The organism is Streptomyces sp. NBC_01410, from assembly GCF_045040195.1.
Taxonomy (GTDB): domain Bacteria; phylum Actinomycetota; class Actinomycetes; order Streptomycetales; family Streptomycetaceae; genus Streptomyces.
This window is the reverse complement of the sequence record NZ_CP109530.1, coordinates 2,341,708-2,399,014: the sequence shown is the minus strand read 5'-3', so window position 1 is coordinate 2,399,014 and position 57,307 is coordinate 2,341,708. Positions and strand designations below refer to the sequence as shown.

The 57,307-nt window shown below is 70.3% G+C and carries 54 protein-coding genes and 1 riboswitch (1 of these 55 cut by a window edge); of the genes, 33 read left to right on the top strand and 21 right to left on the bottom strand.

Features of this window, described 5'->3' with window-relative positions; translation table 11 throughout:
* Positions 1-12: 12 nt before the first annotated feature.
* Positions 13-69: a trp operon leader peptide gene (locus tag OG741_RS11080; protein ID WP_073723848.1), complete on the bottom strand. Its 57-nt coding sequence runs from the start codon at positions 67-69 to the stop codon at positions 13-15.
* A 109-nt stretch (positions 70-178) separates the two neighbouring features.
* Between OG741_RS11080 and OG741_RS11075 the strand changes: the two genes are divergently transcribed.
* Together OG741_RS11075 and OG741_RS11070 are read left to right on the top strand one after the other, a co-directional pair.
* Positions 179-1,531 (top strand): class II 3-deoxy-7-phosphoheptulonate synthase, encoded by a 1,353-nt coding sequence (locus tag OG741_RS11075; RefSeq protein ID WP_405596646.1) that lies wholly within the window; start codon positions 179-181, stop codon positions 1,529-1,531.
* A 161-nt stretch (positions 1,532-1,692) separates the two neighbouring features.
* Positions 1,693-1,959, top strand: coding sequence for a bacterioferritin-associated ferredoxin (locus OG741_RS11070; RefSeq protein WP_405596644.1), 267 nt, complete (start codon positions 1,693-1,695; stop codon positions 1,957-1,959).
* Positions 1,960-1,990: 31 nt separating this feature from the next.
* Here the strand turns inward: OG741_RS11070 and bfr are convergent, their stop codons facing one another.
* Positions 1,991-2,470, bottom strand: a complete 480-nt coding sequence (gene bfr, locus OG741_RS11065; RefSeq protein ID WP_142216594.1) for a bacterioferritin — start codon at positions 2,468-2,470, stop codon at positions 1,991-1,993.
* A 155-nt stretch (positions 2,471-2,625) separates the two neighbouring features.
* Between bfr and OG741_RS11060 the strand changes: the two genes are divergently transcribed.
* Both OG741_RS11060 and OG741_RS11055 read left to right on the top strand, forming a co-directional pair.
* Positions 2,626-3,258: a sulfite oxidase-like oxidoreductase gene (locus OG741_RS11060; RefSeq protein WP_405596643.1), complete on the top strand. Its 633-nt coding sequence runs from the start codon at positions 2,626-2,628 to the stop codon at positions 3,256-3,258.
* A 142-nt stretch (positions 3,259-3,400) separates the two neighbouring features.
* Entirely contained in the window at positions 3,401-3,976 is a 576-nt protein-coding gene (locus tag OG741_RS11055; RefSeq protein ID WP_405596642.1) for an HD domain-containing protein, read from the top strand.
* Between the two features lie 22 nt (positions 3,977-3,998).
* On the opposite strand, the gene OG741_RS11050 is transcribed toward OG741_RS11055, so the two are convergent.
* The 6 genes from OG741_RS11050 to thiO all read right to left on the bottom strand — a co-directional run bounded on the left by OG741_RS11050 (position 3,999) and on the right by thiO (position 9,909).
* The gene (locus OG741_RS11050; protein ID WP_405596641.1) at positions 3,999-4,496 is read right to left on the bottom strand and encodes a DUF4396 domain-containing protein; all 498 of its coding nucleotides are present in this window, start codon (positions 4,494-4,496) and stop codon (positions 3,999-4,001) included.
* An 83-nt stretch (positions 4,497-4,579) separates the two neighbouring features.
* Entirely contained in the window at positions 4,580-5,428 is an 849-nt protein-coding gene (locus OG741_RS11045) for a deoxyribonuclease IV (protein WP_405596640.1), read from the bottom strand.
* 5 nt (positions 5,429-5,433) lie between these two features.
* Complete coding sequence (pknB, locus tag OG741_RS11040) at positions 5,434-7,374, bottom strand: Stk1 family PASTA domain-containing Ser/Thr kinase (protein WP_405596639.1); 1,941 nt, start codon at positions 7,372-7,374, stop codon at positions 5,434-5,436.
* A 348-nt stretch (positions 7,375-7,722) separates the two neighbouring features.
* Positions 7,723-8,517 carry a thiazole synthase gene (locus OG741_RS11035; protein WP_266477335.1) on the bottom strand — a complete coding sequence of 265 codons (795 nt, stop codon included), beginning with the start codon at positions 8,515-8,517 and terminating at the stop codon, positions 7,723-7,725.
* Positions 8,518-8,521: 4 nt separating this feature from the next.
* Positions 8,522-8,740 carry a sulfur carrier protein ThiS gene (thiS, locus tag OG741_RS11030; RefSeq protein WP_405596637.1) on the bottom strand — a complete coding sequence of 73 codons (219 nt, stop codon included), beginning with the start codon at positions 8,738-8,740 and terminating at the stop codon, positions 8,522-8,524.
* Entirely contained in the window at positions 8,737-9,909 is a 1,173-nt protein-coding gene (gene thiO, locus OG741_RS11025; RefSeq protein WP_405596636.1) for a glycine oxidase ThiO, read from the bottom strand. Before thiO ends, thiS begins: the two co-directional genes overlap by 4 nt.
* A riboswitch (TPP riboswitch) is annotated at positions 9,907-10,019 on the bottom strand. Its footprint overlaps the gene before it by 3 nt.
* A gap of 131 nt (positions 10,020-10,150) precedes the next feature.
* Between thiO and OG741_RS11020 the strand changes: the two genes are divergently transcribed.
* The 5 genes from OG741_RS11020 to OG741_RS11000 all read left to right on the top strand — a co-directional run bounded on the left by OG741_RS11020 (position 10,151) and on the right by OG741_RS11000 (position 14,487).
* Positions 10,151-11,389: an NAD(P)/FAD-dependent oxidoreductase gene (locus tag OG741_RS11020; protein ID WP_405596635.1), complete on the top strand. Its 1,239-nt coding sequence runs from the start codon at positions 10,151-10,153 to the stop codon at positions 11,387-11,389.
* 52 nt (positions 11,390-11,441) lie between these two features.
* The gene (locus OG741_RS11015) at positions 11,442-11,807 is read left to right on the top strand and encodes an Rv2175c family DNA-binding protein (RefSeq protein WP_266477341.1); all 366 of its coding nucleotides are present in this window, start codon (positions 11,442-11,444) and stop codon (positions 11,805-11,807) included.
* A gap of 130 nt (positions 11,808-11,937) precedes the next feature.
* On the top strand, positions 11,938-12,588 hold the full coding sequence (gene thiE / locus OG741_RS11010; RefSeq protein ID WP_405596634.1) for a thiamine phosphate synthase: 651 nt from the start codon (positions 11,938-11,940) through the stop codon (positions 12,586-12,588).
* A 75-nt stretch (positions 12,589-12,663) separates the two neighbouring features.
* A complete protein-coding gene (gene metF, locus OG741_RS11005; protein WP_405596633.1) occupies positions 12,664-13,581 on the top strand; it encodes a methylenetetrahydrofolate reductase [NAD(P)H] in 918 nt (305 codons plus the stop codon).
* 51 nt (positions 13,582-13,632) lie between these two features.
* Positions 13,633-14,487 carry a hypothetical protein gene (locus OG741_RS11000; protein WP_405596632.1) on the top strand — a complete coding sequence of 285 codons (855 nt, stop codon included), beginning with the start codon at positions 13,633-13,635 and terminating at the stop codon, positions 14,485-14,487.
* A 36-nt stretch (positions 14,488-14,523) separates the two neighbouring features.
* Here the strand turns inward: OG741_RS11000 and OG741_RS10995 are convergent, their stop codons facing one another.
* The 7 genes from OG741_RS10995 to OG741_RS10965 form a co-directional block, all read right to left on the bottom strand.
* Complete coding sequence (locus OG741_RS10995) at positions 14,524-16,011, bottom strand: phytoene desaturase family protein (RefSeq protein ID WP_405596631.1); 1,488 nt, start codon at positions 16,009-16,011, stop codon at positions 14,524-14,526.
* A gap of 48 nt (positions 16,012-16,059) precedes the next feature.
* A complete protein-coding gene (locus tag OG741_RS10990) occupies positions 16,060-16,677 on the bottom strand; it encodes a DUF4126 domain-containing protein (protein ID WP_405596629.1) in 618 nt (205 codons plus the stop codon).
* 312 nt (positions 16,678-16,989) lie between these two features.
* A complete protein-coding gene (locus OG741_RS10985; protein WP_405596628.1) occupies positions 16,990-17,619 on the bottom strand; it encodes a TetR/AcrR family transcriptional regulator in 630 nt (209 codons plus the stop codon).
* Positions 17,620-17,648: 29 nt separating this feature from the next.
* Complete coding sequence (locus OG741_RS10980) at positions 17,649-19,736, bottom strand: YhgE/Pip family protein (RefSeq protein ID WP_405596627.1); 2,088 nt, start codon at positions 19,734-19,736, stop codon at positions 17,649-17,651.
* Entirely contained in the window at positions 19,708-20,442 is a 735-nt protein-coding gene (locus tag OG741_RS10975; protein WP_405596626.1) for an ATP-binding cassette domain-containing protein, read from the bottom strand. Before OG741_RS10975 ends, OG741_RS10980 begins: the two co-directional genes overlap by 29 nt.
* Positions 20,443-20,520: 78 nt before the next feature.
* Positions 20,521-21,483: an MASE1 domain-containing protein gene (locus tag OG741_RS10970; RefSeq protein ID WP_405596625.1), complete on the bottom strand. Its 963-nt coding sequence runs from the start codon at positions 21,481-21,483 to the stop codon at positions 20,521-20,523.
* A 55-nt stretch (positions 21,484-21,538) separates the two neighbouring features.
* Positions 21,539-22,369: a PP2C family protein-serine/threonine phosphatase gene (locus tag OG741_RS10965; protein WP_405596623.1), complete on the bottom strand. Its 831-nt coding sequence runs from the start codon at positions 22,367-22,369 to the stop codon at positions 21,539-21,541.
* A gap of 163 nt (positions 22,370-22,532) precedes the next feature.
* On the opposite strand from OG741_RS10965, the gene OG741_RS10960 reads away from it, so the two are divergent.
* The 3 genes from OG741_RS10960 (at position 22,533) to OG741_RS10950 (ending at position 24,594) form a co-directional block, all read left to right on the top strand.
* Positions 22,533-23,072, top strand: coding sequence for an SAV_6107 family HEPN domain-containing protein (locus OG741_RS10960; protein WP_405596622.1), 540 nt, complete (start codon positions 22,533-22,535; stop codon positions 23,070-23,072).
* Between the two features lie 105 nt (positions 23,073-23,177).
* Positions 23,178-23,936 (top strand): methyltransferase, encoded by a 759-nt coding sequence (locus tag OG741_RS10955; protein ID WP_266477360.1) that lies wholly within the window; start codon positions 23,178-23,180, stop codon positions 23,934-23,936.
* Between the two features lie 250 nt (positions 23,937-24,186).
* Positions 24,187-24,594, top strand: coding sequence for a DUF3040 domain-containing protein (locus OG741_RS10950; RefSeq protein ID WP_266477362.1), 408 nt, complete (start codon positions 24,187-24,189; stop codon positions 24,592-24,594).
* Positions 24,595-24,794: 200 nt separating this feature from the next.
* On the opposite strand, the gene OG741_RS10945 is transcribed toward OG741_RS10950, so the two are convergent.
* From OG741_RS10945 to OG741_RS10930, 4 genes are all read right to left on the bottom strand, one after another.
* A complete protein-coding gene (locus tag OG741_RS10945) occupies positions 24,795-27,317 on the bottom strand; it encodes a transglutaminaseTgpA domain-containing protein (RefSeq protein ID WP_405596621.1) in 2,523 nt (840 codons plus the stop codon).
* Positions 27,314-28,666 carry a DUF58 domain-containing protein gene (locus OG741_RS10940; RefSeq protein WP_405596620.1) on the bottom strand — a complete coding sequence of 451 codons (1,353 nt, stop codon included), beginning with the start codon at positions 28,664-28,666 and terminating at the stop codon, positions 27,314-27,316. Before OG741_RS10940 ends, OG741_RS10945 begins: the two co-directional genes overlap by 4 nt.
* Positions 28,666-29,715 carry an AAA family ATPase gene (locus OG741_RS10935; RefSeq protein ID WP_405596619.1) on the bottom strand — a complete coding sequence of 350 codons (1,050 nt, stop codon included), beginning with the start codon at positions 29,713-29,715 and terminating at the stop codon, positions 28,666-28,668. The genes OG741_RS10940 and OG741_RS10935 overlap by 1 nt, the downstream gene beginning before the upstream one ends.
* A gap of 199 nt (positions 29,716-29,914) precedes the next feature.
* Positions 29,915-30,457 carry a beta-class carbonic anhydrase gene (locus OG741_RS10930; protein WP_405596618.1) on the bottom strand — a complete coding sequence of 181 codons (543 nt, stop codon included), beginning with the start codon at positions 30,455-30,457 and terminating at the stop codon, positions 29,915-29,917.
* A 409-nt stretch (positions 30,458-30,866) separates the two neighbouring features.
* On the opposite strand from OG741_RS10930, the gene rsmH reads away from it, so the two are divergent.
* From rsmH to OG741_RS10850, 16 genes are all read left to right on the top strand, one after another.
* A complete protein-coding gene (gene rsmH, locus OG741_RS10925; RefSeq protein WP_361912977.1) occupies positions 30,867-31,820 on the top strand; it encodes a 16S rRNA (cytosine(1402)-N(4))-methyltransferase RsmH in 954 nt (317 codons plus the stop codon).
* Positions 31,817-32,353, top strand: a complete 537-nt coding sequence (locus OG741_RS10920; protein WP_405596617.1) for a septum formation initiator family protein — start codon at positions 31,817-31,819, stop codon at positions 32,351-32,353. The genes rsmH and OG741_RS10920 overlap by 4 nt, the downstream gene beginning before the upstream one ends.
* 4 nt (positions 32,354-32,357) lie before the next feature.
* A complete protein-coding gene (locus OG741_RS10915) occupies positions 32,358-34,286 on the top strand; it encodes a peptidoglycan D,D-transpeptidase FtsI family protein (RefSeq protein ID WP_405596616.1) in 1,929 nt (642 codons plus the stop codon).
* 17 nt (positions 34,287-34,303) lie between these two features.
* Positions 34,304-35,995 (top strand): UDP-N-acetylmuramoyl-L-alanyl-D-glutamate--2,6-diaminopimelate ligase, encoded by a 1,692-nt coding sequence (locus OG741_RS10910; protein ID WP_405596615.1) that lies wholly within the window; start codon positions 34,304-34,306, stop codon positions 35,993-35,995.
* Entirely contained in the window at positions 35,992-37,407 is a 1,416-nt protein-coding gene (gene murF / locus OG741_RS10905; RefSeq protein WP_405596613.1) for a UDP-N-acetylmuramoyl-tripeptide--D-alanyl-D-alanine ligase, read from the top strand. The genes OG741_RS10910 and murF overlap by 4 nt, the downstream gene beginning before the upstream one ends.
* Positions 37,404-38,474 carry a phospho-N-acetylmuramoyl-pentapeptide-transferase gene (gene mraY / locus OG741_RS10900; protein ID WP_266477373.1) on the top strand — a complete coding sequence of 357 codons (1,071 nt, stop codon included), beginning with the start codon at positions 37,404-37,406 and terminating at the stop codon, positions 38,472-38,474. The genes murF and mraY overlap by 4 nt, the downstream gene beginning before the upstream one ends.
* On the top strand, positions 38,471-39,889 hold the full coding sequence (gene murD / locus OG741_RS10895) for a UDP-N-acetylmuramoyl-L-alanine--D-glutamate ligase (RefSeq protein ID WP_405596611.1): 1,419 nt from the start codon (positions 38,471-38,473) through the stop codon (positions 39,887-39,889). The genes mraY and murD overlap by 4 nt, the downstream gene beginning before the upstream one ends.
* Before the next feature lie 45 nt (positions 39,890-39,934).
* Positions 39,935-41,320, top strand: coding sequence for a putative lipid II flippase FtsW (gene ftsW, locus OG741_RS10890; protein ID WP_405596609.1), 1,386 nt, complete (start codon positions 39,935-39,937; stop codon positions 41,318-41,320).
* 6 nt (positions 41,321-41,326) lie between these two features.
* A complete protein-coding gene (murG, locus tag OG741_RS10885; protein WP_405596607.1) occupies positions 41,327-42,421 on the top strand; it encodes an undecaprenyldiphospho-muramoylpentapeptide beta-N-acetylglucosaminyltransferase in 1,095 nt (364 codons plus the stop codon).
* A 15-nt stretch (positions 42,422-42,436) separates the two neighbouring features.
* Positions 42,437-43,234 (top strand): cell division protein FtsQ/DivIB, encoded by a 798-nt coding sequence (locus OG741_RS10880; protein ID WP_405596606.1) that lies wholly within the window; start codon positions 42,437-42,439, stop codon positions 43,232-43,234.
* A gap of 275 nt (positions 43,235-43,509) precedes the next feature.
* On the top strand, positions 43,510-44,712 hold the full coding sequence (gene ftsZ, locus OG741_RS10875; protein WP_266477380.1) for a cell division protein FtsZ: 1,203 nt from the start codon (positions 43,510-43,512) through the stop codon (positions 44,710-44,712).
* The gene (gene pgeF, locus OG741_RS10870; RefSeq protein WP_405596605.1) at positions 44,709-45,446 is read left to right on the top strand and encodes a peptidoglycan editing factor PgeF; all 738 of its coding nucleotides are present in this window, start codon (positions 44,709-44,711) and stop codon (positions 45,444-45,446) included. Before ftsZ ends, pgeF begins: the two co-directional genes overlap by 4 nt.
* Entirely contained in the window at positions 45,443-46,162 is a 720-nt protein-coding gene (locus OG741_RS10865) for a YggS family pyridoxal phosphate-dependent enzyme (RefSeq protein WP_324971592.1), read from the top strand. The genes pgeF and OG741_RS10865 overlap by 4 nt, the downstream gene beginning before the upstream one ends.
* Positions 46,163-46,287: 125 nt before the next feature.
* Complete coding sequence (locus OG741_RS10860) at positions 46,288-46,893, top strand: cell division protein SepF (RefSeq protein ID WP_266477384.1); 606 nt, start codon at positions 46,288-46,290, stop codon at positions 46,891-46,893.
* A gap of 71 nt (positions 46,894-46,964) precedes the next feature.
* Positions 46,965-47,255: a YggT family protein gene (locus OG741_RS10855; RefSeq protein WP_266477386.1), complete on the top strand. Its 291-nt coding sequence runs from the start codon at positions 46,965-46,967 to the stop codon at positions 47,253-47,255.
* Between the two features lie 54 nt (positions 47,256-47,309).
* Positions 47,310-48,386: a DivIVA domain-containing protein gene (locus OG741_RS10850; protein WP_266477388.1), complete on the top strand. Its 1,077-nt coding sequence runs from the start codon at positions 47,310-47,312 to the stop codon at positions 48,384-48,386.
* Between the two features lie 360 nt (positions 48,387-48,746).
* On the opposite strand, the gene ileS is transcribed toward OG741_RS10850, so the two are convergent.
* Complete coding sequence (gene ileS / locus OG741_RS10845) at positions 48,747-51,884, bottom strand: isoleucine--tRNA ligase (protein WP_405596602.1); 3,138 nt, start codon at positions 51,882-51,884, stop codon at positions 48,747-48,749.
* A gap of 572 nt (positions 51,885-52,456) precedes the next feature.
* Between ileS and OG741_RS10840 the strand changes: the two genes are divergently transcribed.
* From OG741_RS10840 to OG741_RS10825, 4 genes are all read left to right on the top strand, one after another.
* Positions 52,457-53,629 (top strand): TraR/DksA family transcriptional regulator, encoded by a 1,173-nt coding sequence (locus OG741_RS10840; RefSeq protein ID WP_405596600.1) that lies wholly within the window; start codon positions 52,457-52,459, stop codon positions 53,627-53,629.
* Positions 53,630-53,825: 196 nt separating this feature from the next.
* Positions 53,826-54,386: a signal peptidase II gene (lspA, locus tag OG741_RS10835; RefSeq protein ID WP_266477393.1), complete on the top strand. Its 561-nt coding sequence runs from the start codon at positions 53,826-53,828 to the stop codon at positions 54,384-54,386.
* A 17-nt stretch (positions 54,387-54,403) separates the two neighbouring features.
* Positions 54,404-55,345 carry an RluA family pseudouridine synthase gene (locus tag OG741_RS10830; RefSeq protein WP_405596598.1) on the top strand — a complete coding sequence of 314 codons (942 nt, stop codon included), beginning with the start codon at positions 54,404-54,406 and terminating at the stop codon, positions 55,343-55,345.
* Positions 55,342-55,815: a GNAT family N-acetyltransferase gene (locus OG741_RS10825; RefSeq protein WP_405596596.1), complete on the top strand. Its 474-nt coding sequence runs from the start codon at positions 55,342-55,344 to the stop codon at positions 55,813-55,815. The genes OG741_RS10830 and OG741_RS10825 overlap by 4 nt, the downstream gene beginning before the upstream one ends.
* Before the next feature lie 126 nt (positions 55,816-55,941).
* On the opposite strand, the gene OG741_RS10820 is transcribed toward OG741_RS10825, so the two are convergent.
* Positions 55,942-57,078 carry a mechanosensitive ion channel family protein gene (locus tag OG741_RS10820; protein WP_405596594.1) on the bottom strand — a complete coding sequence of 379 codons (1,137 nt, stop codon included), beginning with the start codon at positions 57,076-57,078 and terminating at the stop codon, positions 55,942-55,944.
* Between the two features lie 36 nt (positions 57,079-57,114).
* Between OG741_RS10820 and OG741_RS10815 the strand changes: the two genes are divergently transcribed.
* On the top strand, positions 57,115-57,307 hold the start of the coding sequence (locus OG741_RS10815; RefSeq protein ID WP_405596593.1) for a dienelactone hydrolase family protein. The gene runs 386 nt beyond the window's last position; the window shows 193 of its 579 coding nt (coding positions 1-193); its start codon is at positions 57,115-57,117; its stop codon lies beyond the right edge, outside the window.

Sequence of the window (57,307 nt, the reverse complement as noted above, 5' to 3'; positions counted from 1 at the left end):
GCGCGCGATCAGTCAGTGGGCCGCCGGATGTGCGGTCCACCACCAGGTCTGAGTCGAATGCGCGAACATGCGCCGAACCCTACCCGATGCCGGTTCCCCGACTGTGCGGCCTGACGCGTTCGTCTCATTTACTGAGCAGCGGAATGGACGGCCGACACGACCACGTAGTGTGGTCAGGGTGACCGTGAACGCTAAGACCACCGCTGTCGGTGGCAACACCTGGCGAGACCTGCCCGCGGCGCAGCAGCCCGAGTACCCCGATGCCGAGGCTCTGCGCGATGTCGTCGCGGACCTCGAGTCGTATCCGCCGCTCGTCTTCGCGGGCGAGTGCGACCAGCTGCGCGCCCGGATGGGAGCCGTCGCCAAGGGCGAGGCGTTCCTGCTCCAGGGCGGCGACTGCGCCGAGGCCTTCGACGCCGTGTCCGCCGACCACATCCGCAACAAGCTCAAGACCCTGCTGCAGATGGGCGCGGTGCTCACCTATGCCGCGTCCGTGCCCGTGGTCAAGGTCGGCCGCATCGCCGGCCAGTACTCCAAGCCGCGCTCCAAGCCGACCGAGACCCGCGACGGCGTGACGCTGCCCACCTACCGGGGCGACTCCGTCAACGGCTTCGACTTCACCGAGGCCGCCCGGATCCCGGACCCCGAGCGCCTCAAGCGGATGTACAACGCCTCCGCGGCGACGCTCAATCTGGTGCGAGCCTTCACCACCGGCGGCTACGCCGACCTGCGCCAGGTGCACGCCTGGAACCAGGACTTCGTGAAGTCGTCCCCCTCCGGGCAGCGCTACGAGCAGCTCGCGCGGGAGATCGACAACGCGCTGAACTTCATGAAGGCATGCGGCACCGACCCGGCGGAGTTCCGCACGGTCGAGTTCTACTCCTCCCACGAGGCGCTGCTGCTCGACTACGAAGGCGCGCTGACCCGCACCGACTCGCGGACCAGCCAGCTGTACAACACCTCCGGCCACATGGTCTGGATCGGTGAGCGCACCCGCCAGCTCGACGGCGCGCACATCGAATTCGCCTCGCGGATCCGCAACCCGATCGGTGTGAAGCTCGGCCCGACGACCACGGTCGACGAGGCGCTGCAGTACATCGAGAAGCTCGACCCCGACCGCGAGCCGGGCCGGCTGACCTTCGTCGTCCGTATGGGCGCCGACAAGGTCCGCGACAAGCTCCCCGAGCTGGTCGAGAAGGTCACGGCCTCCGGTGCCACGGTGGCCTGGGTGACCGACCCGATGCACGGCAACACCTTCGAGGCGGCATCCGGTCACAAGACCCGCCGCTTCGACGACGTGCTCGACGAGGTCAAGGGCTTCTTCGAGGTCCACAAGGCCCTCGGCACGCACCCGGGCGGCATCCATGTCGAGCTCACCGGTGACGATGTCACCGAGTGCGTGGGCGGCGGCGACGAGATCTTCGTCGACGATCTGCACCAGCGCTACGAGACGGCCTGCGACCCGCGACTGAACCGCAGCCAGTCCCTGGACCTGGCCTTCCTGGTCGCGGAGATGTACCGGGACCAGTAGGCGGACCCGTAGTGACGGATCAACGACGGTGGGGCGCGGATCGATGTGATCCGCGCCCCATCGGTATATCCGGGGCTTTTACGGACCCGTCCCGCCGGGTAAGGTTAGGTTAGCCTCACCGATCATCGGGAAGGCGCCACCCATCGATCCCGCCCCGGGAGGTGAACCGCGTGTACGTCTGCTCGTGCTTCGGCATCACCGAGAAGCAGGTGAAGGAACACGCGGATGCCGGTGCCTGCACTCCCCGCCAGATCGCGTCGGTCTCCAAGGCCGGTACCGACTGCGGATCGTGCGTGCGCCGTATTCAGGGGCTGCTGGGCCGTGGTGCCTGCCCCCGCCGGGAACTGCTCGAGCAGGGCAACGGCGCGACCGTACTGGCCGCCGACACCGAGCCTGCCCCGCGGCCCGAGCTCAGCGAAGCCGCGTAGTTCCGGCTCGGCTGACTCCTGACTGCCCGGTCTAGCTCTCCGGCTGCTCGATCAGCTGCGCGATGTACAGCGCCTCACCGAGCTTCTCCACCAGCTCCAGCTGTGTGTCGAGGTAGTCGATGTGGTGCTCCTCGTCCTCCAGGATCGACTCGAAGATGTTCGCGGACGTGATGTCGCCCTTGGCCCGCATCACCTCGATGCCGCGCTTGAGGCGGTCGATCGCCTCCACCTCGACCTGCCGGTCGGCCTGGAACATCTCGGTCACCGTCTGACCGACGCGCACATGGAAGAGCCGCTGGTAGTTCGGCAGGCCGTCGAGGAAGAGGATGCGGTCGGTCAGTACCTCCGCGTGCTTCATCTCGTCGAAGGACTCGGCCCGGGTGTACTTCGCGAGCTTCGTCCAGCCGAAGTTCTCCTGCATCTTCGCGTGCAGGAAATACTGGTTGATCGCGGTCAGCTCGGCAGTCAGCTGCTCATTGAGGAACTCGATGACCTCGGGGTCGCCCTGCATCGCAGAGGCTCCTTCCGCGCGTGTGACTGGGGCAGGTGCGCGCATCCTCGCACCGAGGCACGGGGCAGTCCAGTAAGTGCATGCTTAGTAGGAGTTGCCCGAATCGGGCCAGACCTGGTCATGACCACCCCTCCAGGTCTGTCACCATTGAAGGCATGGGTCAGCCGGAGAGCCGGGAATACCGCGCGTCAGAGGAGTCCGAGCTTCCGCCGGGGCAGCGACTGCAGCGTGGCTGGCCGGTCACTCACTACGGGCCCGTACCCAAATTCAAGCCGGACCGCTGGGAGTTCAGGGTTTTCGGCGCCACGGCGGACGGCGACAAACGCTGCTGGACGCATGAGGAGTTCTCGGCGCTGCCCTTCTCCACGGTCGTCGCCGATCTGCACTGCGTGACGAAGTTCAGCATGCTGGGGTCCGAATGGGGTGGTGTGCCCGCCCGTACGATCGTGGAGCTCGCCCCGCCGGCGGCGAACGTCACCCATGTCATGGTCTGGGCCGAGTACGGATTCAGCGCCAATATGCGGCTCTCCGACTTCGTCGCGGACCGCACGATCTTCGCGACGCACAAGGACGGTGAGCTGCTCACCGCGGAGCACGGCTTTCCGCTGCGTCTGGTGGTGCCGCATCTGTACGCGTGGAAGGGACCCAAATGGGTCCGGGGCGTGGAGTACATGACGGCCGACCGCCGTGGCTTCTGGGAGGAGCGCGGCTATCACAATCTCGGCGACCCGTGGCGCGAGCAGCGCTACTCCTACCAGGAAGAGCCCGGGGACGGCCCCGAGCTCTAGGTCCTGTCCGGCCTGATCCAAACGACAGGCCCTCGGGCGTGGCACCGCGTGGAGGCTTGGCGTTCACACCGTGGACAGCCGTGTGCGGCAGATTCTGGTCCCGGTGAGAAGCAGTCGCATGTGTCATGACGAGGAAGTGACGATGAACCGGGACCGATCCCTGTCCGCGGACGGGCTGATGGCCCTGCTGGCCGACTGTGAGGACGTCTGGGACACCCCGGACCGTTCGGGCGACCCGGTGGACATCCTCGACCACGGTCTGCAGGTCGCCGCCGTCCTGGCGGATCGTTACCCACACGACGAGGAACTGCAGGTCGCAGGCCTGTTGCACGACATCGGACACCACCTGGTGCCCGGTGACGAGGCGGAGCATGGCGAGAACGCCGCCGAAGCGGTCCGTGGCCTGCTCGGATCGAGAGTCGCTCGGCTGGTCGCGCTCCACATCCCCGCCAAGCGGTATCTGGCGGCTGCCGATCAGGAGCACGCGGCCGGACTGTCCCCGGAGAGCGCGCGCACGCTCACGCTCCAGGGCGGGCCGATGACGCCCGAGGAGCAGGCCGCGTTCAAGGCGGATCCCGACTTCTCCGCGGCCCTCGCGCTGCGCCGCGCCGACGACGCGGGGAAGGTCGTGGGCCTGCGGGTGGCGGGCCTGGAGCACTGGCGGCCCCGGGTGGAGCGAGTGGCCGCCGTTCACGCCGGGCCGTCCGCATCGTCCTGAGGGCGCTTCGAGGCTGTGCGCTTCAGCGGTGGTACTGGTGCACCACCGCGTGGCCCTTGCCGCGGCCGATCATCCACTTGTTGACGGGTGTGGCAACCACGAAGGCGACGGCCAGCGAGATGGCGAGCACGCCCCAGAAGAGCAGATCCGCGAGATGCGCGTCCATGGCGTTCGGCCAGAGGGCGATCACGCCGTTGTCGATCAGCTCCATCACGGCGATGGAGAGGGTGTCGGCGGCGAGGGCGACCCGGAAGGCGGTCCTGAAGCCGACTCCGGCCCTGAGGACGCCACGCAGGGTGAATGAGTAGCCGAAGACGAAGGCCAGGACGATCGCGAGGATCATCGTCGGCACGTTTCCCCAGCCCAGCGCGGTGCCGATGACCATGCCGAGCACCTCGCCGATGGCGCAGCCGGTGAGACAGTGCAGCGTCGCCTGAGCGGCCGTCGACCAGCTCACCGTGCCGCGACCTTCGTGCGTGTGCGCGTGGTTCGCGTTCTCGCTGTGGGTGTCGTGCTGCATGAGAAGCCCCCAACGTCAGGTAGCGGTTCCTGCCGACAGCAGAAACCGTATACCCCCCAGGGGTATTCCTCAATCAAGCTCTCTCAACGGAGTGTCTTCAGCCGCGCCACATCCGCCGCGTGCCCCTCCTTGCCGCCGGGAGTCTCGATGATCAGCGGTACGCCCTCGGTCGCCGGATGCCGCATCAGCTCCCGGAACGGCTCCTCGCCTATATGACCTGCGCCGATGTTCTCGTGACGGTCCTTGTGGGCGCCCGCCACATCCTTGGAGTCATTGGCGTGGATCAGCTTGAGACGCCCCTCGCCGACCGTCCCCACCAGCAGATCCAGCGTCTTCGCCATCCCGTCCGGGCCCGCCAGATCGTGTCCCGCCGCGAAGATGTGGCAGGTGTCCAGACAGACGCCCAGCCTGGGATGCTCGTCGAGCGCCTCGAAGTACGGGCCGAAGTCCCACGTGCGCGAGCAGAGCGAGAAGCCCTGGCCCGCCGTCGACTCCAGCAGCAGGAACGGGTCGTCGTCGTGGGCCAGTTCGTCGAGCAGCGGCAGCATCCGCTCCCGTACCTGCGCCAGCGCCACCTCACGGGCCCGGCCGCCGGTCGCCGAGCCGGTGTGCACGACCACACCCTTCGCGCCGATCTCGCGCCCCCGGCGCAGCGAGTGCCGCAGCGACTCCACGGACTTGTCCGCGGTCGCCTCGGTGTGCGAGCCGAAGTTGATCAGATACGGGGCGTGGACGTACGCCGAGATCCCCTCGGCGGCGCACTCAGCGCGAAACCGCTCGTCCTGCGCCGGATTTCCGGCGGGCGTCGCCCAGCCGCGCGGATTGGCGACGAAGACCTGAACGGTCTCCGCCGCCAGCTCACGGGCGTACGCGAGACCGGTGGTGGCGAGGCCGCCGGCCACGGGGACATGGCCGCCGACGGGGTTGCGCATGAGAACTACAGTCCCTTGGTCTTGATGGTGATCGTGCTGCCCTCGGGCGCCTGCTGGTCCGCCGCGACGGACTGGCTCTCCACCGTGTCGCCGAGGAAGGGGAAGCTCTTGTCGACCTTGACCTCGAAGCCCGCCGACTCCAGCTTGCTCGTGGCCTCGTCGACCTTCAGACCGACGACATCCGGGACGTCGAGCATGCGGGGGCCCTTGGAGACCGTCAGCGTGACGGTGTCGCCGCGAGCCAGCTGGGTGCCCTCGGCCGCGGACTGCTCGGCGACGGAGCCCGCCTCCTCGGGGGAGTTGATCTGCTCGGAGGCGATCTTGACCTTGAAGCCCGCGCCGGTGAGCTGACTCGTGGCGTCGTCCACCGACTCACCGGTCACAGCCGGGACCTCGATCGGCGCGCCCCTGCTGACGACGACGGCGACCGCGGAATCGGGGCTGCGGCGGGTCCCGGATGCCGGGTCCGTGCTGATCACCGCCCCCTGCTCGATCTCCTCGCTGAACTCCTTGGTGACCACGCCCGGCGCGAGACCGGCCTTCTCCAGCTCGCTCTCGGCCTGGGCGAGCGGCTTGCCCTTGACGTCGGGGACCCGGACGATCTCGGGGCCGCGCGAGACGAAGACGGTCACCGAGCCGTTGCCGCGGATGCGCTCATTCGTCCCGGGGTCGGTCTTGATGACCGTGCCCCGCTGGACCGTTTCGCTGAAGTCGTACCGGACCTTCTTCACATCGAGTCCGGCGCTCTTCAGCTCCTGCCTGGCGTCCTTCTCGGTCTTGCCGATCAGGGCCGGGACCCGCGTGAACTGCCCGGAATTGATGTACCAGACGCCCGCGCCCACGCCGAGCGCGAGCAGCACCGCGACCAGGGCGGCGAGCAGGCCGCGCCGGGGGACGGCGCGGCGTCCCGCCGGCCGGGACCGCTCCGGCGGCTCCGGAGGCGGCATCGTCAGCCGGGCGGTGTGGTTGACCCCGGGCTCCTCGCGGGGGAGTACGCGGGGGATCACGCTGGTGGCGTCCTCCGAGGCGGGCGCGAGCCCGGCAGCGGGCTCGGCCCCATCGGCCGTCAGTGCCTGCGGCGGCATCAGGTCCAGCTGCTCGTCGCTGAGCGGGGCGCGGGCCGCGCGCGCCTCTGCGAGCAGCGCGACCGCGTCGTAAGGGCGCACCTCCGGATTGCGGGCGGTGGCGCTCGCAACGAGCTCGTCGAGCTCGACGGCGAGCCCCGGCACCAGGGCGGAGGGCGCAGGCATGTCCTCGTTCATATGCTGGAACAGGACCTGAGCGGGGGTGTCACCCGAGTGCGGCTTGGAGCCGGTCAGCATCTCGTAGAGGACGACCCCACATGCGTACACGTCGGCCCGGGTGTCGGACGTGCCGTACTCGATCTGCTCGGGAGCGAGGTACGAGACCGTGCCCAGCACCGTGCCGGTGGTGTTGGTGACCGAGCCGACCGCACGCACGAGACCGAAGTCGGCGACCTTGACCCGGCCGTCGTCCCCTATCAGCACGTTCTCCGGCTTCATGTCCCGGTGGACGAACCCGGCCCGGTGCGCCGCGCCGAGCGCCGCCAGCACGGGCTCCAGGATGTCGAGCGCCGCCCGCGGCTGGAGCGCCCCGCGCTCGCGCAGTACGTCGCGGAGCGTGCAGCCAGCGACGTACTCCATGGCCAGGTAGACGTACGCACCCTCGGCGCCCTGGTCGAAGACCGCGACCACATTGGGGTGGGCGAGGCGCGCCACGGACTTGGCCTCGCGGATGAAGCGCTCCACGAAGGAGGCGTCGGTGGCGAGGGCGGGGTGCATCACCTTGAGCGCGAGCACCCGGTCGAGCCGGGTGTCGACGGCCCGGTAGACCGTGGCCATCCCGCCGACTGCGATGCGCGCGTCGACGCGGTAGCGGCCGTCGAGCACCTGCCCGACGAGGGGGTCCTTGAGGGTCGTATCCACGCGGGAGATTCTACGAGTCATGGCTGGCGGGGCGGATGCGGTGGGGTGGGACCGGAGCGGTACTGCAGCCGAGCTGTGACGCGGGGCCCGTTCTTCGGGGCCGCTGCCCCGAACCCGGTGCGCCTGCGGCGGGCTTTCCCCCACCCCGCCCCTTCCCGTAACCGGGGGCTCCGCCCCCGGACCCCCGCTCCTCAATCGCCGGCGGGGCTGAATCATTCAGCCCGTCCGGCGTTTGAGGACATGCGGCCGAAGGTCGCATACGGGGTCCGGGGCGGAGCCCCGTCGGGGGTCTGGGGCGGAGCCCCAGTTCGGGAAGGGGCGGGGTGGGGAAAACGCCCCGCGCAGCGGTCAGAACGCCGGGCGTTCCGGGTCCAGGACCGCCCGGCCCTCGACCGGCGACGACGCCTCCGCAAAGTGCCGCCGCGGAATCCGCCCCGCCCGCCGCGCCAGCCGCCCCGCCTCCACCGCGTGCCGCATCGCCTCCGCCATCAGCACCGGCTCCTGCGCCCGGGTGACCGCCGATGCCAGCATCACCGCCGCGCAGCCCAGCTCCATCGCCAGCGCGGCGTCGGACGCCGTACCGGCCCCGGCGTCCAGAATCACCGGCACGCGCGCGTGCTCGACGATCAGCTGGAAGTTGTGCGGGTTGCGGATGCCCAGGCCGGAGCCGATCGGCGAGCCCAGCGGCATGATCGCCGCGCAGCCCACGTCCTGAAGCTTCCGGGCGAGCACCGGGTCGTCGTTGGTGTACGGCAGCACGGTGAAGCCGTCGTCGACCAGGGTCTCGGCGGCCTCCAGCAGCTCGATCGGATCGGGCAGAAGCGTGCGCTCGTCCGCGACGACCTCCAGCTTGATCCAGTCCGTGCCGAGCGCCTCACGCGCGAGACGCGCGGTCAGGACGGCCTCGCCCGCCGTGAAGCACCCCGCCGTATTGGGCAGGACGCGGATGTTCAGCTTCTCCAGGACGGACAGGACGGAGCCCTGGACGGTCGGGTCGAGGCGGCGCATCGCGACGGTGGTGAGTTCTGTGCCGCTCGCGGCGAGGGAGCGTTCGAGTGTGTCGAGGCTGGGCGCTCCGCCCGTACCCATGATCAGCCGGGAGTTGAACGCGGTGTCGCCGATGGTCAGACGGTCGTCGGCCATGCGCTCAGCCTCCCTGTACGGCGGTGAGAACCTCGACGCGATCGCCGTCGCCGAGCAGCGTGCCCGACCACTGGCCGCGCGGGACGACCGCCTCGTTGACGGCTGCGGCGACCCCGGACGGCGCGGCGGTCAGGGCGGCGACCAGGCGGTCCAGGGTCGTTCCGGTGGCGAGTTCACGCGCCTCGCCGTTGACGGAGACGGAGACGGACACGGAGACGTTCATGCGGGCTGCTCCAGACGCACGGGAGAGAAACGCAGCGGCGTGAAGGCTCGGGCCTCGTCCGGCAGCACGCCGGTGACGAGCAGCTCGGCCAGCACATCGCCGGTGACGGGGGTCAGGAGCACCCCGTTGCGGTAGTGGCCGGTGGCCAGATGGAGACCGGGCAGGGCGCTCGGGCCGAGCAGCGGCGCATTGTCGGGGGAGGCGGGCCGCAGCCCCGCGCGGGTCTCGGTGAGCGGCAGCTCGGTGATGCCGGGCACCAGTTCGTGAGCGTCGCGCAGCAGCTCGTAGACCCCGCCGGCGGTGACCGTCCTGTCCCAGCCGAGCTCCTCGCTCGTCGCGCCGATCACCAGCTCGCCGTTCTCGCGCGGCACCAGATAGACATCGCTGCCGCGCACGACGGCCCGCACGGTCCGGGACAGGAAGGGGGCGTACGCGGTCGGCACGGTCAGCCGCAGGACCTGGCCCTTCACCGGCCGTACGGGGGGAAGCACCTCTGCCGGTACGCCGCCCAGCCTGCCGCTGAGGCTGCCGCCCGCCAGGACGACCTGGTCCGCGGTGAGCTCCTCGCCGTCCGTCAGTACGGCTCCGGCCGCCCGGTCCCGTACCACCGAAAGCCGTTCGGCCCAGCCCCGGTGGAAGATCACTCCGGCGCGCTCGCAGGCCGTCACGAGCGCCCCTGCCAGCCGTCGCGGATCGACCTGATGGTCGCCGTCCACCCGCAGGCCCCCGCGTACGCCGGGCGCGAGCATCGGTTCGAGGCGCCGGCAATCGCGCCCGCTCAGCCATTCCGACTCCAGGCCGGACCGGTGCTGCAGGGCATGCAGTTCACGCAGATGCGCCCGGTCGTCGGCGTCGAGTGCGACGGCGAGCGTGCCGCAGGCGCGGTAGCCGACCGACTGCCCGCTCGCCTCCTCCAGCTCGGCGACGAAGGCCGGATAGCGGCGCCCCGATTCGAGGTTGAGACCGAGCAGTGTCTGCTCGCCGTAGTGCAGTTCGGTGACGGCGGCGAGCATGCCCGCGGCGACCTGTGCGGCCCCGCCGCCCGGCTCGGGATCGGCGAGCGCGACCCGCAGTCCGCGCTGTGCGGCTCGCCAGGCCGTGACCAGGCCGATGATTCCGCCCCCGATGACGAGGACATCTGAAGTGTGCGTTTCGGAAATACGCGACATGGGCGTCCAGCCCCTCCCTTCGCCGGCATGACCCGGATCAGGTTCGTACGGTCGGAGGCCGCCCAGCCTCCCTCTCAGCCCGGTACGTCCGGGCTCCCGCGAGTGCCTTACGGTGGCCACCCTAACCCCAGCCCTCAACTCGCAGTAGGGGAGCAGGCGCTGTGGCGGTCGCCGGCGGGGGGCGGCGCGGGCGTCGCCGAACCCGCTTCCTGACGGACCGTCAGGTGCGTAAGGTTGCAGGGTGAGCGAGCAGCAGCAGACAGCACAGGCAGCGCGGCGCGTGGTCGTCGTCGGCGCGGGAATGGCCGGGGTCCAGACCGCCGTGGCCCTGCGCGAGCAGGGCTTCACCGGACCCGTCACCCTGATCGGCGCCGAGCCCCACCAGCCGTACGACAGGCCGCCCCTCTCCAAGGCGATCCTGCTCGGCAAGGCCGAGGGCTCGGCCTTCGAGGTCGACTTCGAGGCACTCGGCATCGAGCTGCGGCTGGGCTGCGAGGTGCAGGGCGTGCGCCCGGGCGATCATGAGCTGGACACCGAGGCGGGAGCCGTGCCGTACGACGTCCTGGTCATCGCCAGCGGCGCCGAGCCGATCACGCTGCCGGGCGCCGAGGGCGTTGCCGGGGTTCATCTGCTGCGCACCCTCGACGATGCCGCACGGCTGCGCCCCGTCCTCGTCGAGCAGAACGACATAGTGGTCGTCGGCGCGGGCTGGATCGGCGCGGAATTCGCCACGGCCGCCCGCGAGGCCGGCTGCACGGTCACCGTCGTCGAGGCGGCCGACCGGCCCCTCGCGGGCGCCCTGCCCGCAGAGGTCGCCGCCCCGATGACCGACTGGTACGCGCAGTACGGCGTCGAACTCATCACCCACGCGCGCGTGGCCGGCATCGAGCCCGGAACGGTGATCCTCGCCGACGGCCGTGAGCTCCCGGCCGGAGCCGTGGTCGTCGGCATCGGCGCACGCCCCGCCACCGGCTGGCTCGCGGGCTCCGGCATCGCGCTCGGCCCGGACGGCGCAATCACCGCGGACGAGCATCTGCGCACCTCGCTGCCCGATGTGTACGCGGTCGGCGACTGCGCCTCCTTCCCGTCCGGCCGCTACGGCGAACGGCTGCTCGTGCACCACTGGGACAACGCCCTGCAGGGGCCGCACACGGTGGCCGCCAATGTCATCGCGAGCGCTCGCCGGGAGCCGGAGCAGGTCTACGACCCGGTGCCGTACTTCTGGTCCGAACAGTTCGGCCGTTTCGTGCAGTACGCGGGCCACCACGCCACCGCCGACACGATGGTGTGGCGCGGCGATCCGGCGGACGCCGCCTGGACGGTGCTCTGGCTGCGCGAGGGCGCCCTGGTCGCACTCCTCGCCGTCGGCAGAGCCCGCGACCTGGCGCAGGGACGCAAGCTCATCCTGGCCGGCGCACGGCTGGATCCGGACCTCGCGACCGACCCGTCGGTCCCTCTGAAGACGGCGGCACAGACGTAGTCCGGGCAGGGTCCGGGTACCGACTGTCAGTCCGGGATGGCACGCTTGTCCTGTGACCGAGATTGACGCAAAGATCGATGCTCTCGTCCCCGCCTGGCTCCACCTTCCCGACATCGCGGAAATGCTCGATGTCGAGGTGACACGCGTACGGCAGCTGGTCAAGGAAGGCCAGCTGATCGCCGTGCGCCGTGGTGAGAACCGGGCGCTTCAGGTACCTGCCGCCTTCATCGACGGCAACAAGGTGGTCAAGGGTCTCGCCGGGACCCTGACCCTCCTGAGGGACGACGGCTTCACCGACGAAGAAATGCTGGAGTGGCTCTTCACTCCCGACCCGAGCCTGCCGGGCACGCCCGCGCAGGCGCTCAGCGAGAATCGCGGCACGGAGGTGAAGCGCCGGGCCCAGGCGCTCGCCGTCTGACCTGGCTTCCGGAGTCCTGAGCGTCCGGTTCTCGGCGCCCCGGACGCCGGAAGGACAACACCACGCGGTGTGCGGGCAGAGGCCGAGTGGCCCCCGCCCGCACACCGCCGACCCAACGGGGGGAACACCCATGTCCACGGCTCGTGAGCTGCTGTCCGACGCCCGGCTCTATCTGTGCACGGACGCCCGGAAGAAGCAGGGCGACCTCGACGGCTTTCTCGACGCCGTGCTCTCCTCCGGGGTCGACATCGTGCAGCTGCGCGACAAGGGCATGGAGGCGGCCGAGGAGCTCGAACACCTCCAGGTCTTCGCCGAAGCCTGCCGCAGGCACGGCAAGCTGCTCGCCGTGAACGACCGCGCGGACGTCGCCCACGCCATCGGCTCCGACGTGCTGCATCTCGGACAGGGCGACATCCCCGTACCCGCCGCCCGCGCGATGCTCGGCGAGGACGTCCTGATGGGCCGCTCCACACACGCCGAGTCCGAGGTGGACGCCGCCGCCGTCGAGCCCGGCGTGGACTACTTCTGCACCGGCCCCTGCTGGCCCACCCCCACCAAGCCCGGGCGGTACGCGCCCGGGCTCGGCCTCGTGCGCTACGCGGCGGGGCTCGGGACCGACCGGCCCTGGTTCGCGATCGGCGGTATCGACGCGGGCAATCTGGACGAGGTGCTGGAGGCGGGCGCCCGCAGGATCGTCGTCGTACGCGCGATCACCGAGGCCGACGATCCGGCAGCCGCCGCCGCGGATCTCACCAAGCGGATACGGACCTACGGCCAGTAGGCTTTTTGGTGAATTTCACTGTCCGATGGGTGGACTCGGGTTGGGTGACCCTCAGGCCCTGGATAATCTGCGAGTATGGCCCTTGGCACAGCTTCGACCAGGACGGATCACGCACGTACTGTGCGCGACCTGCTCGCGACCGGTAAGACGTCCTACTCTTTCGAGTTCTGGGCGCCCAAGACCGAGAAGGGCGAGCGGAACCTCTGGAACGCGCTGCGCAGGGTCGAGGCAGTCGCCCCGAACTTCGTATCCGTGACCTACGGCGCCGGCGGATCCACTCGCGCGGGCACCGTCAAGGCCACCGAGCAGATCGCCGCCGACACCACGCTGACCCCGGTCGCGCACCTCACGGCGGTCAACCACTCCATCGCCGAGCTGCGCAACATGATCGGCCAGTACGCCGACGCGGGGATCCGCAACATCCTCGCTGTCCGGGGCGACCCGCCCGGCGACCCCATGGGCGAGTGGGTCAAGCACCCCGAGGGCGTCCAGTACGCCGCCGAGCTCGTCCGGCTGATCAAGGAGTCCGGCGACTTCTGCGTCGGCGTCGCGGCCTTCCCCGAGATGCATCCGCGCTCGCAGGACTGGGACGCCGACATCCGCCACTTCGTCGACAAGTGCCGCGCCGGGGCCGACTACGCGATCACGCAGATGTTCTTCCAGCCCGAGGACTATCTGCGGCTGCGTGACCGGGTCGAGGCCGCGGGCTGCCGCACGCCGATCATTCCGGAGATCATGCCGGTCACCAGCGTCAGGCAGCTGGAGCGGTTTGCGCAGCTCAGCAATGCCACGTTCCCGGCGGACCTGAAAGAGAGGATCCTCACCGTCAAGGAGGATCCGGCCGCTGTACGCTCCATTGGGATCGAGTACGCAACGGAGTTCTGTGCACGGCTGCTCTCCGAGGAAGTCCCCGGACTGCACTTCATTACGCTCAACAACTCCACGGCGACGCTCGAAATCTACGAGAATCTCGGACTGCACGGGCAGTCGTGATCGGTCGTACCCGACCCGACCCGGGGCGGCGGCCGTAGGAGAGGGGCGGGCATGGGCTGGACGGTCCTCTATATCGCGTTCGGTGTCGTCGCGCTGTGGCTGCTCGGTGAGGTGCTGCTGCAGTACAAGGCGCGGCTGCGCTGGCGGCTGCTCGCCTTCGTCGGATTCCTCGGTGTGGTCTTCGGCGTACTGCTGCCCTCCGTCGTGGTGATCGCGGTGGGCGCCATAGCCTTCGCGCTCGGCCAGACGTATGTCACCCTCTCCTTCCGTCGCGGCTTCTCCACCGGCTGGGCGCTCGGCGGCAGCCCGGGCGAGAGCCGCCGCCGCAAGTCAGGTCCCCGATCGGACGCCCCGCCGCGCGAGCCCACGCTGGAGGTCTCCGACCTCGCGTACGAGGCCGCGGACCCCGATCCGGAGCCGGTCTACGAGCCGCAGCCGCTCCCGGACGACACCGGGCAGTACGGCGTGTACAGCCAAGCGGCCTACGCGGCGCAGCAGCAGCAACAACAGCAGCAGGAACAGCCGGACCAGAGTTACGCCCAGTACGGCGGCATGTACGACAACTACTACTCCGGCTACGACCAGCAGCAGCCGGCGGGCCAGGAGGCCTACGCCGGCCAGTACGACTACGGGACCGGGCAGCAGCAGTACGCCGCGTACTCCGACCCGTATGCCGGCGGCCAGCAGTACAACGCGTACGAGAGCTACGACAGCTACGGCGGCCAGCAGCAGTACGCCGACCCCTACGCGCAGCCTCAGCACAGCGAGACGCCGCCCGGTGGGGTGTGGGTCCCGCAGCAGCGCGACGGCGAGCAGGTGCCGCCGATGCCGCAGGAGCAGCCCTCGCCGTACGGCTACGGCTACGACAACGGGACCGGGTACAACGAGCAGCAGTACCGCTACTGACGTCCCGTCAGTCCGAGTGGCAGTCCCACTGAGTCGTCACTGAGAGCCGCGGAAGCCCGCGCCCTCCACGATCAGACCGGCGACCAGCGCTCCCGACATTCCCGCATGCGCGAGTCCGCCGCCGGGGTGCGCGTGGCCGCCCACCAGATACAGGCCCGGCAGCCGGGTGCTGTTCGCCGGGTGCAGATACCGCCCACCGGCGCCCGCCAGCGCGGGCGCGGGCAGCGCTCCCGTCTCGGCGGGCGTGAGGATCTGCTGCCACAGCACCCGGTCCCGTATCTCCGGAACGGCCGCGCCGGCGGCCGCGATCAGCGCGTCGGCGTAGCGCTCGCGCAGCGCCGCGTCCGTCCAGTCGACCGCGCCGCCGTGTCCGGTGACCGTGGCCGTGAGGGTGACCGCCTCGTGCTCGTCGTCGGGAGTGGTCCGTGGATCGCCGGGCCGCAGCACGGTGACGGTGGGCCGCGCCTCGGTCCGTCCGCCGAAGACGGCAGCCGCTTCCGCCCCCGCGGCGGGGGAGTGCACCACCGTGCGGTGGACGGCCGATGCGGGGCGCGCCCCGCGCAGGGCGAGCAGTACCGTGAACCGGCCCGGCAACGGCCCGTCCCCAGTTCCCTTTTGGGGCTTTATGTCCTTGTCCCGCCACAGCCCAGGCCCGACCAGCCCCGCCGTATCGACGCCGGCCACCACATGATCGGCCCCGGCGACCGCGCCACCGGCCAGCTCGACGCCGACCGCCCGGCCGTCCTTCTCCAGGACCCGCGTCACCTCGGACCCGAAGGCGAACTGCACCTTCCGGGCCGCACACCGCTCGTACACGGCTCGGGCCAGCTCACGCATCCCGCCCTCGACGTACCAGCTGCCGAAGGTCTGCTCCATGTACGGCAGCAGGGCGGCGCTCGCCGGAGCATGGCGTGGATCCAGGCCGTACGTCAGCGCGCAGGCGTCGAGCAGTGCCGCCAGCCGCGGGTCGGCCAGCTCCCAGGCACCGATCTCCGCGATGGTGGACGCCTGCCGGGCGCGCAGCAGCCTGCGCTGCCGCAGCGCCGGATAGGGGTCGCGTCCCAGCGCCTGCCAGTCGGCGCGCAGAGGCTCCTCCAGCAGCGGCCGCCGCGTGCGCTCCCAGGCGTCCCGCGCCCGGCCCAGGAACTCGCCCCACCGCTCGCCCGCGCCCGAGCCAAGTGCCTCGTCCAGCGCGGAGACGATTCCGGCCCGTGAGGCGTTCGGCAGGGACACCGCCGCGCCGTCCGCGAAGATGTGACGGCTCGACGGGTCCACCTGGACGAGCCCCACGCACTGCTCCAGCGGCTCCTTGCCGGTCTTGACGAACAAGTCCCGCCAGACGGCGGGCAGATGGAGCAGACCCGGACCGGTGTCGAAGACGAAGCCCTCGCGCTCGTACCGGCCCACCGCGCCGCCGTACGTCTCCGAGCGCTCGTACACCGTCACCCGGTGGCCTGCCACGGCCAGCCGGGCGGCAGCCGCCATGGCGCCCATCCCGGCGCCGATCACCGCAATCCGTCCCATGTCGGCGACCCTATCGGCCGCCACTGACAGCCGGTCCGGGCGGCCCGGTCACCACGGCGGTCTGTCGACCCCTGCCGCCGCCGGCCGTCTCTCCACCCTCCGCTGCGCCCGGCGCCGCCAGAACCGGCGGATCCGCGAGGCCAGGAAGACCACGGTCACCATGCCCAGCGCGAGCAGCGTCCCGGCGATGACCGCCGCCGCCACCGGATGGAATATCGCGAAGGTGATGATCCCGGCGACGCCCAGATCCTCCGCCGTGCTCACCGCGATATTGCTGAACGGCTCGGGCGAGGTGTTGATCGCCATCCGGCTGCCGGCCTTGACCAGATGGCTCATCAGCGCGGTCGAGCCGCCGACCGCGCCCGCCGCGAGCTCCGGCAGCGAGCCGCTCTCCCCGGCGAGCAGCGCGGCCACGACCGCTCCCGCGACCGGCCGGACCACGGTGTGCACGGAGTCCCATATCGAGTCGACGTACGGGATCTTGTCCGCCACCGCCTCGCAGAGAAAGAGCACCCCGGCGACGATCAGGACATCCGTGCGCTGAAGAGATGCGGGCACCTCGTCGGTGAGCCCGGTCGCGCCGAAGACGCCCAACAGGAGGACCACCGCATAGGCGTTGATCCCGCTGGCCCAGCCGCTGGTGAAGACGAGAGGGAGTACGGACACGGACGCGATCGTAACCAGTCGCCGCGCGCCGCGGGTGGGGATGAGTGCGCAGGGCTGAGTATCCGTACCTAGTAGGTGAGATGAGTACGCGCGCGGATGGGGTCTCACCTGCGCAGACGGAAGAGTGGGGACCACGGAGGGGGCGCGGCGCCGGCACCGCCGACACGGGGCGGCGGAACGGCGCGGCTCCCCTGACGGATCGGGGGAGTACGGGGACGTGGGGGGAACACCGCCGGTACGGCGGGGCTCGGGGGGATCGAGCCTCGCCGGACCGGCGCTTTCGTGTCTCTGTGCGCGTGCTTGGGCCGGGCCTCAGCGACCGCTGACGCGGCCGTGCAGCAGCCGCGACAGGGCGGAGTGCACATCGTCTATCGACCGCTCGGGCTGGAACGCCTGCCAGTCGAGCGCGGCCACCAGCACCATCCCGACCAGCGCGGCCGCCGTCAGCGGAATGTCGATCTCTTCGCTCAACTCGCTGTTCTCGACGGCCTCCCGCAGCACTGTCTCGACGACGGCGACCGCCTGCTGGCGTACGACGAGAAGGGTCGACTGCCAGGCCCGGTTGGTGCGCCACAGTTCGGCGACGTACAGCTGGGTGAAGGCCGGATAGCGGTCTATGAAGACCAGACCGGCCCTGATCATCGCGTCCAGCGCCTCGACCTTGGTGCCGCCGCGTTCCGCCGTCTCGTCGGCGGCGGACTGGAGCGAGGCGGTGAGCAGGCCGACGCCGTACCGCAGCAGCTCCTCGAAGAGCTCGGTCTTGCTTTTGAAGTTGTAGTAGACCGTGCCCTTGGCGACCCCGGCGCGTTCGGCGATCTCGTCCACCGTGGTGGCGGAGAAACCCTGCTCGGCGATGAGCGTCACCGCTGCCTCGTAGAGTTTCGCCCGGGTCGCCCGGCGTCTTGTGCTGGTGCTGTCCTTGGCGTCCATGGCGTCGTCCATGGAATCGATTCTCACAGGTCCGCGCGCTCTCACAGGCTCAGCTCGGGGTGCAGCCGGTCGAGCGTCCACACCTGCTTGCGCCGGGCGGAGACCGCGGTCAGCGCGAGCGCGCCCGCGGTGAAGGCGATCAGCACCGCGCATGCCTGCCAGACCGGGCCGAGACCGCCGCCGGTGATGAGCCTGCGCAGCGCATCGACGACGTAACTCATCGGGAGGAAGGGGTGGATGGCGTTGAAGAACCCTGGGCTGGTCTGGACGGGGTAGGTGCCGCCCGCCGAGGTCAGCTGGAGCATCAGCACCGCCAGGACGAGGATGCGGCCCGCGGCCCCGAAGCGTGCGTTCAGCCACTGGATGATCGCGGCGAAGCAGCAGGTGACGAGGGCGAGGAAGCCGATGGTCCCGGCCGCGTACGCCATCTTCAGGCCAAGACCCCAGTGCAGTACGGACATCAGTGCCGCCACCTGCGCCAGACCGATCGCGGCTACGGGCAGCCAGCCGGCCACCGCGATCCGCCATGCGGAGGCGCCCGCGGCGAGGGCCCGCCGGTTCAGCGGCTGGATGATCATGTACGCGACCATGGCGCCCACCCAGAGGGAGAGCGGGATGAAGTACGGGGCGAAGCCGGTGCCGTAGTTGGGCGCCTTGTGCAGCGACTGATTGGCGAGCTTCACCGGGTCGGCCATCACCTCGGTGCGGCGGTCGCGGTCGCTCTTGCCGTAGTCGGGGATCTTGCCGACGCCGTCGTTGAGTCCGCCCGCCAGCTCGGTCGAACCGTCGGCGAGCTTGAACATGCCGCCGTCGAGCTTGCCCGCGCCCGTCTTGAGCCTGCCGACACCGGTGTCGAGATCGGTGGAGCCGGCCTTGGCGCTGCTCAGTCCGGTGTGCAGCTTGTCCGCGCCCTGAGCGACCTTCTTGGCACCCGAGTTGAGGTCGTTGATCTTGCCGACGGCGGACTCCAGGTCCTCGTCGAGCCGCGGTGAGCGCTTGGCGAGATCGTTCGCCTTCTTCTGCAGATCGGCGAGTTGGCCGTCGAGCTTCTTCAGATCGCCGCTGTTGCCCTTCACCAGCGCGTTGACGTCGTCGGCGATCTTGGCGACATCGGCCGCGGTGACCTTCGCCCGCTTGAGGGCGGGGCAGAAGGTGGGGTCGGGGAGGAGTGCGTCTTCGCAGTGAGCCTTGTAGATGGCGCTGAGCTCGTCGGCCGACTTGTGGGCCAGGGCCGCGGCGCCGGGGGCCGTCTTCACGAGGATGTCGAGGTTGTGGCGTATCGCCTGGGAGGAGTCGGCGACCAGGCGGGCCGCGTCCCCGATCGCCTTGCCGTTGTCCTTGAGGTACGGGCGCACGTCGGCGGCCACCCCGTTGACCTTGTCGGCGAGCGCCTGGGTGCCGTCGGAGACCTGCTGGGAGCCGGTCTCGAGATCGCTCGCGCCCTTGTTCAGCTTGACCAGGCCGCCGGCCAGCCTGCCACTGCCGTTCTTGGCGTCCTTCAGCCCGTCCGCGAGATCCTTGGAACCCTTCTTCGCCTTGCCGATCCCGCCCTTGAGCTGGTCGGCGCCCTTCGCTGCCTTCTCCGTGGCGTCGTGGATGCCGGAGAAGGAGATGAAGATCCGGTCGAGGAAGGTGCGGGAGGCGTTGACGGAGGCGGCGGTGCGGACCTCGGAGAAGACCGTCCGTGAGATCTGCCCGACGATGTAGTTGTTGGCGTCGTTCGTACGGACCTGAAGGGCGCCGGTCTCGGGGGAGTCGCCGGAGCTGGAGGCGATGCGCGCGCTGAAGTCCTCGGGCATGGTCAGCGAGAGGTAGTACGCGCCGTCCTCGACGCCTTTGCGGGCCTCGGCCTCGCTCACCTCGTGCCACTCGAAGACCTTGCTCTCGCGCAGGCCCTTGGTGATCTCGTCGCCCGCGGCGATCTTCTTGCCGGAGGCGGTGGCGCCCTTGTCGTCGTTGACGAGCGCGACGGGGATCTTGTCGAGCTGTCCGTACGGATCCCAGAAGGACCACAGGTAGAGCGCGCCGTACAGCAACGGCAGCAGCAGGACCGCGACGAGCGCGGCGCGCGGCAGCTTCCCCCTGCCGAACCGCTTCAGCTCAAGCGCGGCCAGTTTCGGCGAGCGCATCGGCCGCCCCCTCCTCGTTCGTGCGGATGATGGTCGTGTCCTTGGGCGCCTGGCTGCACACCGCGAGCACCGTCGTGCCCGCGTCGGCGACGAAGCGCAGCAGCTTCCAGGCCTCGGCCCGGTCGGTGTCGGAGAGCTTGAGGTCGGTGTCGTCCACGGCGAGCAGCCGCGGCCGGCCGATCAGCGCGAGGGCGACGGACAGGCGCAGCGCCTCCAGCCGCTCCAGATCGCGTACGGAGGTGCGCTTCTCCTTGGGGAGCGTCGCCAGGTCGAGCCCGGCCGCCTCCAGCGCCTCGTCGACACGGCTGCGAGCCGCGGCCAGACGCTCGGCCCGCGGCCGCAGCAGGGCGCGCAGCGAGACGTCGAAACGGCGCTGCAGCAGGGCCCGTTCGCGCAGATGCTCGGCGACGGTCAGCGCCGGGTCGAGCTCGCTGACGCCCGGCACATGACCGAGCGCGCTGATGCGGCGTACGGCAGCCATCTTGCGCGGCAGCGCCAGGCCGCCGACCTGGGCATGGCCCTCGGCGGGACGCATCCGTCCGGTGAGCGCGAGCAGCAGGCAGGTGCGGCCCGAGCCGGACGGGCCCTCGATCGCGATCAGCGAGCCGGGTTCCGCGTCGATGTTCACCGAGCGGAACGCCCAGCCGCGCGGGCCCTTGAGCCCGAAGTCCTCGGCGGTGACGGCCGCCCCGTGCGGGCTGTCCACGTACCCTCCCCCATTTTTGAACTGACTAGTCAGTTCAAAAACTACCTCCGATCCCTGACCGAAGCAAAACCCGGCGGTTCACCGACCGGTCTGCGGCCCGTCACGGGGATCCATATGAGTCACCATCTCGGTGAGCTGCACGCAGAGCCGCTTGATCTCCTCATGGGTCTTGTTCCGCTCGGTGATGACCGCCGCGAGCAGAAGGGCGGTCAGTGCCGTGGTGCCGTTGAAGGCCTGCAGCGTGACCATGTTCTCGAGCAGGTCGTGATGGGCGAAGGGGCCGGACTCGCGGGCCGCGGCGAGGATCGCCAGCGTCATCACCAGCAGCGCGCACGGGGCCGCACCGGTCAGCTGGAAGCGGAACGCCGCCCAGATCAGGAACGGGAAGACGAGAAAGAGCAGGGCCGAACTGTTCGTACTGGTGGCCAGAATCGCTACGAAGAGCGTGCCAAGGAGCAGGGCCGACGCCTCGATCCAGCGGCCGATCCCGGCGTCGCCCGGCCACCGGGCCCGGCGCAGGGCGAGCAGGAACGGAGTGACGGCGAGCACCCCCATCGCGTCACCGGTCCACCACACCGACCACGTCGGCCAGAAGTCGTCCGCGTCCAGCGCCCCGGAGAGCACCAGGACCCCGCTGCCCACGGTGGAGCTGATCAGCATTCCGGCCAGTGCGCCCAGGAAGATCAGCGCCAGCCCGTCCCGCAGCCGGTCCAGCTCGGTGCGGAAGTCCGCCCGCCGCAGCATCGCGTACGCGCCGAGCGGAGCCAGCGTGTTGCCGGCGACGATGCCCAGCACCGCGAGCGGGGTGGGGCCGATGGACACATTGACCAGGAAGGCGCCGAGCGCGATGCCCGGCCAGATCCGCGGGCCGAGGAGGAGCAGACCGGCGAGGGCCACGCCGGTCGGCGGCCACAGGGGCGTGACCTGACCGCGTACCAGCTGCTGCAGAAGCCCGAGCCGGGCGGACCCGTAATAGACGGCGGCGACAGCGAGGATCCGCAGCGCAGGAGGTCCATAGCGGCCGATCTCCGCAGTGCGCACCACAGCAGTCTGCGCTCCCCCCAAGGCTGCGGCGAGTCAGACGGGGCAAGACCGGTCACCCGGGCCCACGCGGGCCGTCGTAGCGGACGACGAGTACGGCGGCGTCGTCGCTGTGACCCGTCTGGTCGGCCACCTTGATGACGGTGGCGGCCAGCACGTCGGGGTCGGCGTCGAAGCCCACCTTGACCAGCCGGGCCACCTCGGCCAGTCCGGCCTCCATCGGATAGGTCGGTCCTTCGACGACCCCGTCGGTGAGCAGGACGAGGACTCCTGGCTCGGTGAGCCGTCGGTGTGTCACCGGATAGAGCTCGCCCGGCAGGACACCCAGGGGCGGGCCTCCCCGGTCGAGGGCGATGCCCGAGCGGCCGCTCGCCGTGGCCCAGATCATCGGGACGTGGCCCGCCCTGGACACCGTGAGGTCGCTGCTGACCGGGTCGAAACGAAGGAAGCAGCAGGTGGCGAACAAGCCGCCGCCCATGGAGATCAGCAGGTTGTTGGCGCGGCCGAGCACCTCGCGCGGATCGCTCGTCGTCTCGGCGATGGCGCGCAGGCTGGTGCGGACCTGCCCCATGAACGCGATGGCTTCCACGTCATGGCCCTGCACATCGCCGATCGCGAGGCCGAGCGACCCGTCCATCATCACGAAGGCGTCGTACCAGTCGCCGCCCACGTCGAGACCGTCCCGTGAGGGCGAGTACCGGGCGGCGATGCGCAGGCCGGGAAGGACCGGAAGCGCGGGCGGGAGCATATGGCGCTGCAGGGCCATGGCCAGCTCTACCCGGGCCCGCTGCAGCTTGATCTGCGCCAGGGCCTGGTCGACGAGCCGGCCGAGGGTGATCAGCAGATGCTGCCCATCGTCGGGCGGGTCGGCGCGATGTCCGCGCATGGTTGCTCCGGGGGCTGGCCGCAGAACTCCTGACTTCACCTTAGCCGTCGGCCCCGCCCCCGTCCCCACAGAGAACAAGCAGGTCAGAGCCGATTGTCAGTGGTCCCCCTCACGATGGACACATACGGCCACAGTGCCGTCACACGACGACAGGAGGTTCGTCATGGCCAGCTCCAACGCAGCAGCCGCACACCGGCGCCGCGCCACCGGCCCTGCCCCCTCACTGACCGGACCGGCGAAGGACGTGCATCCCGTCCTGCGGCGGGCAACGGCACCGCCCGCCGCCCTCGACCTGCTCGCCCAGGCCCGTACCGGACTGGACGAGGCCACCACTCTCCACACGCCGAACGAGCGGTACGCCACGGCCCATCTGGCCGCCCTGCGCACCGCGGCCGCGGTCCTCGCCGCCCGCGGCCGGCCCGAGACCAGCGCCCGCCGGCGGCAGCGGATCCGAAGCGCCTGGGAAGTCCTGCCCGAGATAGCGCCCGAACTGACCGAGTGGAGCGCCCTGTTCGCCTCGGGCGCCCGGCGCAGGGCGCGCGCGGAGGCGGGGATACAGGGCGCGGCCGGCGCCCGCGACGCCGACGACCTGCTCCGTGACGCGGCCATGTTTCTGCGCCTGGTCGAGCGGATGCTGGTGCTCCAGCCTGTGCTGCCCCAGCCGCGGATTGAGCAGCCGGGGACGGGAGATGCCGCGGGGTGAGACAACGGACCGGCAGAGGCCGGGGGCGGTCGGCGAAGGCAATAGGGTGGTCTGCGTCTTCACCGTAGAACCGCCCGAGTACAACCGCCCGAGGAGTCAACTGCCGTGTCGGACCCGATGCGCCCCCGCGCCTCCCTCCGTACCGCCGTGGTCTGGGACGTCCTCAAGGACGCCCTCGACCGCCGGGCCAAGGCGAGGGGGACGGATGCCCTGGACGTCCTCGACACCGGCGGCGGCAGCGGCTACTTCGCGGTGCCCGTGGCCCAGCTCGGGCACCGCGTCACCGTGGTCGACCCCAGCCCCAACGCGCTCTTCGCGCTGGAGCGTCGCGCCGCCGAAGCCGGTGTGGCCGACCGGGTCCGCGGCGTCCAGGGAGATATCCACGGCCTGTTCGACGTCGTCGAGCGCGGCGGCTACGACGTGGTGCTGTGCCACGGAGTCCTGGAGTACGTGGACGACCCGGCCGAGGGCGTACGCAACGCGGTGGACGCACTCCGGTCCTCCGGCGCCATCAGCCTGCTGGCCGCCGGTATGGGCGGCGCCGTCCTGGCCAGGGCACTCGCCGGGCACTTCACCGAGGCACGCCAGGCGCTCTCCGACCCCGCCGGACGCTGGGGCGCCGGTGACCCGGTGCCGCGGCGCTTCACGGCCGAGCAGCTCGCCGAACTCGTCGCGGAGGCGGGCGTCGAGGTCGGCGCCGTACACGGCGTCAGGGTCTTCGCCGACCTCGTCCCTGGCGTCCTGGTCGACACCGAGCCCGGAGCGCTCGACGCGCTGCTGAAGCTTGAGGCGGCCGCGGCCGAACTGCCCGCCTTCCACGCCGTCGCCACCCAGCTGCACGTACTGGGCGAGAAGCAGGGCTGATCAGCGGCGCAACCGCACATGGAGTACGCCACACACCACCCGATCGTGGCCTTCGCCCCGTATGATCGGGGGACACCATCCGGCATGACGGATCGGAGGTTGGGGAATCTACGCCTCAGCACCTGAGCCGCCATGGCGGCCCGGACTGGCGAATTGGGTTAGAGGGCGGGTTTCACGGGGGCGATTCCCTGCCTATCCTGAAAGGGCCGCATACCGGTCGCCCCCCGCGGCCGACGACTAGGAGGACTCCGTGCCGCTCTCGGAGCACGAGCAGCGAATGCTCGAGCAGATGGAGCGAGCGCTGTACGCCGAAGATCCCAAGTTCGCTACAGCGCTTGAGGGAAGCGGGCTGCGTACGTACACCCGACGACGGGTCTACCAAGCAGTCGCGGGCTTCCTGGTGGGTATCGCGCTCCTCATGGCCGGAATGGTCGCGCAGCAGATCTGGATCAGCGTGGTGGGATTTCTCGTCATGCTCGGCTGTGCGGTTCTCGCGGTCACCGGATGGCGCAAGGCGCCCAAACCGGGTGAGCAGCAGACCCTGGGGGACACGGCAGCCACGGCTCGCCGTCGGCCCCGCCAGCGCCGGTCGATGATGCACCGGATCGAGGAGCGGTGGCAGCGCCGCCGCGACGAGCAGGGTGGCCAGGGCCGCTGAGCCGATCGGCGGCAGCAAGCGGAACACACGACATACGGCTGAGGGGCGACGCGAGAACGCGTCGCCCCTCAGCCGTATGTCGGCTCTCTCGCCTCAGCCCTGTGCCCGCCCACTCGCCCCGGCTCACCCGCAGATGAGCCCGGTCATGGGGCCGGCTTGCGCCGACCCCATGACACCAAGGCCCGTTCGGGCCGAAGGCGTCAGCCCCGCTGCCGGGACGGCCGGCGCAGGATGCCCGGCCACCTGTCCAGCAGCCCCCACCTGCTCGCCGTCGCGCGCACCCCCCAGCGGTCCGTGAACGCCGTCCAGCGCGCAGAGAGGGCCCACACCACCCGGACGGTCGAGCGGGGCGCCAGGAGGGCCCGCAGACGGGTTCCACGGCTCGCCGCTGCCCGCAGCCCGGCACGGACCTGCTGGGCGTCGTCCCCGAGCCCCGTGACCGGCCGGGGCTCCGGGGCGTAGAGCACCTGCTCCACCGCCCGGGCCACCCGGTGCACCGCGTCCGCCGGCTCGTTCTCCAGCTTGCCCAGCCGGACGATGCGGGCAGCCGCCTTCCGCGGCGTCTGCGACTCGTCGGGCAGGATGCCGTGGTCCCAGGCCAGGTCGGAGATCTCCTGCCAGGTCGCCAGCGTCCGGGCCGACTCCTCCGCGAGCGCGCGCTCGTCGTCGGCCACCGGCCCGTCAGTGGTCTTCTGCAGCGAGACCAGCGCCGGATCCGCGGCGCCCGCGGGCGCCCGGCCGCCGGAGCGCAGCCGCCGTGCCCGCGTCCTGATCCGCCACAGCATCGGCAGCAGGGGCACCAGCACCAGCGCCACGATGCCCAGACCCAGACTCACCCAGGTACTCGCCGGGGTTCCCGGGTCGGTGGGCGGAGCGACCTCTTGCGGCGCGGCAGCACCGCAGTCACCGAGGCGGCGCGCCTGCGGCGGGCAGTTGTCCGTCTCGGAGGGCGCGGTCGAAGGCTCCGCGGAGGCGCTTCCCTGGGGCTGCGCCGGGGTGCTCGGCCCGCCGCTCGGCGACTGGGGCCGGGTGTAGTCGGGCGGGGTGCCCCGGCTGGGGGTCGGCTCGAACCGCGTCCACCCCACGCCCTCGAAGTACAGCTCGGGCCAGGCATGGGCCTCCTGCAGACCGACGGACATGCTGCCGTCGGAGAGCGGGGATCCGGGGGTGAAGCCCACCGCGACCCGCGCGGGTATGCCGAGCGTCCTGGCCATCGCGGCCATCGAGAAGGAGAAGTGGATGCAGAAGCCCTCCTTCCTCTTCAGGAAGCGGCTTATCGCGCCGGCGCCCGTACCGGACTCCACCTGGGTGTCGTAGCGGAAGCCGCCCGTGACGGCGAACCAGTCCTGGAGCTTGACCGCACGCTCGTAGTCGTTCGTGGCGCTCTTGGTCACGCTCTTCGCGATGTTCCTGACGTCGCCCGGCAGCGCGTCGGGGACCTTGGTGTACTCGCTCAGCAGCTTGGCGGGGGCGCGCGGCGCCGAAGACAGCTGCTCCGCCGTCGGCTTCACCATCAGGCTGGTGACGGTGTACTGCGCGCCGCGGGTGTCCTGACCGCGGTCGCCGACCAGCGTCCGGCCCTCGGGCTCGAAACGCCAGCGTCCCTTGATCGCCACCTTGGTCGCCGGGTAGGGGAGCGGCAGCCAGCTCTGTTTGTACGAGCCCGCCGCCGAGACGTTCGTCTTGATCTCGGTGACCGCGACGGACGGACTCAGGCCCGGTGCCTGGGGAAGCTGATTCGGCACATCCGAGATGTCGCGCTGCGAGGTCTTCCACGCGGTCCCGTCGAACTGGTCCAGCGCGACGATCCGCAGATAGAGGTCCTTGGTCTGCGTCGTGTTGGTGCGATACCGGATGACCTCGCGGTCCTCGGGCTGGTTGAGGCTGTCCTGCAGCGAGACCAGCGGGTTCACCGCGGAGATCGTGCCGCCGCCCGGGCCGGAGCCGTTCCCGTTGCCCGCGCTGTCCAGCAGCCCCCCGTCCAGTGCGGGCAGCGCCGCCGGGACCACGAGCGCGACGCCCAGCGCGAGCGCGCCGATCCGGCGGCCCGTGCGGACCGGTGCCAGCGCCTGGGTGGCGCCTCCTGGGGGGACGTATCTGCCCGCCGTGGGGCCCTGTGCGGTAGCTGCACCGCCGAAGACCCGGCCCCACTGGGACAGCCGGTCGCGGCTCTCGGCCAGCAGGAGCACCAGATATCCGGTGGCCGCGAGCAGGAACCACAGCCAGCTCGCGCCGCCGCCGGACAGGCCCGCGGCGACCGAGTACAGCGCGAGCAGGGGCAGTCCGGCCGGGGCCGCGCTGCGGAAGGTCACCGCGAGGGCGTCGACCGCGAGGCCGATCAGCAGCACACCGCCGAGCACCATCAGCCTGATGCCGTCGGTCGCCGGTGCCGGGATGGCGTACCGCCCGACGTCCTCGCCGCCCGCGTTCAGCAGCTCGCCGAACCGCTGGAAGGCATCGGGACCCGGCAGCACGCCGAGAATCGCCTGGCCCCGGGCGAAGAGCAGGGTGAGCAGCAACAGCAGAACGAGCGCCTGCACCGCCACAGTCAGCGGCCGGGCCAGCGGCACGCGCCGGGCCAGCGCCCCCACACCGCTCACGATGGCCAGCAGGAACACCGCCTGCAGCATCCAGCTGGCCGGTTCGATCAGCGGCAGCATCGCGCCCGCCGCCATCAGCGTGGCGGCGTAGGCGCACAGGGCCAGCCTTCCGCGACCGCTCATGACCAACCCCCAGAGAAACCGTTCGTACCGCTGCCGGAGGACTCGGTGCGCTCCCGGCCCGCCTGGCGCCACAGATCGGAGAGCTGCGCCCCGGGCGCCACGGCCAGCGCCGTCCAGCCCGCCTCGCGCAGCAGCCGCAGCCGGTCCTCGACCGCCCCCTCGATCGCGCCGCCCGTGACCCACGACCCGCTGTCCAGGACGAAGGCGACGGCGGCCCCGCTGCGCCGGCGTATGCGCGCGGCCAGGGTCGCCTGCTCCTCGTCGAGATCGCCGAAGAACGCGAGCAGCAGTCCTTCGTTCCCGCCGCGCAGCACGTCGTACGAGCGCGAGAGCCCGGCTCCGTCGGAGTGGTCGACGACGGCGAGCGTGTCCATCAGACCCGCGGAGTCCGCGGACTCCTGGGTCGAGCCGGCGAAGCCGTCGGCGCCCTCGGCGGGCACCGAGCTTCCGGTGTCCGTCAACAGCCGCACCGAGAAGCCCCGTTCCAGCATGTGCACCAGCGCGGAGGCCGCACCGGACACCGCCCACTCGAAGGCGGAGTCGGGACCCGCGCCCTGATAGGCGATGCGCCGGGTGTCGAGCAGCACCGTGCATCTGGCCCGCTGCGGCTGCTCCTCGCGGCGCACCATCAGCTCGCCGTAGCGCGCGGTGGAGCGCCAGTGGACCCGGCGCAGATCGTCGCCGTAGCGGTAGTTGCGCGGGATCACGTCGTCGTCACCGGCCAGCGCGAGCGAGCGGTGGCGGCCGTCGCCGTAGCCCGAGGACTCACCGGCGAGCCGCACGGCGGGCAGCGCCTCGGTCCGCGGGATGACGGTCAGCATGTCGAAAGCGCTGAAGGAACGAGTCAGCTCGCACATCCCGAACGGGTCGCTCAGCCGCAGCTGGAGCGGGCCGAGCGGATAGCGCCCGCGCAGATCCGAGCGGACCCGGTACGACACCTCGCGCCGCCCGCCCGCCTCGACCCGGTCCAGTACGAACCGGGGCCGGGGACCCAGCACGTACGGCACGTGGTCCTGGAGCATCAGCAGCCCGGTGGGCAGCCGCGAGACGTTGTCCATCCGCAGATGCACGCGCGCCTCCGAGCCGGCGGGCACGCGCGCGGGCGAGAGCCGCCGGCTGCCCGCCACCCGGTAGCGGGTGCGGTACAGCACGGCGACGCAGACCAGCGGCAGCACCGCGAGCAGCAGTCCGACGCGCAGCAGATCACCCTGTCCGAGGACATACGCGCACACCGCGGCGGCTATCCCCGCCGCGAGGAAGGAACGGCCGCGCGTCGTCAGTCCGCCCAGGGCCGCCCGCAGTCCGCCCGAGTCCTTGCCTTCCGTGGCGGCGGGGCCCCCGGCCGACATCACAGCCGCCGGGCGCCGGGCTGCTGGCCGTAGAGCGGCGGCTGCGATGTCGGCCGGCCCGGGACATAGGAGGTCTCGGCGCCGCCGGACGTGGGCACGGGGATGCGCTGCATGATCTCCAGTACGACCTGCTCCGCCGTACGCCGGTTCAACTGGGCCTGAGCTGTGGGCAGCAGGCGGTGGGCCAGCACCTGGACCGCCAGCGCCTGGATGTCGTCCGGCAGGGCGTAGTCACGGCCGCTGAGCGCGGCCGAGGCCTTCGCCGCCCGCAGCAGATGCAGCGTGGCGCGCGGCGAGGCGCCGAGTCTGAGATCCGGGTGGCTGCGGGTGGCCGCCACCAGCTCCACCGCGTACCGCCGCACGGAGTCGGCGACATGGACGGTGCGTACCGCGTCGATGAGCTTCACGATGTCGTGGGCGTGTGCCACCGGCTGCAGATCGTCGAGCGGCGAGACGCCGCCGTGCACATCGAGCATCTGGAGCTCGGCGTCCGCGCTGGGGTACCCGATCGACACGCGCGCCATGAAGCGGTCGCGCTGCGCCTCCGGCAGCGGGTAGGTGCCCTCCATCTCCACCGGGTTCTGGGTGGCCACCACCATGAAGGGGCTGGGCAGTTCGTACGTCTTGCCGTCGATGGTGACCTGGCGCTCCTCCATCGACTCCAGCAGCGCCGACTGCGTCTTGGGCGACGCGCGGTTGATCTCGTCGCCGATCACGATCTGGGCGAAGATCGCGCCCGGCTTGAACTCGAAGTCACGCCGCTGCTGGTCGAAGATCGACACACCGGTGATGTCGGACGGCAGCAGGTCCGGCGTGAACTGGATGCGCCGCACCGAACAGTCGATGGACCGCGCCAGGGCCTTGGCCAGCATCGTCTTGCCCACGCCCGGCACATCCTCGATGAGCAGATGCCCCTCGGCGAGCAGCACGGTCAGCGAAAGCCGTACGACCTCAGGCTTGCCCTCGATCACACCCTCCACCGACCGGCGCACCCGCTCCGCTGTGGTGGTCAGATCTGTGAGGCTCGCTCGATCGTCATAGGTCGTCACCCGGCCCTCCTCGGCCCGTTCTACGGGCCGGCGCCTTTCAGACGGCCCGGCCCACCCCGAATCACGGACACCAGCTCCGGAAGGTTCCGGAAGGTGTCACACCCGCATTCTTGTTGCCGTTACCGCGTCGTGTCACTCGCCTGTGGATAAAGGAGTGGGAATTGTCGGAGTTGCCGCATTTCTCCGGGTGTCCTGCTGGTCACACAGCGGGGTCGATCTCCCTCAGCAGCCCCTTCGTCACATCGAAGACGAAGCCGCGGACGTCGTCGGTGTGCAGCAGGAACGGCGAGGTGCGCACCCGCTGCATCGACTGACGTACGTCCTGGTCGACATCCCGGAAGGCCTCCACCGCCCACGGCGGACGCTGACCCACCTCGTCCTCCAGCTCGTGGCGGAAGTCCTCCGTGAGGCTCTCCAGACCACAGTTCGTGTGGTGGATGAGTATGACGCTGCGAGTGCCGAGCGCCCGCTGGCTGATGGTCAGCGAGCGGATCACATCGTCCGTGACCACGCCGCCGGCGTTGCGGATCGTATGACAGTCGCCCAGCTCCAGGCCGAGCGCGTCGTGCAGGTCGAGCCGGGCGTCCATGCAGGCGACGACGGCCACGCCCAGTACGGGGCGCGCGTCCATCCCGGGGTCCTGGAAACCGGCGGCGTAGCGCAGGTTCGCCTCGACGAGACGGTCGGTGACCGTGCCACGGGAAGGCGCTGCTTCTGCGGGGTGGTGCGCGGAAGTCGACATGAGGACGACGGTAATGCGCACAGACGGCCGAAGCCCGCTGTGAGAGGGGACAAAGAACATCAATGAGCCTTGTTGTGAGCTAACCCACAGGTGTGATGCGGACACGCCCGTACGGGTGAAGTGTCCGCGTCCGCGACGTGTCTCCAGGTGCCGCGCGCCACGCGCCATCCGGTTGATTGACCGGGAGGACGCGTCGACTAAAGTGACGCGCAGTTCACGGACACATCCTGCACATTTCAATTTTCTCCCCGCGTGTGCGGCGTACGTACGGCCCTTCTGGGCGGGCGGGGACCCGGCAGTACGTACACCCCGCGCCGGACCTGAGAGGGCGCATGAGCGAGCGCAGCGAGCGAATCAGAAGAAGCCGTGCGCCTGGCGAATGTCGCCCCGAGCCCTGCGAGGGGCGCGCATGAGCCAGACCCGACACGTCCCGGTGATGCTCCAGCGGTGCCTGGACCTGTTGGCCCCGGCCCTGCAGATGCCGGGCGCGGTGGTGGTCGACTGCACCCTTGGGCTCGGCGGACACAGCGAGGCTCTGCTCACGCAGTTCCCCGAGGCACGCCTGGTCGCGCTCGACCGCGACACCGAAGCGCTGCGGCTGTCGGCCGAGCGGCTCGCCCCCTTCGGTGACCGGGCAACCCTGGTGCATGCCGTCTACGACGAGCTGCCTCAGGTCCTTGAGCGGCTGGGGATCCCCCGGGTCCAGGGCATCCTGTTCGACCTCGGCGTCTCCTCCATGCAGCTCGACGAGGCCGACCGTGGCTTCGCGTACGCCCAGGACGCCCCGCTCGACATGCGCATGGACCAGACGACCGGCGTCAGCGCGGCCGAGGTCCTCAACACCTACCCGCCCGGTGAGCTGGTGCGGATCCTGCGCATGTACGGCGAGGAGAAGCAGGCCAAGCGGATCGTGTCGGCAGTCGTAAGGGAACGCGAGAAGGAGCCCTTCACCAACAGCGCCCGGCTCGTCGAGCTGATCCGCGACGCGCTGCCGCAGGCCGCCAAGCGCACCGGCGGCAACCCCGCCAAGCGCACCTTCCAGGCCCTGCGCATCGAGGTGAACGGCGAGCTGACCGTCCTGGAGCACGCGATCCCGGCGGCCGTCAAAGCGCTCGCCGTCGGCGGCCGTATCGCCGTCCTGTCCTACCACTCGCTGGAGGACCGGCTGGTCAAACAGGTCTTCGCGGCCGGCGCGGCCAATACGGCGCCACCCGGACTGCCGGTCGTCCCCGAGGAGTACCAGCCCCGGCTCAAGCTGCTGACCCGCGGTGCGGAGCTCCCCACCGAGCAGGAGGTCGCCGAGAACCGCCGTGCGGCGCCCGCGCGCTTCAGGGGAGCGCAGCGCATCCGGGAGGACGTGTGAACTCAGCGGCCAAGCAGCTGAAGGGGCGGGCCGCGCGGCTCGCCAGGCTGATGCCGTCGGGGCCGAGCACCGCCGCCCGTACTCCCTTCGTCCTGCTGGTCGTCGTGCTCCTCGGCGGCGGCCTGATCTCGCTGCTGCTGCTGAACTCCGCGCTCAACCAAGGCTCGTTCAAGCTGAGCGAGCTGAAACGGAAGACCACCGAACTCACCGACGAGCAGCAGGCGCTCCAGCGGGACGTGGACAACCGCTCCGCCCCCGGCGCGCTGGAGCGCAGGGCCCGTGAGCTGGGCATGGTGGCGGGCGGCAGTCCGGCCTTCCTCGATCCGGACGGCACAGTACGCGGCGTTCCGGGCGAGGCCACCGCGCTGCCGTCGCCCGCCCCGTCGCCGATGGAAATCCGCAAGCCGGTGCTCCCGCCTCCGTCCCCCTCGCCCACGGCGTCCCCGGCCACGGCCCCTGCGCCCAGCGCCGGCCCGACGACCGAGCCGTCGCCCCCGTCCGTGAAGCCGATCCCGACGACCACCGGCAGGTGACGCAGTGCCCAAGGAACCACCGCGCCGCCGGGTGCCAGGACCCGCCAGGCGTCCGTCCGTCCGGCCCGCGCCCCGCCGTCCCAGGCCCGCCCCGCGCGCCATCCGGCTCGGCAGTCCCCGCCCCCGCCTGCGCCTGGTCAGCCTCGGCCTGACGCTGGTGATGCTGGCCTTCGTCGTACGCCTGCTCCAGGTACAGGCCGTCGACGCGAGCGCGTACGCCGCCAAGGCGGAGAAGAACCGCTACCTCAGCCACAAGCTCACGGCCGAGCGCGGCGAGATCACCGACCGGGCCGGAATCGCCCTGGCCACCAGCGTCGACGCGTACGACATCATCGCCGACCCGAAGATGTTCACGCCGAAGGAGAGCAAGGCTCCCGACGCCCCGGAACAGGCCGCCGCGCTGCTCGCCCCGCTCCTCGGCAAGGACGCGGCCGAACTCGCCAAGAAGCTCAAGGCCCCCAAGTCCCGCTACACCGTGCTCGCCCGCCGCCAGACCCCCCAGGTCTGGAACCAGATCAAGGACCTCAAGTCCGTCTTCGCCGAGAAGGCCAGGACGGACAGGGCCAAGGGCGGCCCCGGCGCCAATGTGATCGGCGGCGTCTTCCAGGAGCCGAGCAGTAAACGCGTCTACCCCAACGGCGACCTCGCCGCCGGGATACTGGGTTACGTCAACGCCGAGGGCCGCGGGGGCGGCGGCGTGGAGTCCATGCTCGACAAGGCGCTGGCCGGCAAGGACGGCGAGATCACCTACGCCCAGTCCGGCGGCCGCCGCGTCCCCACCGCGGGCTCACGCGAAGTCCCCGCCGTCCCCGGCTCCGACATCGAGCTGACCATCGACCGCGACATCCAGTGGGCGGCTCAGAAGGCCATCAGCGAGCAGGTGACGAAGTCCAGGGCCGACCGCGGCTACGTGATAGTGCAGAACACCCAGACCGGCGAGGTGCTCGCCATGGCCAACGCACCGGGCTTCGACCCCAACGACCTCACGCAGGCCAACTCGGCCGCCATGGGCAACGCCGCGCTCCAGGACGCCTACGAACCGGGCTCGACCGCCAAGGTCATGTCCATGGCCGCCGTGCTGGAGGAGAAGGCCGCGACCCCCGCCACCCATGTCGTCGTCCCCAACCGGCTGCACCGCGGCGACCGGCTCTTCAAGGACGACATCGACCACCCCACCTGGAACCTCACGCTCAACGGCGTACTGGCCAAGTCCAGCAACATCGGCACCATCCTGGCGACCGGCGAGCTCGGCAAGACCCAGCCCGCCGCCAACCAGGTCCTCTACTCGTATCTGCGCAAATTCGGCATCGGCAGCCCCAGCGGGCTCGGCTATCCGGGCGAGACGCCCGGCATCCTCGCCACGCCGCAGAAGTGGTCCACTTCGCAGCAGTACACGATCCCCTTCGGCCAGGGACTCTCGCTCAACGCCATGCAGGCGGCCTCCGTCTACTCGACGATCGCCAACGGCGGAGTACGCATCGAGCCCACCCTGATCCGCGGCACCAAGGGTCCCGACGGACGCTTCACCCCGGCGCCCGCCCCCGGCAAGACCCGCGTCGTCAGCGAGCAGACGGCCAGAACGCTGGCCACCATGCTGGAGTCGGTCGTCGGCGACGAGGAAGGCACCGGCACCAAGGCCCGTATCCCCGGCTACCGCGTCGCGGGCAAGACCGGAACGGCCAACCGGGTCGATCCGGAACTGGGCCGCTACAAGGGCTACACCGCCTCCTTCGCCGGCTTCGCGCCCTCCGACAAACCCCGCATCACCGTCTACTGCGCCATCCAGAACCCGACCAAGGGCAGCTACTTCGGCGGCCAGATCTGCGGCCCGATCTACCAGAAGGTCATGGAGTTCGCGCTCAAGACCCTCCAGGTCGCACCGACCGGCGCCGCCCCCGCCCGGCTGCCCGTCACCTTCCAGGCCGGCGAGTGACCCCGGAGGAACCACCAGTGACAACCATCACCTCCGATTCCGGGAACCCGCCGGACCGGTCCGCGCGCGAGGCCCCCTCATTTAGCCGCGGGCCGGGTGCGCCGGGTACGCTCACCGCCGTGTCGCACGCTGATCAGTACCGAACCGCCCAGCAGGACGCCCCCGCCAAACAGACGGGAGCGCCCCGTCCGGACCGGCCCCGCCCGACATCCCTGGGGGAGCTGGCCGCCGAGCTGGGTGTGAAGAGTCCCGGCCCCGGTGAGGTCACCGGCATCACCCACGACTCCCGGGCGGTACGCCCAGGCGATGTGTACGCCGCCCTGCCCGGCGCCCGCTTCCACGGCGCCGACTTCGCCGCCCAGGCGGCGGACCTCGGGGCGGCCGCGATCCTGACCGACCCGGCGGGCGCCGAGCGCGCCGCCGCGACCGGCCTGCCGGTCCTGGTCACCGACGCCCCGCGCGGCCGCATGGGCGCCCTCGCCGCCGAGATCTACGGGCACCCCGGCGACGCCCTCCTCCAGATCGGCATCACCGGCACCTCCGGCAAGACCACCTCGGCGTACCTCGTCGAGGGCGGACTCAGAGCGGCCGGCCACAGCACGGGCCTCATCGGTACGGTCGAGATGCGGATCGGCGACGAGCGCATCAAGTCCGAGCGCACCACCCCGGAAGCAACCGACCTCCAGGCCCTGTTCGCCGTCATGCGCGAACGCGGTGTCCAGTCGGTCGCCATGGAGGTCTCCAGCCACGCCCTCGTGCTCGGCCGGGTCGACGGCTGCGTCTTCGACGTCGCCGTCTTCAACAACCTCAGCCCCGAGCACATGGAATTCCACTCCGGCATGGAGGACTACTTCCAGGCGAAGGCGCAGCTGTTCACGCCGAAGCGCGCCAAGCTCGGGGTCGTGAACTTCGACGACGAGTACGGCCGCAGGCTCCTCAAGGAGGCGTCCGTACCGGTCACCAGCTTCTCCGCCGAGGGCCACCCGGACGCCGACTGGCGGGCCGAGGACGTCGAAGTCAGCGCGGTCGGCTCCGCGTTCACGGCGGTCGGCCCGGCGGGCGAGCGGATCCGCGCACAGGCCCCGCTGCCCGGGCCGTTCAACGTCGCCAACACCCTGGCCGCCGTGGTCACCCTCGCCGTCGCCGGGATCGACCCGCAGACCGCCGCCGACGGCATCGCCGCCGTCCCCGGCGTACCGGGCCGCCTCGAGCGTGTGGATGCGGGCCAGCCGTATCTCGCCGTCGTCGACTACGCGCACAAGACGGACGCCGTCGAATCGGTCCTGCGGTCCCTGCGCAAGGTCACCGAGGGCAAGGTGCACATCGTCCTCGGCTGCGGCGGCGACCGGGACCAGACCAAGCGCGGCCCGATGGGCGCCGCTGCCGCACGCCTCGCGGACACCGCCGTACTGACTTCCGACAACCCGCGCTCCGAGGATCCCCTCGCGATCCTGGCCGCGATGCTCGCCGGGGCGGCCGAGGTACCGATCCACGAACGCGGAGACGTCCTGGTCGAGGCCGACCGGGCCGCCGCCATCGCCGCGGCCGTTGCCCGCGCACAGCCCGGCGACACCGTGCTGGTCGCCGGCAAGGGCCACGAACAGGGCCAGGACATCGCCGGAGTGGTCCGCCCCTTCGACGACCGCCAGGTCCTGCGCGCGGCCATCGAGAACGCCGCAAGCTCTTCGAACAGTGGGATGAAGCAGTGATCGCCCTCTCCCTCGCCGAGATCGCCGAAATCGTCGGCGGGCAGTCGTACGACATACCGGATCCGGACCTGCGGGTCACCGGTCCCGTCGTCATCGACTCCCGCGCGGTGCAGCCCGGCGCCCTTTTCGCCGCCTTCGCAGGTGAGAAGGTCGACGGCCACGACTACGCCGAGCGGGCCGTGGCGGCAGGCGCGGCCGCCGTGCTGGCCACCCGCCCCGTCGGCGTACCCGCGATCGTCGTGCCCGACGTGACCGCCGCACTCGGCGCCCTCGCGCGCTCCGTCGTCGAACGCCTCGGCACCACGACCGTCGCGCTCACCGGCTCCTCCGGCAAGACCAGCACCAAGGACCTCATCGCCCAAGTCCTTGAGCGCAAAGGCCCCACGGTCTACCCGGCGGGCAATCTGAACAACGAGATCGGTCTGCCGCTGACCGCGCTGCGGGTCGCCGAGGACACCGAGCACCTCGTCCTCGAGATGGGCGCCCGCTACATCGGCGACATCCGCTATCTCACCGGCCTGGTCCCGCCGAAGGTCTCCCTCGTACTGAACGTCGGCACCGCCCACATCGGCGAGTTCGGCGGCCGTGAGCAGATCGCCGAGGCCAAGGGCGAGATCGTCGAAGGTCTGCCCCCGGCCGATGCGGGCGGTGTGGCCGTCCTCAACGCCGACGACCCCCTCGTACGCGCCATGGCGTCCCGCACCAAGGCCCGCGTGATCCTCTTCGGAGAAGCCGGGGACGCGGACGTACGTGCCGAGAATGTCCGGCTCACCCGGCAAGGACAGCCCGCCTTCACACTCCACACCCCCACCGGGTGCAGTGACGTGACCATGCGGCTGTACGGTGAGCACCACGTGTCGAACGCGCTCGCCGCGGCCGCCGTCGCCCATGAGCTGGGCATGTCCGTCGACGAGATCGCCCTGGCGCTCTCCGAGGCCGGCACCCTCTCGCGCTGGCGCATGGAGGTCACCGAGCGTCCGGACGGCGTGACGGTCGTCAACGACGCCTACAACGCGAACCCCGAGTCCATGAGAGCCGCGCTGCGTGCGCTCGCGGCCATGGGCCAGGGTCGGCGGACGTGGGCGGTGCTCGGCCAGATGGCCGAGCTCGGTGGCGAAGCGCTCGCCGAGCACGACGCGGTCGGGCGGCTCGCCGTCCGGCTCAACGTCAGCAAGCTTGTCGCAGTCGGGGGCAGGGAAGCGTCCTGGCTTCAACTGGGCGCATATAACGAGGGTTCGTGGGGTGAGGAGTCGGTGCACGTGTCCGACGCGCAGGCGGCGGTCGACCTGTTGCGCAGTGAACTGCGTCCGGGAGACGTCGTGCTGGTGAAGGCTTCCAGGTCGGTCGGGCTCGAGCGGGTCGCCCAGGCGCTGCTCGAGACCACGACCGAGGGCGAGGTCACCGGCCGATGAGGCAGATCCTCTTCGCGGGAGCCATCGGGCTCTTTCTGACCCTGGTCGGTACCCCGCTGCTGATCAAACTCCTGGCCCGCAAGGGATACGGGCAGTTCATCCGGGACGACGGCCCGCGCAGCCACGGCAGCAAGAAGGGCACGCCCACCATGGGCGGCATCTCCTTCATCCTGGCCACGCTCATCGCGTACGCGCTGTCCAAGGTGATCACCGGCGAGGACCCGAGGTTCTCGGGTGTGCTGGTGCTCTTCCTGATGGCGGGCATGGGCCTGGTCGGCTTCCTGGACGACTACATCAAGATCGTCAAGCAGCGCTCGCTCGGTCTGCGGGCCAAGGCGAAGATGGCCGGACAGCTGATCGTCGGCATCGCCTTCGCCGTGCTGTCACTGCAGTTCGCCGACGCCCGCAACCAGACCCCCGCATCCACCAAGCTGTCGTTCATCACGGACTTCGGCTGGTCGATCGGCCCGGTGATCTTCGTGGTCTGGGCGCTGTTCATGATTCTCGCGATGTCCAACGGCGTGAATCTGACCGACGGTCTGGACGGCCTGGCCACCGGCGCCTCGGTGATGGTCTTCGGCGCGTACACCTTCATCGGGCTCTGGCAGTTCCAGGAGTCGTGCGCCAACGCGGTGACACTCACCAACCCCAACGCCTGCTTCGAGGTGCGGGATCCGCTCGATCTCGCCGTCGTCGCCTCCGCCCTGATGGGCTCCTGCTTCGGCTTCCTGTGGTGGAACACCTCGCCCGCCAAGATCTTCATGGGCGACACCGGTTCACTCGCCCTCGGCGGTGCGCTCGCGGGTCTGGCGATCTGCTCCCGTACGGAGTTGCTGCTCGCCCTCCTCGGCGGACTGTTCGTCCTGATCACCATGTCCGTGGTCATCCAGGTCGGTTCCTTCAAGATGACCGGTAAGCGGGTCTTCAGGATGGCGCCGCTCCAGCACCACTTCGAACTCAAGGGGTGGTCCGAAGTCCTTGTGGTGGTCCGCTTCTGGATCATCCAGGGCATGTGCGTCATCGTGGGTCTGGGGCTCTTCTACGCGGGCTGGGCGGCCGACAAGTGAGTGCGCAGGACTGGCAGGGCAAGCGGGTCACCGTCGCGGGTCTCGGAGTCTCCGGGATCCCGGCCGCCCGCGTGCTCCACGGTCTGGGCGCCGTCGTCACCGTCGTCAACGACGGGGACGACGAGCGCTCCCGCGCCCAGGCCGCCGAACTGGAGGCGGAGTCAATCACCGTCCGCCTCGGTGACGGGGCGACCCTGCCCGCGGGCACCGAGCTCATCGTCACCACCCCCGGCTGGAAGCCGGACAAGCCGCTCTTCCAGGCCGCGGCCGGGGCGGGCGTCCCCGTCTGGGGCGATGTCGAACTGGCCTGGCGGCTGCGCGGTCCTGACGCCGCGCCCTGGCTCGCGGTCACCGGCACCAACGGCAAGACCACGACCGTGCGGATGCTCGCCTCGATCCTCGAAGCCGCGGGTCTGCGCACGGCTGCCGTCGGCAACATCGGCGTCTCGCTCCTCGACGCGGTACTCGGCGACACGACGTACGACGTCCTCGCCGTCGAACTCTCCAGCTACCAGCTGCACTGGGCGCCTTCGCTGCGCGCCCACTCCGCCGTCGTGCTCAACCTGGCGCCGGACCACCTCGACTGGCACGGCTCGATGGAGGCGTACACCGCCGACAAGGGCCGTATCTACGAGGGCAACAAGGTCGCCTGCGTCTACAACGCCGCCGACAAGGCCACCGAGGACCTGGTGCGCGAGGCCGACGTCGAGGAGGGCTGCCGGGCCATCGGCTTCACTCTCGGCACGCCGGGCCCCTCCCAACTCGGCGTCGTGGACGGGATCCTGGTCGACCGCGCCTTCGTCGACAACCGGCACAAGCAGGCCCAGGAGCTCGCCGAGGTCGGGGACGTCAGCCCGCCCGCCCCGCACAACATCGCCAACGCCCTTGCGGCGGCGGCGCTGGCCCGTGCGTACGGTGTCGCACCCGCGGCCGTACGCGACGGACTGCGCAGCTTCCGGCCCGATCCGCACCGCATCGAGAAGGTCGCGGACGTCGCCGGTGTCGCGTACATCGACGACTCCAAGGCCACCAACACCCATGCCGCGGAAGCCTCCCTGGCCGCCTACGACCCGATCGTGTGGATCGCGGGCGGTCTGGCCAAGGGGGCGACCTTCGACGAACTCGTCTCGAAGTCGGCACAACGGCTGCGCGGCGTCGTACTGATCGGGGCGGACCGCGCCCTGATCCGCGAAGCCCTCGCGCGACACGCCCCCGAGGTCCCGGTCGTCGACCTCGACCGGACAGACACTGGGGCGATGTCGGCGGCGGTCCGGGAAGCGGCGCGGCTGGCCCGCCCCGGGGACACGGTTCTGCTGGCCCCGGCCTGTGCGTCGATGGACATGTTCGCCAACTACAACAAGCGAGGCGAGGCGTTCGCGGACGCGGTCCGTGAACTCCCCGCCGAGCGCGCCTGACCGGCCACACCCCCGCGCCAGGCACGACTGGAGGGGACAGCGACCATGCCGGCCGATGACACCGACGCCGCCCCCTCCGGGCGAGTCCGGAGCCGCCGGACGGGCTCCAAAGGAGCCTCTCCGGCGATCGAGGCGAGGCGTCCGGGGCGGAGCCCCGCCCTCACCCGCAGGCCAAGCGTCTCCCGCCCGCCCCGCAGCAGGGGCGCACGACGGCTGTACGAGCAGGCACGCCGCGCCTGGGACCGCCCGCTGACCTCCTACTACCTGATCCTCGGCAGCAGCCTGCTGATCACCGTGCTCGGCCTGGTGATGGTCTACTCCGCCTCGATGATCAAGGCGCTGGAGCTGTCGCTCCCGGCCTCGTACTTCTTCCGCAAGCAGTTCCTCGCCGCGGCCATCGGCACCGGTCTGCTGCTGGTCGCGTCCCGGATGCCGGCCAAGCTCCACCGGGCCCTGTCCTACCCGCTGCTCATGGGCGCCATCTTCCTGATGGTGCTCGTCCAGATCCCCGGGATAGGGCATGCGGTCAACGGCAACCAGAACTGGATCTATCTGGGCGGCCCCTTCCAGCTCCAGCCCAGCGAGTTCGGCAAGCTGGCGCTGATCCTGTGGGGCGCCGACCTGCTGGCCCGCAAGCAGGACAAGCGTCTGCTCACCCAGTGGAAGCACATGCTGGTCCCGCTCGTCCCGGTCGCCTTCCTGCTGCTCGGCCTGATCATGCTCGGCGGCGACATGGGTACGGCGATCATCCTCACCGCGATCCTGTTCGGCCTGTTGTGGCTGGCGGGAGCGCCGACCCGGCTGTTCGCGGGCGTGCTCGGCATCGCCGCCCTCGTCGGTCTGATGTTCATCAAGACAAATGCGAACCGGATGTCCCGGCTCTCCTGCATCGGCGCGATCGACCTCGGCCCCCAAGGCGAGTGCTGGCAGGCTGTGCACGGCATCTATGCTCTTGCGTCTGGCGGATGGTTCGGTTCCGGTCTCGGTGCAAGTGTGGAAAAATGGGGTCAACTCCCCGAACCTCACACCGATTTCATCTTCGCCATCGCCGGGGAGGAACTCGGTCTGGCGGGGACGCTGTCGGTGCTCGCCCTGTTCGCGGCTCTAGGCTATGCGGGTATCCGCGTGGCCGGACGCACGGAGGACCCCTTCGTGAGGTACGCCGCGGGAGGTGTGACCACCTGGATCACGGCCCAGGCCGTGGTCAACATCGGTGCGGTGCTCGGCCTGCTGCCGATCGCCGGTGTCCCGCTCCCGCTGTTCTCCTACGGAGGGTCGGCCCTGCTGCCGACCATGTTCGCGGTGGGGCTGCTGATCGCCTTCGCGCGAGAGGACCCGGCCGCGAAGGCGGCTCTGGCCGTGCGGAGGCCCGGGGTGAGATGGAAAACGATGAGGCGGCGCGTCAAGATGCGTCCGTCCGGAGAGCGGTGAATTTCGGTGCATGTCGTACTCGCCGGTGGGGGGACCGCCGGCCACATCGAGCCCGCGCTCGCCCTCGCGGACGCCCTGCGCAGGCAGGACCCGACCGTGGGTATCACGGCCCTGGGCACGGAGAAGGGGCTCGAGACCAGGCTCGTGCCCGAGCGGGGCTACGAGCTGGCGCTCATCCCCGCCGTTCCGCTGCCGCGCAAGCCCACCCCTGAGCTGATCACCGTCCCCGGGCGGCTTCGCGGCACGATCAAGGCCGCCGAGCAGATCCTGGAGCGTACGAAGGCGGACTGCGTCGTCGGCTTCGGCGGCTATGTCGCGCTGCCCGGCTATCTGGCGGCCAAGCGCCTCGGCGTGCCGATCGTGGTCCACGAGGCCAACGCCCGGCCCGGCCTGGCCAACAAGATCGGCTCGCGGTACGCCGCGGGTGTGGCCGTCGCCACGCCCGACAGCAAGCTGCGCAACTCCCGCTACATCGGCATCCCGCTGCGCCACACCATCGCCACCCTGGACCGCGCCCGGGTCCGCCCCGAGGCACGCGCTGCCTTCGGCCTCGATCCCAACCTGCCGACGCTGCTGGTCTCCGGCGGCTCGCAGGGCGCCCGCCGCCTCAACGAGGTCATCCAGCAGATCGCTCCGGTGCTCCAGCGCTCGGGCATCCAGATCCTGCACGCGTTCGGCCCGAAGAACGAACTGCCGCGCGTGGACAACATGCCCGGAATGCCGCCGTACATCCCGGTACCGTACGTGGACCGGATGGATCTCGCGTACGCCGCGGCCGACATGATGCTCTGCCGCGCGGGCGCGATGACCGTCGCCGAACTCTCCGCCGTCGGGCTGCCCGCCGCGTACGTACCGCTGCCGATCGGCAACGGCGAACAGCGGCTGAATGCCCAGCCGGTGGTCAAGGCCGGCGGCGGACTGCTCGTCGACGACGCGGAACTCACCCCCGCGTGGGTCCAGGGCAATGTCCTTCCGGTGCTCGCCGATCCGCACCGGTTGTACGAGATGTCCCGTGCCGCCGCCGAGTTCGGCCGCAGGGATGCCGACGACCTGCTCGTCGGCATGGTGTACGAGGCGATCGCTGCACGCCGCAAGGCGTAAGAAGGGCAGGGGAGCGTGGCCGGTCCGACCACCGCCGAACGCGGTGCGCGGGGGCCTTCGGAGGGGTCGGTCCGCCCGCCCCGCCAGGGCTCCCCGCTGCGCCGGTTCCGCTTCCCCGGCCGTCGCTCCCTGCTGATCGCCGTGGCCGCGGTAGTTCTCGTCGCCGCCGGAATCTGGGTGCTCTACGGCTCCCAGTGGCTCCGACTGGAGAAGGTGAAGACCTCCGGAACCGAGGTTCTGACACCGGACGAGGTCACGGCGGCGGCGGCCGTCCCGATCGGTTCGCCGCTGATTTCCGTCGATACGGACGCCATTGAGGCCCGGCTTCGGCATAAGCTGCCCCGTATCGACTCGGTGGATGTCGTACGGTCGTGGCCGGACGGGATCGATCTCAAAGTGACCGAGCGAAAGCCGGTCCTGCTTATGGAGAAGGGCGCACGGTTCATCGAAGTGGACGCGGAAGGCGTCCGGTTCGCCACGGTGGACAAGGCTCCCAAGGCCCTTCCGCTGCTCGAATTGACCGCGGGCCAGTCCCCGAGTCTGCTCCGTTTCGGACCTGATCGACTCGTTGTCGAGGCGGTTCGTGTGTGGGGCGAACTTCCCGGAAAAGTCGCCACGGACACAAGAGTTGTGACAGTCCGCTCATACGACTACATCACCCTGAAGTTGAGCCGGGACCGTACGGTGGTCTGGGGCAGCGCGGAGGAGGGCGAGGCGAAGGCGCGCGCTCTCGCGGCGCTGATGAAAGCCGCGCCCAAGGCGCGGCACTTCGACGTGAGCGCGCCAACCGCCCCTGCCGCATCGGGTAGTTGACGCGCATCTGCGCTGGCCAGCACCCTGGTTGGTCATCGCTATGGGTGATCACATAGGGTGAAAAGAAAAACGGGAGGTTCGGCGTGTTCGTTGAACGTGCGCCACTTGTCGACTTAGTGTCCTGTTCGGAGAGTCCAAGAAGCAGACACACTGGTAACCCTAAACTTCAGCGTTAGGGTTTGGGTCGGCGTTCCGGACCGTCCCATCGGCATCCGTCGGCGCCGCGCGACAACCGCGCAGCGACGACACGTAACTCGAGGCGAGAGGCCTTCGACGTGGCAGCACCGCAGAACTACCTCGCAGTCATCAAGGTCATCGGTGTCGGCGGCGGTGGTGTCAATGCCATCAACCGAATGATCGAGGTCGGTCTCAAGGGCGTCGAGTTCATCGCCATCAACACTGACGCGCAAGCCCTGTTGATGAGCGACGCCGACGTCAAGCTCGACGTCGGTCGTGAACTCACCCGCGGCCTGGGGGCCGGAGCCAATCCCGCAGTCGGTCGCAAGGCGGCAGAGGACCACCGTGAGGAGATCGAGGAGGTCCTCAAGGGGGCCGACATGGTCTTCGTCACCGCAGGCGAAGGCGGCGGTACCGGCACCGGTGGCGCACCCGTCGTCGCCAATATCGCGCGTACGCTCGGCGCCCTGACGATCGGCGTGGTCACCCGCCCGTTCACCTTCGAGGGCCGCCGCCGCGCGAACCAGGCGGAGGACGGCATCGCCGAGCTCCGCGAGGAGGTCGACACCCTCATCGTGATCCCGAACGACCGGCTGCTGTCCATCTCGGACCGCCAGGTGAGCGTTCTGGACGCGTTCAAGTCCGCGGACCAGGTGCTGCTGTCGGGTGTCCAGGGCATCACCGACCTCATCACCACGCCCGGTCTGATCAACCTCGACTTCGCCGACGTCAAGTCCGTGATGTCCGAGGCGGGCTCGGCACTCATGGGCATCGGATCGGCCCGCGGCGACGACCGCGCGGTGGCCGCCGCCGAGATGGCGATCTCCTCGCCGCTGCTCGAGGCTTCCATCGACGGCGCCCGCGGGGTGCTGCTCTCCATCTCCGGTGGCTCGGACCTCGGGCTCTTCGAGATCAACGAGGCGGCCCAGCTGGTCAGCGAGGCCGCCCACCCCGAGGCCAACATCATCTTCGGCGCGGTCATCGACGACGCGCTGGGCGACGAGGTACGAGTCACGGTCATCGCGGCCGGCTTCGACGGCGGACAGCCGCCGACCCGCCGCGAAAACGTCCTCGGGTCCGCCGCGAACAAGCGCGACGAGCCGCCGGCCACCCCGTCGCGCGGCACGGAGACGTCACGCGCGTCCGGTCTCGGCACCCTGCCGGCCCGCGAGGAGCCGGTTCCGGCCGAGCCCGCTCCGGTCGCCGGCGATCTGAACTCCGGGCCCGCGCAGGTCCCGCCGGCCCGTCCGTACCAGGACAGCCAGGCCGAAGAGCTGGACGTACCGGACTTCTTGAAGTGATAGACCAGCACGTCATCGTGAGCGGCGCGCACTTCGCCTTCACCGACAGGTGGGGCGGGGTGAGCGCCGTTCCGTACGAGGAGCTCAACCTCGGCGGAGCGGTGGGCGACGACCCCGCGGCGGTTCTCGCCAACCGGGCGATCGCCGCGAAGGAACTGGGGCTCGACCCCGACCTGGTCGTCTGGATGAACCAGGTTCACGGCAAGGACGTCGCCGAGGTCGACGGGCCGTGGGGCGAGGCTCCCGTTCCCTCGGTGGACGCCGTGGTCACCGTGCGGCGCGGGCTCGCCCTCGCCGTACTGACCGCGGACTGCACTCCCGTACTGCTCGCCGACCCGGTCGCAGGTGTTGTGGCCGCCGCGCACGCGGGACGCCCCGGGATGATCGCGGGAGTCGTACCCGCGGCCGTCGACGCGATGACGTCGCTCGGCGCGGACCCGGAACGGATCATCGCCCGCACCGGACCGGCCGTCTGCGGTCGCTGCTACGAAGTTCCCGAGCAGATGCGGGCGGATGTGGCCGCGGTCGAACCGGCCGCCTGGTCCGAGACCAGCTGGGGCACCCCGGCCGTCGACGTCACTGCCGCGGTCCACGCCCAGCTCGACGCGCTCGGCGTCAGGGACCGGCAGCGGTCGGCGGTGTGCACACTGGAATCGGGCGACCACTTCTCGTACCGCCGCGACCGCACCACCGGGCGGCTCGCCGGATACGTCTGGCTGGACGGACAGGAATGACGGACCGAAAGACCGAACTCGCGGGCACTCTCGCGGCCGTGGAGGAACGTATCGCCTCGGCCTGCGCGGCCGCCGGCCGCAAGCGGGAGGAGGTGACCCTCATCGTGGTAACCAAGACCTACCCGGCGAGCGATGTGCGGCTGCTCCATGAGCTGGGTGTGCGGCATGTGGCCGAGAACCGTGACCAGGACGCGGCGCCGAAGGCCGCCGCCTGCTCGGATCTTGACCTCAGCTGGCACTTCGTCGGGCAGTTGCAGACCAATAAGGTCCGTTCCGTGGCGAGTTATGCCGATGTCGTGCAGTCTGTCGACCGGCTCAGGCTCGTCACCTCACTGTCCGCCGCCGCGGTCCGCGCGGAGCGTGAGCTCGGGTGTCTGATCCAGGTCGCGCTCGATGCCGAGTCGGGCGAGCGCGGGGAGCGTGGAGGCGTGGCGCCGGGCGGCATCGAGGAGTTGGCGGCTGCCGTGGACGGCGCACCAGGACTGCGGCTGGACGGACTGATGACCGTCGCGCCGCTCACCGGCCCGTACGCGGGACGGCAACAGGCGGCGTTCGAGCGGCTGATGGAATTCTCATCCAGCCTGCGCGCCGGGCATCCGGCTGCGAACATGGTGTCAGCAGGGATGAGTACGGACCTCGAACAAGCAGTGGCGGCCGGAGCGACACATGTGCGCGTCGGCACTGCGGTACTCGGAGTCCGACCCCGGCTCGGGTAACGTCGCGAAGCAAGTCGGACCACAGCAGAAAATATGGTCATTCCCGTCACAATGCGGGCAGACCGAGTGGATCGCTGGCACTTGGTGACGAATGCCGATCCACCACAGAGCGGAGGACTCAGAGAATGGCCGGCGCGATGCGCAAGATGGCGGTCTACCTCGGCCTCGTGGAGGACGATGGGTACGACGGCCGGGGTTTCGATCCCGATGACGACTTCGAACCCGAGCCGGAGCCCGAGCGGGACCACCGGCGCCACCAGCCCCCGCACCAGGTCGAGAGGGATGAACCGGTGCGGGTGGTCCAGCCGCCCGCGCAGCGCGATCCGGTTCCGCTTCCCGCTGAAAGTGGACGTCCGGCGCGAATTGCCCCCGTGGCATCCATCACACCTGAACGACCGAGCCTGGAGAAGAACGCACCGGTGATCATGCCCAAGGTCGTGTCCGAGCGGGAGCCCTACCGCATCACCACACTGCACCCGCGGACCTACAACGAGGCCCGTACCATCGGGGAACACTTCCGCGAGGGCACCCCGGTGATCATGAACCTCACGGAGATGGACGACACCGACGCAAAGCGACTTGTCGACTTTGCCGCGGGACTCGTCTTCGGTCTGCATGGCAGCATTGAGCGGGTTACGCAGAAGGTGTTCCTGTTGTCTCCTGCTAACGTCGATGTCACGGCGGAGGACAAGGCCCGCATTGCTGAGGGCGGGTTCTTCAACCAGAGCTAGGAACCGACACCGGGAACGACCCGGCCGCGAGGCCGGTAGACACGAGAGCCAGGGGAGAGGGAAGCACGGAGATGAGCGTCGCACTGGATGTGGTCTACATCGCGCTGGTGTGCTTTCTCGTCGTGCTGATCTTCCGGCTGGTCATGGACTACGTCTTCCAGTTCGCGCGCTCATGGGCACCCGGGAAGGCGATGGTGGTCGTTTTGGAGGCCACCTACACTGTCACCGATCCACCGCTCAAGCTTCTGCGGCGGTTCATTCCGCCGCTGCGTCTCGGGGGCGTGGCACTCGACCTGTCCTTCTTCGTTCTGATGATCATCGTCTACATTCTGATCTCCGTCGTGAACGGCGTGGGGAACTGATGTGAGCGATACGGTCTTGCCGACTGCCGACGACTACGTAGAGGTGAAGTAGAGATGCCGCTGACTCCCGAGGACGTGCGGAACAAGCAGTTCACGACTGTCCGCCTCCGAGAAGGCTACGACGAGGACGAGGTCGATGCCTTCCTCGACGAGGTCGAGTCCGAGCTGACCCGCCTGCTCCGCGAGAACGAGGACCTGCGCGCCAAGCTGGCCGCGGCGACTCGTGCGGCCGCGCAGAACCAGCAGCAGGGCATGCGCAAACCGCCGGAGCCGCAGGACGGCCGCGGTCCGGGCGCACCTGTGCCCGCCGCCATATCCGGACCGCCCATGCAGCAGCAGCCCCCGCAGATGGGTCCGCCCCAGCTGCCCGGTGGTGCTCCGCAGCTGCCCCCGGGCCCCGGTGGTCATGGTCCGCAGGGCCCGCACGGCCCCGGCCCGATGCAGGGCGGTCCCATGGGTGGCCCGATGGGCAACCCCATGGGCGGACACGCTCCGCAGATGCCGCAGCAGGGACCCGGCGGCGACAGTGCCGCACGCGTGCTCTCACTGGCCCAGCAGACCGCCGACCAGGCGATCGCCGAGGCCCGTTCCGAGGCCAACAAGATCGTCGGCGAGGCCCGTAGCCGCGCCGAGGGTCTTGAGCGCGACGCCCGCGCCAAGGCGGACGCGCTGGAGCGGGACGCCCAGGAGAAGCACCGCGTCGCGATGGGCTCCCTGGAGTCCGCGCGGGCCACGCTGGAGCGCAAGGTCGAGGACCTGCGAGGCTTCGAGCGCGAGTACCGCACGCGGCTGAAGTCCTACCTGGAGTCGCAGCTGCGTCAGCTGGAGACCCAGGCCGACGACTCGCTGGCCCCGCCGCGGGCGCCCGCGGCCGCTTCGCTGCCGCCGTCGCCCTCGATGGCTCCGGCCGGTGCGGGTGCGATGGGTCACACCATGGGCGGCAACCCGTCGATGGGCCAGTCCATGGGCGGCAACCAGTCCATGGGTGGTGGACCGTCGTACGGCGGCCAGCAGCAGATGTCCCCGGCGATGACTCAGCCGATGGCACCGGTGAGGCCGCAGGCGCCGCAGCCGATGCAGCAGGCGCCGTCGCCGATGCGTGGGTTTCTGATCGACGAGGACGACAACTGACGGCGGGTCGCGCGAATCGCGCGTAGCCGTCGGCAGGCTGAGGGCCGGGCCCGGGACTTCTGTCCCGGGCCCGGCCCTTTTGTGCGGGGGATGGGGGGCGGTGCGCCTGCGGCGGGCTTGTTCCCCACCCCGCCCCTTCCCGAACTGGGGCTCCGCCCCGGACCCCTTGCGGGGGCTCCGCCCCCGGACCCCCGCGCCTCAAACGCCGGCGAGGCTGAATTATTCAGCCCGTCCGGCGTTTGAGGACATGCGGCCGAAGGTCGCATACGGGGGTCTGGGGGCTTGCCCCCGGTTCGGGAAGGGGCGGGGTGGGGAAAGCAAAGAGGCCCGAGCCATTGCCCGGGCCCCTCGCCGGAACTGCTACGCCTTGCGGAGGCGGAACGTCAGGGACAAGCCCTCGTCCGTGAACGGGGTGCCGAACGTGTCGTCCGCCGGGGTCGTCGTGAACGTCGTCGCCAGGACCTCGTCCGCGATCAGCCCCGCATGCTCCGTCAGGGCCTCCGTCATGGACGGGTCCGTCGACGACCAGCTCACCGCGATACGGTCCGCGACGTCCAGGCCGCTGTTCTTGCGGGCCTCCTGGATGAGCCGGATCGCGTCACGCGCCAGGCCCGCGAGCCGCAGCTCCGGAGTGATCTCCAGGTCCAGCGCGACCGTCGCGCCCGAGTCGGACGCCACCGACCAGCCCTCGCGCGGGGTCTCCGTGATGATGACCTCCTCCGGGGAGAGAGTCACCTCCTCGCCGTTCACGGAGACGCTCGCGTTGCCCGAGCGCAGCGCCAGCGACAGGGCCGCCGCATCGGCCGCCGCCACCGCCTTGGCCACGTCCTGGACGCCCTTGCCGAACCGCTTGCCCAGTGCCCGGAAGTTCGCCTTGGCCGTCGTGTCGACCAGCGAGCCGCCGACCTTGGAGAGCGAGGCCAGGGAGGAGACGTTGAGCTCCTCGGTGATCTGGGCGTGGAGTTCGGGGGAGAGGGACTCGAAGCCCGCCGCGGCGACCAGCGCCCGCGAGAGCGGCTGGCGCGTCTTGACCCCGGACTCCGCGCGGGTGGCGCGGCCCAGCTCCACCAGGCGGCGTACGAGCGCCATTTGGGAGGACAGGGTGGGGTCGACGGCGTCCAGGTCGGCCGCAGGCCAGGTCGACAGATGGACCGACTCGGGGGCGTCCGGCGTCACCGGGACGACCAGGTCCTGCCAGACCCGCTCCGTGATGAAGGGGGTCAGCGGGGCCATCAGCCGCGTCACCGTCTCGACGACGTCGTGCAGCGTACGCAGCGCGGCCGGGTCGCCCTGCCAGAAGCGGCGGCGCGAGCGGCGCACGTACCAGTTGGACAAGTCGTCGACGAACGAGGACAGAAGCTTTCCGGCGCGCTGGGTGTCGTACGCCTCCAGGGCCGAAGTGACCTGGTCCACCAGCGCGTTGAGCTCGCTCAGCAGCCAGCGGTCAAGCACCGTGCGCTCGGCCGGGGACGGATCGGCCGCGGACGGCGCCCAGTTGGACGTGCGCGCGTACAGGGCCTGGAAGGCCACCGTGTTCCAGTACGTGAGGAGAGTCTTGCGCACGACCTCCTGGATCGTGCCGTGACCCACACGCCGCGCCGCCCACGGCGAGCCGCCGGCCGCCATGAACCAGCGCACCGCGTCCGCGCCGTGCTGCTCCATCAGCGGGATCGGCTGGAGCATGTTCCCCAGGTGCTTGGACATCTTGCGGCCGTCCTCGGCGAGGATGTGGCCGAGGCAGACCACGTTCTCGTACGACGACTTGTCGAAGACGAGCGTGCCGACGGCCATCAGCGTGTAGAACCATCCACGCGTCTGGTCGATGGCCTCCGAGATGAACTGCGCCGGGTAGCGCTTCTCGAAGAGCTCCTTGTTCTTGTACGGGTAGCCCCACTGCGCGAACGGCATCGAACCCGAGTCGTACCAGGCGTCGATGACCTCCGGGACGCGCGTCGCCGTCTTGCGGCAGGTCGGGCAGGCGAAGGTCACCTCGTCGATGAACGGCCGGTGCGGGTCCAGCGACGACTGGTCCGTGCCCGTCAGCTCGCCGAGCTCGGCCCGCGAGCCGACGCAGGTGAGGTGGTTGTCCTCGCAGCGCCAGATCGGCAGCGGCGTGCCCCAGTAGCGGTTGCGGGACAGGGCCCAGTCGATGTTGTTGTTCAGCCAGTCGCCGTACCGGCCCTGCTTGACCGAGTCCGGGATCCAGTTGGTGTTCTCGTTCTCCTCGAGGAGACGGTCCTTGATGGCAGTGGTGCGGATGTACCAGGACGGCTGCGCGTAGTAGAGCAGCGCGGTGTGGCAGCGCCAGCAGTGCGGGTAGCTGTGCTCGTACGGGACGTGCCTGAAGAGCAGGCCGCGGGACTCAAGATCGGGCACGAGCGTCTCGTCGGCCTTCTTGAAGAAGACGCCGCCGACCAGCGGCACGTCCTCCTCGAAGGTGCCGTCGGGGCGGACCGGGTTCACGACCGGCAGGCCGTACGCGCGGCAGACCTTGAGGTCGTCCTCACCGAAGGCGGGGGACTGGTGGACCAGACCCGTACCGTCCTCGGTCGTCACGTACTCGGCGTTGACGACGTAGTGGGCCGGGGCAGGGAACTCCACGAGCTCGAAGGGGCGCTGATACGTCCAGCGTTCCATCTCCGCGCCGGTGAAGGACTGGCCGGTGGCCTCCCAGCCTTCGCCGAGCGCCTTCTCCAGCAGCGGCTCGGCGACGACGAGCTTCTCCTCGCCGTTCGTCGCGACGACGTACGTGACACCGGGGTGCGCGGCGACGGCGGTGTTCGAGACGAGGGTCCAGGGGGTCGTCGTCCAGACCAGCAGCGCGGCCTCGCCCGCGAGCGGGCCGGAGGTCAGCGGGAACCGGACGAAGACGGACGGGTCCACGACCGTCTCGTAACCCTGCGCAAGCTCGTGGTCCGAGAGGCCGGTGCCGCACCGCGGGCACCAGGGGGCGACGCGGTGGTCCTGGACCAGCAGGCCCTTGTTGAAGATCTCCTTCAGCGACCACCAGACCGACTCGATGTACGAGGGGTCCATGGTGCGGTACGCGTCGTCGAGGTCGACCCAGTAGCCCATGCGGTCCGTCAGCTCGGCGAACGCGTCCGTGTGCCGGGTCACCGACTCACGGCACTTCGCGTTGAATTCCGCGATGCCGTACGCCTCGATGTCCTTCTTGCCGGAGAAGCCGAGCTCCTTCTCGACGGCGAGCTCGACGGGCAGGCCGTGGCAGTCCCAGCCGGCCTTGCGGGCGACGTGGTAGCCGCGCATCGTGCGGAAACGCGGGAAGACGTCCTTGAAGACGCGGGCCTCGATGTGGTGGGCGCCCGGCATGCCGTTGGCGGTGGGCGGGCCCTCGTAGAAGACCCACTCGGGGCGGCCCTCGGACTGCTCGAGGCTCTTCTGGAAGACCTTGGCCTCGCGCCAGAAGTCGAGCACCGCATGCTCGAGCGCGGGCAGATCGACCTGGGCGGGTACCTGACGGTACTGCGGTGGTGTCATCGACGAGCTCCTCCAACGGACAAAGTCTGTGCCGTCGGAGGGACGAGAGCCTGTGCTCCCGCGGTACCACCCTCCTTGGCCCGCCGGCGGTGGCCGGTGAGCCCCCTCATTGGGGTCGCGATGCCGGGTCTAGTCGCCCCCCGATTGGTCCGAGGGCTTTCTTCCGGCGGCTCAGGGGTGATGCTTCACCTCGCGCTCGCCCCCGGGCTCTCACCGTCCCCGGGTCGCTCATGGCTGCTTACGACGCTACTCGTCCCCATCCACGCCTTTCGCTTCGCCCAGTGTACGGGCCCCTGCGCGCGGCGGCCGACCGGTTTTCACCGGGCTGTCCGCCGGGCCGTTCGCGAGCTGCGCGGTTGACCCGAATGGCCACACGCGGACCCTCGGAGTCCGGCTGCCTTTTCGCGGCGGTTACGGGGCGGGGAGCTGGGCACAACGGATGCAGGTTCGCCTTGTCACAGGCCGGGGTGGGCCGCAGCGGCGGCGTGGCCCGTTTGCCGCGGGGCCTGGGTCGATTTATCGTCCCAGCACGATTCGCGAGCAAGATCACAATATGTGAAGGGGCCGCGGCCATGGTGGCGAAGAAGATCGCCGAGAAGACGGCGTCCGCACGATCCACCGCCGCTGGAGCGGCGGCCAGGGATACGAGCGGGAAGAAGAGCACCGTGGCGAAGAAGGCCGCGGCAGGCAGTGGGAAGCAGGCGGCAAGGGCGACGACGGCGAAGGCGGCGAAGAAGGCATCGGCTGCCACGGCGACGGCGGCGAAGAAGGCATCGGCTGCCACGGCGACGGTGAAGAAGGTGTCGGTGGTCGTCGAGCCGGCACCCGCCAGGAAGGTGGCTGCGGCCAAGGCCACCACGAAGAAGGCCACGGCGACGAAGAAGGCGACCCCGACGAAGACGACGGCCGCCAAGAAGTCCACGGCGAAAGCCACCTCCAAGAAGGCCACGACCAAGAGGGCCACGGCGAAGAAGGCCGCGGCCGAGAAGACGACGGCGAAGACGGCCGTCAAGACGACTGCCAGGGCGAGCGCCAAAAAGGCGCCCGCGAAGAAGACGAGCGCGAAGAAGGCGACGGCCGTGGACGAGACGACGACCGCAGCAACGGCCGGGACGCCGACGGCGAAGAGGGCGCCTGCGAAGAAGGCGACGGCCAAGAAGGCCGTGGCCAAAAAGGCCGTGAAGAAGACCGCGAAGAAGGCCGCGCCCGCGGCCAAGGGGGCGGCCAAGGCCGCGAAGCAGACAGGAGCCAGGACGGTGGGAGCGAAGAAGACCGCGGGTGGGGCATCGGCCGCGGGCAAGAGCGCGACAGCGCTGCCCACGGCCCGTACAGCGGCCGCGACACCGCCGGGAGAGCTCGCGGTACGACCCGGCGAGGATCCGTGGACCCCCGAGGAGGTCGCCGAGGCGCGGGCCGAGCTGGCGGGCGAGGCGATCCGGCTGCGCAACGAGATCAGCTCCTCGGAGGAGGCGCTGGTCGGGATGATGCGGGACTCCGGGGACGGCGCGGGTGACGACGACGCCGACACCGGGACGAAGAACATCACGCGCGAGCACGAGCTGGCGCTCGCCGCGAACGCGCGCGAGATGCTGGAACAGACCGAGCGCGCGCTGCTGCGCCTGGATGCGGGGACGTACGGCCTCTGCGAGATCTGCGGGAAGCCCATCGGCAAGGCGCGGATGCAGGCGTTCCCGCGCGCGACGCTCTGCGTCGAGGACAAGCAGAAGCAGGAACGACGCGGCTAGCAGGAACGATGCGGCTGGGGCGTGTCCCAGGTCCCTGACCGGTGGATCGGGCCCGATCAGCGAGCGGGGTCCGGCACGCGTGCGCCGGGGCACGCGAGCCGGGCAAGGTCCGCCGGACAGGGCCTGGGGCCCTCTGACTCCGTACGTGTGTGCCGTACCCTCGTGCTCAGTCAGGCACCTAGGTTGAGGGACTCACGTGGCAGAGGCGGAGCGCATCATCGGTACGCCAGATGTGGACGGCGAGGCTTCGGCGCCCGCCGAGCAGCCCAAGGGCAGGCGCAAGATCGCCGTGCTCTTCGGTGTGGCGGTCGTGGCCTACCTGATCGACCTCGTCAGCAAGATGATCGTGGTGGCCAAGCTGGAGCACCACGAGCCGATCGAGGTCATCGGCGATCTGCTGAAGTTCGAGGCCGTACGCAACCCCGGCGCCGCCTTCGGTATGGGCGAGGCCTTCACCGTGATCTTCACCTGCATCGCGGCGACGGTGATCGTCGTGATCGCCCGGCTGGCGCGCAAGCTCTACAGCCTGCCGTGGGCGATCGCGCTCGGACTGCTGCTCGGGGGTGCCCTCGGCAATCTCACCGACCGGATCTTCCGTTCGCCCGGCGTCTTCGAGGGCGCGGTCGTCGACTTCATCGCGCCCGCGCATTTCGCCGTCTTCAATCTCGCCGACTCCGCGATCGTCTGCGGCGGATTCCTCATCGTGATCCTGTCCTTCAGGGGCCTGGACCCCGACGGGACCGTCCACAAGGACTGACAAGGCATACTCGACGGGTGAGTACAGTTCCCGAGATCCGCACCCTGCCCGTACCCGATGGCCTTGAGGGCGAGCGCGTCGACGCCGCCATCTCCCGGATGTTCGGGTTCTCCCGTACGAAAGCGGCCGACCTGGCAGCCGCCGGAAAGGTGCAGGTCGACGGCTCGGTGGTAGGAAAGTCCGAGCGGGTGCACGGCGGGGCGTGGCTCGAGGTCGAGATGCCGCAGGCGCCCGCGCCGGTGCAGATCGTCGCCGAGCCGGTCGAGGGCATGGAGATCGTGCACGACGACGACGACATCGTCGTGATCGTGAAGCCCGTCGGCGTGGCCGCACACCCGAGCCCCGGCTGGACCGGGACCACGGTCATCGGCGGTCTCGCGGCCGCGGGCTACCGGATCTCGACGTCGGGCGCGGCCGAGCGGCAGGGGATCGTGCACCGCCTCGACGTCGGTACGTCCGGGCTGATGGTCGTCGCCAAGTCGGAGCGGGCGTACACCCTGCTGAAGGCACAGTTCCGCGACCGCGTCGTGGACAAGCGGTACCACGCTCTGGTCCAGGGCCACCCGGACCCGCTGAGCGGGACGATCGACGCACCCATCGGCCGGCACCCCAACCACGACTACAAGTGGGCCGTCACGGCGGACGGCAAGGCCTCCGTCACGCACTACGACCTCATCGAGGCCTTCCGTGCCGCCTCGCTGCTGGACATCAAGCTGGAGACCGGTCGTACGCACCAGATCCGGGTGCACATGTCGGCGCACAAGCACCCCTGTGTGGGCGATCTGACCTACGGCGCGGACCCGACGCTCGGGAAGCGGCTGGGGCTGACCAGGCAGTGGCTGCACGCGGTACGCCTGGGCTTCGAGCACCCGTCGGACGGGCAGTGGGTCGAGTTCGAGAGCTCCTACCCGCAGGACCTGCAGTCGGCGCTGGACAAGATCACGGCGGAGAGTGAATGACGGGGTTCCAGGTGCGGGTGGCGGTCGGCCCGGCCGACCGTGAGGCCGCTTTCGCGGTCCGCAAGGACGTCTTCGTCGTCGAGCAGCGAGTGCCTGCGGAGATCGAGTACGACGCCTTCGACGCCGAGGACGCGGACACCGTGCATGTGCTGGCCGTCGGCGAGGACGGGGTGCCGCTCGGCACGGGACGTCTGCTGTACGGACCGGCCGCGGCGGACAAGACCGGCGGCGAGGCCTCGGTGGGTTCGCTGGGACGGCTCGCGGTGACCAAGGCGGCGCGCGGGCTGGGCGTCGGTGTGGCGCTGGTACGGGCGATCGAGGACGCGGCGCGGGAGCGGGGCCTGGCGGCGGTGGATCTGCACGCGCAGACGCATGCGCTGGGGTTCTACGAGCTGCTGGGGTACGTGGCGTACGGGGCGGAGTTCCTGGACGCGGGGATCGGGCACCGGGCGATGCGGCGCGGGCTGTAGCGGGAGCCTCTCCCGTGCCCCCCGGGCGCACGCTCCGTACTGATCACGGCCGTTACGCCGCGCGGGAGTCGGACAGCCCGCGTGGGACGGCGACAGCGCGCCGAACCCGCCGTTCCGAACCCGGTGTCAACCGCGGCCCCTGCGCGCCCGGTTGGCGCCGCCCTCCGGCGACTCGTCCGGCTCGTGCATTTCCTCGGGCGGGGGCGTCGCCGAAGTGGATGCGGTGTCACGCGCGGCGGGCGAGGTCGCGACGCGCGGGAGCGCGTACGGATGCTTCTCCCACAACCAGGCGATCATCCGCTCCCGTACCACGCACCGCGCCGTCCAGAGGTCGTCCGCGTCCTTCGCCGTGACCACCGCGCGCACCTGGATCGTGGTCGGTGTGGTGTCGGTCACAGCGAGGCTCGAGTCCCGGCCGTCCCATGCCGCACAATCGTCCAGGATCTCCTGGAGCTTCTCGCGCATCAGCCCCACCGGCGCAGAGTGGTCGAGATGGAAGAAGACCGTCCCTGTCATCTGGGCCCCGCCGCGCGACCAGTTCTCGAACGGCTTGCCCGTGAAGTACGACACCGGCATCGTTATCCGCCGCTCGTCCCAGGTCCGTACGGCGAGGAACGTGAGCGTGACCTCCTCGACCACACCCCACTCCCCGTCCACCACCACGGTGTCCCCGATCCGCACCATGTCGCCGAACGCGATCTGGAAGCCGGCGAAGAGATTGCCGAGCGTGGACTGCGCGGCGACACCGGCGACGATGCCGATGATGCCCGCGGAAGCCAGCATCGAGGCGCCGATCTTCTCCATGCCGGGGAAGGTCAGCAGCATTGAGGCGAACGCCACCACGGCGACGATCGCGGTGACGATCCGCATGATCAGCGTGACTTGCGTACGCACTCGCCGTACCCGGGCGGGATCGCGGGTGGAGGTCGCGTAACGGGCGTACGTGGACTCAACGACGGCGGAGACGATACGGGTCACCAGCCAGGCCCCGGCGCCGATCAGCACCAGCGACAGCACATGTCCGATGACCGCTTCGTGGTCCTCGATGAGCTGCCACCTGGTCTCCTTGAAGCTCCCTCTCAGTATCGCGGTGAGCAGCACGACTTGGAGCGGCAGCCCGCAACGGCGCAGCAGACCCCACAGCGGCGTCTCGGGGTGGCGGCGGTCCACCCGGCGCAGCAGCAGGTCGAAAGCCCAGCCGAGCAGCAGCGTGAGCACGAGCGAACCACCGAGGACGGTCAACGGGCGCAGTGCGTTCTCCATGACTCCGACGCTAACGGGAACTGGCAGGATGTCCGAATGAACATCATGCTCTTCCATTCGGTCTACGGTCTGCGCCCGGCCGTTCTCGCGGCGGCCGACCGGCTGCGCGAAGCCGGGCACCAGGTTCACGTGCCCGACCTCTACGACGGGCAAACCGTCGATTCCGTGGAGGAGGGCAGGGAGCTCAAGGACAAGATCGGCACGGACGAGTTGCTGCGCCGCGCGATCG

Bases quoted from the DNA above. Each gene is read 5' to 3' on its own strand.
- mraY (WP_266477373.1), top strand. From the start codon at position 37,404: ATGAGGCAGATCCTCTTCGCGGGAGCCATCGGGCTCTTTCTGACCCTG.
- thiO (WP_405596636.1), bottom strand. From the start codon at position 9,909: ATGTCGCGTATTTCCGAAACGCACACTTCAGATGTCCTCGTCATCGGG.
- OG741_RS10960 (WP_405596622.1), top strand. From the start codon at position 22,533: ATGGCCAGCTCCAACGCAGCAGCCGCACACCGGCGCCGCGCCACCGGC.
- thiS (WP_405596637.1), bottom strand. From the start codon at position 8,740: ATGAACGTCTCCGTGTCCGTCTCCGTCTCCGTCAACGGCGAGGCGCGT.
- OG741_RS10860 (WP_266477384.1), top strand. From the start codon at position 46,288: ATGGCCGGCGCGATGCGCAAGATGGCGGTCTACCTCGGCCTCGTGGAG.
- OG741_RS10940 (WP_405596620.1), bottom strand. From the start codon at position 28,666: ATGTCGGCCGGGGGCCCCGCCGCCACGGAAGGCAAGGACTCGGGCGGA.
- OG741_RS11055 (WP_405596642.1), top strand. From the start codon at position 3,401: ATGAACCGGGACCGATCCCTGTCCGCGGACGGGCTGATGGCCCTGCTG.
- bfr (WP_142216594.1), bottom strand. From the start codon at position 2,470: ATGCAGGGCGACCCCGAGGTCATCGAGTTCCTCAATGAGCAGCTGACT.
- OG741_RS11000 (WP_405596632.1), top strand. From the start codon at position 13,633: ATGGGCTGGACGGTCCTCTATATCGCGTTCGGTGTCGTCGCGCTGTGG.
- OG741_RS10965 (WP_405596623.1), bottom strand. From the start codon at position 22,369: ATGCGCGGACATCGCGCCGACCCGCCCGACGATGGGCAGCATCTGCTG.
- rsmH (WP_361912977.1), top strand. From the start codon at position 30,867: ATGAGCCAGACCCGACACGTCCCGGTGATGCTCCAGCGGTGCCTGGAC.
- OG741_RS11045 (WP_405596640.1), bottom strand. From the start codon at position 5,428: ATGCGCAACCCCGTCGGCGGCCATGTCCCCGTGGCCGGCGGCCTCGCC.
- OG741_RS10820 (WP_405596594.1), bottom strand. From the start codon at position 57,078: ATGGAGAACGCACTGCGCCCGTTGACCGTCCTCGGTGGTTCGCTCGTG.
- OG741_RS10850 (WP_266477388.1), top strand. From the start codon at position 47,310: ATGCCGCTGACTCCCGAGGACGTGCGGAACAAGCAGTTCACGACTGTC.
- OG741_RS10930 (WP_405596618.1), bottom strand. From the start codon at position 30,457: ATGTCGACTTCCGCGCACCACCCCGCAGAAGCAGCGCCTTCCCGTGGC.
- OG741_RS11060 (WP_405596643.1), top strand. From the start codon at position 2,626: ATGGGTCAGCCGGAGAGCCGGGAATACCGCGCGTCAGAGGAGTCCGAG.
- OG741_RS10865 (WP_324971592.1), top strand. From the start codon at position 45,443: ATGACGGACCGAAAGACCGAACTCGCGGGCACTCTCGCGGCCGTGGAG.
- OG741_RS10945 (WP_405596621.1), bottom strand. From the start codon at position 27,317: ATGAGCGGTCGCGGAAGGCTGGCCCTGTGCGCCTACGCCGCCACGCTG.
- OG741_RS11050 (WP_405596641.1), bottom strand. From the start codon at position 4,496: ATGCAGCACGACACCCACAGCGAGAACGCGAACCACGCGCACACGCAC.
- metF (WP_405596633.1), top strand. From the start codon at position 12,664: ATGGCCCTTGGCACAGCTTCGACCAGGACGGATCACGCACGTACTGTG.
- ftsW (WP_405596609.1), top strand. From the start codon at position 39,935: ATGCCGGCCGATGACACCGACGCCGCCCCCTCCGGGCGAGTCCGGAGC.
- OG741_RS10980 (WP_405596627.1), bottom strand. From the start codon at position 19,736: ATGCGCTCGCCGAAACTGGCCGCGCTTGAGCTGAAGCGGTTCGGCAGG.
- OG741_RS11035 (WP_266477335.1), bottom strand. From the start codon at position 8,517: ATGGCCGACGACCGTCTGACCATCGGCGACACCGCGTTCAACTCCCGG.
- thiE (WP_405596634.1), top strand. From the start codon at position 11,938: ATGTCCACGGCTCGTGAGCTGCTGTCCGACGCCCGGCTCTATCTGTGC.
- OG741_RS10995 (WP_405596631.1), bottom strand. From the start codon at position 16,011: ATGGGACGGATTGCGGTGATCGGCGCCGGGATGGGCGCCATGGCGGCT.
- ileS (WP_405596602.1), bottom strand. From the start codon at position 51,884: ATGACACCACCGCAGTACCGTCAGGTACCCGCCCAGGTCGATCTGCCC.
- OG741_RS10985 (WP_405596628.1), bottom strand. From the start codon at position 17,619: ATGGACGACGCCATGGACGCCAAGGACAGCACCAGCACAAGACGCCGG.
- OG741_RS10840 (WP_405596600.1), top strand. From the start codon at position 52,457: ATGGTGGCGAAGAAGATCGCCGAGAAGACGGCGTCCGCACGATCCACC.
- OG741_RS10825 (WP_405596596.1), top strand. From the start codon at position 55,342: ATGACGGGGTTCCAGGTGCGGGTGGCGGTCGGCCCGGCCGACCGTGAG.
- OG741_RS10855 (WP_266477386.1), top strand. From the start codon at position 46,965: ATGAGCGTCGCACTGGATGTGGTCTACATCGCGCTGGTGTGCTTTCTC.